Consider the following 57671-nt stretch of genomic DNA (forward strand, 5'->3'; position numbering starts at 1 on the left):
GGGCGGCTATCACGCTCGCTCATATACCATTCAAGCCCAGCACGATATTCTGCCCGCGCTTGTTCTGTTGTTTCAGCTACATAACAGAATAAAAGCTTACCCGAGCGTGCTAGAATATCTTCTACATATTCTTCACTCAACCCTGACTCAATAGCTGACTCCCGATATAACTTGATTTTATGCTTCGTATCTTCATTCGTAATGCCACCAAGCATGAAAGAATGACCTTGCTTAGCTGCATTAATGATGGATGCATCGTTACCTGAAACCATCACAAAAATAGGGGGACCATCTTGTTGTGCTGGACGTGGATATACAGGTACATTCTCAATATTATAGAACTGACCTGAATAGGTAACACGTTCAGATTGGAACGCCGCTGTTAAAATATCGAGAGATTCTAAATAACGCTCATGCCGATCGTCAAAATTAATATTGTAAGCATCAAATTCTAGTTTGTCATAGCCTTTTCCAACACCTAAATAAAGGCGCCCATTACTAATGACATCCACTAAATTCATTTCCTCGGCCACTTTTAAAGGATGGTGTAAAGGCAAGCGCGTAACACCTGTTGCTAATTTAATATTTTTGGTCGTTGCGGCTGCAGCTGCTAAATAAACAGCCGTATTGCTAACGACCCCATAACTTCGAGCATTATGCTCAGCAATCCATGCTGCCTCGTACCCTAATTCATCCGCTACTTGAATTTGCTCTAACCCATTACGCAGTTCCTCTGCATCAGTTTTTGTTGGTGGCAACGAATTCAAGAAGAACAATCCAAACTTCATATCTTGTTCAGCCATAAATCTTTCATCCCCTTTTATTAAATAGTGTTCATTTTAATGTTATCGCTTTCATAAAATCTGCACTTAATATAAACAAAGCAATTCATATACCAAACGAAAAAAACAGCTCAGAAAAAACAACTTAATGGGAATATTTCATTTTTTATGTCTTTTCATAGCTGCTTACACTAAAAATTCATTTTTTAAAAGGGGAAAAATATTCCAAAAAATGAAACAACTCGTTTCTTTTTTGAAACAATATTACTGCAATCTATAAAAAAATCTGCTGATAATCACCAGCAGATAAATAATTTCTATATCCTTGCCAATAAACCACCATCTACGACAAATTCTGAGCCTGTAGAGTAGGAAGATTTATTAGAAGCTAAATAGATTACCAAATTAGAAACATCCTCACACGTTCCAAATCTCCCTGCGGGTATATGTTTTTCGCGAGCAGCAAGCTCCTCTTCCGTTTTATATACTAAGTCAGTTAAGTTTGTACGAATACTACCTGGATGAACGGAATTGACACGTATATGATATTTAGCAAACTCTAATGCTGCCGTTTTTGTTAATCCGTTGATAGCAAATTTCGAGGACACATACGCAACACTTTCTTCTCTTCCTGCTATCCCTAAAATCGATGAGATATTAATAATAGAACCCTCGCCTGCTTTTTTCATAGAAGGTAGCACCGCTTGCATTCCCATTAATGTTCCTGCTTGATTAATTTGTATAACCTTCATATAATCGTCAACAGATATTTCCTCTATCGCACCTTTAATGGAAATCCCTGCATTATTCACTAAAATATCAACCGCCCCAAAAAGCTCTTCTGTTGCTCTAACAATGTGTTTCCATGCATCAGAATCAGACACATCATGCTGCATGAATTTCACATCCGAGCCTAATTCCTGCTCCAGCTGAAACCCTTCTTCCACTAAAATATCGGTAAATACTACTTTGGCACCTTCATTCATAAACGCACGTACATGCATGGCACCCATACCGCGTGCACCGCCTGTTATCAAAGCTACTTTTCCTTGTAACATGCTCTTCCTCCTTGCTGCTTACGAATGTTGAAATTGAAAAGATCCAAGCTTAACTTCTAAATATTCATCGATACCATGTCCACCCTCTGAGCCTAAGCCACTCGTTTTCCATCCTCCAAATGGAGCTTGTACGGCAAACGGAGCAGCATCATTAACACCAACAATCCCATACTCAAGCTTTTCAAAAACACGGTTCGCTCTCGAAAGATCATTTGTGTAAAAATAAGAGGCTAAGCCAAATTCTACATCATTTGCACGCTGGACAACTTCTTCCTCTGTATGGAACTTAAAGATTGGAGCTACAGGACCAAATGTTTCCTCAACAGCAATGACCATTGAATCATCTACACCAGTTAACACAGTTGGTTCATAAAAAAAACCTTGTTGTAGTTCTACAGTTGTTGCACGCTGTCCACCTGTTAACACGGATGCACCTTTTGCTACTGCGTCTTCCACTTGTTCATTCACTTTCGCAATTGCACCTTCATTAATAAGTGGTCCGATTCGGCAGCTAGTATTGGCGCCATTTCCGATTGGCAATCCCTTGACTTTTTCTACATATTTCTCAACAAAATTATCATAAATTCCTTCTTGCACATAAATGCGATTCGCACATACACATTGTTGGCCGGATGAATTAAATTTAGTTGTTACTGCCCCCTCGACAGCAGCATCAAGATCCGCATCATCAAATACAATAAATGGGGCGTGTCCACCTAGTTCCATTGATACTTTTTTAACTGTTTCTGCACTTTTCTTCATTAATTCAATTCCAACTTCAGTTGAGCCTGTAAAAGAGATCTTCTTAACATCCGGGCTCGCTAACCATACGTCTGTAATTTCTTCCGCTCCACCAATAACTAAGTTAACAACGCCTTTCGGAATTCCACATTCTTCAAAAATTTTCACTAATTTTATCGCACTTAGCGGTGACTGATTAGACGGGCGAATTAGACAAGTACAGCCCGCAGCTAATGCAGGTGCCAACTTACGGCTAAGCATTTGCAATGGGAAATTCCACGGTGTTATGGCTGCAACAACTCCAATAGGCTGCTTAATTGTCAAAAGACGCTTATTTGGTGCATTGCTAGGAATTTGTTCACCATAAATACGTCGAGCTTCTTCAGCAAACCATTTAAAATAGGCAGCTGTACTATCCACTTCATAATACGAATTTTGGATGGGCTTCCCCATTTCGGTGGTAATCGTTAAAGCCAAATCCTCTTTACGCTCAAGAATCATTGCAGCAATTTTTTCTAACATTTGTGCCTTTTCAATGGCAATCGTTTGTGACCAAGTTGGAAAAGCATGCTTAGCACTTTCAATTGCATGGATTGCATCTTCCTTCGATCCTTTAGCGACTTCTTGAACTAGCTCACCTGTCGCTGGATTTCTCACCTTTATTTTTTGCTCTTTTACTAACCACTCACCGTTTACATACATGGAAGGCACCCCTTTAATTAGTGTAAAGGCGTATCCACAATCTGCGGACACACCCTTTGTTTTTACGATGTGACTGCTGATTGCTTTAATTCTTCAATCAATAATGGAACAATTTCAAATAAGTCACCAACAATACCATAATCGGCAATCGAGAAAATATTTGCTTCAGGATCTTTATTAATCGCAACAATAATCTTTGCATTAGACATACCCGCTACGTGCTGAATTGCTCCGGAAATGCCACATGCGATATATAAATCAGGTGTGACCACTTTACCTGTTTGTCCTATTTGCATTGCATAATCACAATAGCCTGCATCACATGCTCCGCGTGATGCACCAACAGCTCCACCTAAGATATTCGCCAACTGCTGCAACGCTTCAAAGCCTTCTTCACTTTTTATCCCGCGTCCTCCTGCAACAATGACTTTTGCCTCTGACAAATCAACACCGGTAGATACTTTACGAACAACATCTTTAATAACCGTTTGCAACGACTTTAATTCCACAGTTTTCTCTTCTATTGAACCTGTACACGCGTAATCACATACTGCCGCTTCAATATTATTCGGACGAATCGTAATAATGGTTCTGTCGGTTGTCGAGGATCTTGTTTCAAATGCTTTACCCGCATAAATAGGACGCGTGAATGTTCCGTTTTCTTCTATTTTTATAACATCTGAAATTAATGCCGCCTGCAATCTTGCTGCCAGGCGAGGTGCTACATCTTTTCCTAATGAAGTATGACCAAGAATGATATAGGAAGGCTGTAACTCCTCTATCACCTGACGCAATGCTTGCGCGGAGCTTTCAGCAGTTGGCATATGTAATTGCTCATTTGTCACCAATAGGGCTTTCGCTGCTCCAGCTTGAACAAGTGCTTGTCCATGTTGTTCTGTTGCTTTTCCCATAACAACGGCGACAATTTCTGCAGTTGCATTCAATTGCTTCGCAGCCTGGATTGCTTCATAACTAACGTTGCGCAATTCACCATCACGCAGTTCACTCACAACTAATATGATTGTCATCTGTTTGTCATCTCCTTAAATTACTTTTGCTTCCGTACGAAGTGCTTGAATTAAACTTTGTACTTGTTGTTGCGGCTCACCCTCTAAAATTCTCCCGGCTGATTTTTCTGCTGGCAGGAAAATATCCTCTCGATTCGTTAAACCTACAATATCCTCTAAATCTAAGTCATCCAGTTCAATTTCCTCAATCGGCTTTTTCTTTGCCTTCATAATGCCTGGTAAAGAAGGATAACGCGGCTCATTTAAGCCTTGCTGACAAGTGACAAGCAATGGCAATGGAACTTCCAAAAGCTCTTCATCCCCTTCGACATCTCGTGTAATCGTTGCTGTCTCACCGTTAATCGATAAGTTCGTGATAGTTGTCACCGCATTGATACTTAATAGCTCTGCTACTAACGGACCCACCTGTCCAGAGCCTCCGTCAATCGCCATATTACCGACTAAAATTAAGTCAACTGACTGATCTTCTAAATACTTTGCAATTACTTTTGCGGTTGAATGTGTATCGCCATTTTCAATATCTTCTTCGTTAATAAGCACGGCATCATCCGCACCCATCGCTAAAGCCGTACGCAGCTGTTTTTCGGCTTCTTCATCACCAACCGTGACAATTGTTACTTTGCCTCCATGTGCATCGCGCTGTATTATAGCTTCCTCAATTGCGTATTCGTCGTACGGATTGATAATATACTCCGCATCACCATCTTGAATTTCTCCATTACGTATAACGATTTTTTCTTCTGTATGGAATGTCCTTTTTAACAACACATAAATATTCACACTGTATCCTCCTATACTTGTAAGTTTTCAATAATGGTTGTAATGCCTAGACCACCTGCAATACATAGTGTCACGACACCATAACGAACTCCTCGACGTTCCATTTCATGCAGCAGCTTCGTCGTTAAAATCGCGCCAGTTGCCCCTATTGGATGTCCATGAGCAATTGCTCCGCCATTCACATTGACTTTATCTAAAGAAATGCCCCACTCTTTCAAAACGGCCAGTGATTGTGCCGCAAAAGCTTCATTTAATTCGACAAGTCCGATATCATCCCATGTTAGTCCAGCTAGCTTTAATGCCTTATGTGTAGCAGGAACTGGGCCAATTCCCATAATTTCTGGAGAAACACCTGCTGCGGCTTGGGCAACGATCCTTGCCTTTGGCTTTAATCCGCGCTGTAATGCGGCTTCCTCAGAAGCTATTAATAATGCTGATGCACCATCATTGCGTCCACTGCTATTTCCAGCTGTTACGGTTCCGTCTTTTGAAAATACAGGTTTTAATTTTGCCAGCTTTTCTATGGGAGATAACCGGGGATGCTCATCTACCTTAAAAATAGTCGTTGCTCGCTTTGATTTTATTTCGATTGGCAATATCTCTTTTTCAAACCGCCCACTTTCTATGGCATTGGCAGCTAATTCTTGACTGCGCAAGGCAAACTCATCCTGCTCTTGGCGAGATATATTGTATTTTTTCGCGAGGTTCTCAGCCGTTTCACCCATAGTAAATGAACCATATTGATCAATTGGTTGAGAACGCGGCTGACTTTCCGTATTAGGGTCTAAAATGACACCATTCCCTGCACCATAGCCATATCGCCCGTTACGAATATAGTAAGGTGCAGTACTCATGCTCTCTACACCGCCTGCAATAATGAAATCAGCTAAACCTCCATTAATTTGCAGTGCCGCATTATTAATGGCTTGCAGACCAGAACCACATTGGCGATGCACGGTGTAGCCTGGAATATGTATAGGCAATTTAGCTCGCAATGCCGCTACACGCGCTAAGTTCGGCGTATCAGTACTTTGCTTTCCTTGCCCTAAAATAATTTCATCGATTAATTCCGGATCAATTTGTGTTCTACGGATGATATCTTGTAAAACATCCGCTCCTAAATAATCAGCCTCGATATCTTTTAAACTACCACCTAATTTTCCTATCGCTGTACGCACAGAATCGATAATTACTACATGTGTCATCACTACGCCACCTTAATCGTATTTATAAAAGCCCTGTCCGGATTTTCTTCCTAATCGACCAGCCTTTACATATTTGACTAACAACGGGCTTGGTCGATACTTCTCTCCTAGAGTTTCATATAAATATTGCATATTGCGTAAACGCGAATCTAAGCCGACTAAATCTGCTAATTCTAACGCTCCCATTGGATGGTTTAAGCCCAGTTTTAACGCTTTATCAATATCTTCCGCGGATGCTACACCTTCCATTAACATATTCATAGCTTCATTTCCGATTAAACAATTCATGCGACTTGTCACAAACCCAGGGAATTCATTGACTTCTACGACTTCCTTGTTCATGTTTAGCGCAACCTGTTTCACAAATTCATACGTTTCATCTGTTGTATCCAACCCTCGAACAATCTCGACAAGTTTCATCCGTGGTACAGGATTAAAGAAGTGCATCGCGATGGTTTGTCCAGCTCGATTTGTTTGTGCACCAATTTCTGTCGGGCTCATGGTAGAAGTATTTGTCGCTAAGATAGTATGTGGCGGACAGATGTTATCTAACCTTTGAAAAATATCAATCTTTAAATCCATTTTTTCAAGCACGGCTTCAATCACTAGGTCCGCCTCACCCGCAGCCTTCTCCAAGCTTGTTGTATAGCGAATGTTAGAAACTGCTTCAAGGTCTGAATCTTTTGCATACCCCCGGGAAATTGCTTTATCAACATCTTTTTTTATTTGGGCTTCAGCATTCAATAAGGCATCCTCAGAAACATCGTGCAACACTACGTCAAAGTTTGTAATAGCCGCAGCATGTGCAATACCACGTCCCATCACACCTGCGCCAATAACTGCGATTTTTAACATTTCATTCCCTCTCTCACTTCGGTTATTTGCCAAGATAATTAGCAGGTCGTTTTTCCAAAAAAGCGGTTGTACCTTCTAGCTTATCTTCACTTTCAAAAACAATGGCTTGTGCTAATTTTTCAAGCATGAGCGATGATTCTAAATTTAAATCAAAGCCTTGATGTACAACCATTTTGGCGAGTCGCAGTGCTACTGGACCTTTAGTGATAATGGACTGCGCATACTCCTGTACAACAGCTAGTAGGTATTCCGATTCAGTGACCTTCGATATTAATCCAATCTGCTCAGCACGATCTGCAGAAATGATAGCACCGGTTAGAATCATATCGAGCGCTCTCCCTTTACCGATTATTCGTGCCAAGCGTTGTGTACCGCCACCACCGGGAATAATCGCTAAATTCAATTCTGGTAATCCAAATTTCGCTCTATTGGATGCGATGCGAATGTCACAGGCCAGTGCTAATTCGCAGCCACCCCCCAACGCGAATCCATTTACAGCTGCAATTGTTACTTTACTGCTTTGTTCTAAGCGCTTACAAACTCCTTGTAAGCCGGGTTCTAACGCATCAATAAAGCGTCTGTTCTGAAGTTGCTGGATATCTGCACCTGAAGCAAACGCCTTATCCCCCTGACCTGTCAGTACAATCACGACGATATTTTCATTTTGCTCAAAAGCGGTAATGGCTTGCTCGAGCTCATCATATGTTTGAGTATCTAGCGCATTGCGTACCGCTGGACGATTGATTTTAATCAGACCAATTTGCTGACATTCTTCAAGCAGAATATTTTGATACATCCTTATTCCTCCAATTTTCCCAGATGAGGCCTTAAGCAAGAGTTATGCCAAAGATTCCTTTTGTAAAACATGATGATTACAATAGCAGGTTAATTGCTCTGTAAGCCCCTTTATTCCAAACTCCAATTTTTCCCCTCTTGGTAAATAATCTGTCACCCAATATAGAAAACGTAAAATCAATGTACGTCTCCACACAATATTCTTTGTTTGATTTTCAGCAAACCATTTATCAATCGTGTTGTACACACCCCGATTAATGCTGAAAGATTGCTCACAAAAACGAACAAAATCTAAATCAGGTAAATGAATGACATCTGAATTGATTTCTGAAGAGAATTTTTGTAAATAGCTTTCAGATTTATGATTTTGCTGCAATTGCTGCTTCGCAATAATACAATCCTGCTGTAACTGCGCTTTCAGCAACTCAACCGTTTTAAACTTCTTTTCATTACGAATAAATTGGCAAATTTCAACCGATATTTTTTGACCATAAATATCTTGATTAAAATTCAGTATGTGCACCTCAAATGTCTTATGTTTCGGGATATGTTTAAATGTTGGTCTTACACCAATATTCATGACACCAAAATATTTATGTTCATCGATAGATACATGTACACTATAAACACCGTTAAGTGTAGGAAATTGAACATCGCCCAGTAGCGATAAGTTAGCTGTAGGAAAGCCAAGCTTACGTCCCATGCGATTCCCCTGTACAACTTCTCCTTGGATTACAGATATTTTTTGAGTCATATAGTTCCCCCCAAAAAGTTAATTTTCTGCTTATCCTGTAAAGAGCAATTTCCGTGCCAAAGTGATTTATTTTTATCGAATATTCATAATTTTATGGTTTTTTTGTAAAATACATATTAAAATACACAGTATAAAGGAAATTCACATAATGAAGGGGGAGTTTTATGAACTTTGAACTACAAACTTCACAAAAACTAGCAAAAGTATTAACAACGGAGCAATTCCAGCATTTAGAAGTATTACAACTTTCTAATGATGAACTAGAGAATTTAATCTATGAACGCGCTACAGAAAATCCACTCATCAATATCATTGATCCACAAGTGACAAACCTACTTGACTATACAACAACGGTATTCAAAAATACGGCAGTACAAACTCAAACTGATAGGGAAAAACATGATGTGATTCAACAAATTGCTTCCAAAGAATCATCACTTACTTTTATTTTTGATCAGATTCCCCTCCAACACAATTTATCGGAAAAGGATATCCGCATTTTAAAATATTTAATTTATAACTTAGATGATAACTATTTTTTAGATATCGATTTAGAAGACGTTGCACAAGCTTTTCATGTGGAGCATGAAGTGGTTTTAAATCTTTTATATTTATTACAGAGCTTCGAACCATTTGGGATAGGCGCACGAAACCTAACGGAATACTTACTTATACAGGTTGATAACGACTTAAGCGCACCTCCATTGGCAGCACAGTTTATACAGGATCACCTAGATAAAGTAGCCAAATTGTCAATTAAATTTTTGAGTAATCACTATAGAGTCTCTGTAAAAGAAGTAAAAAGAACCATTCAATATATACGTACATTGAATCCAACGCCACCAACTTCATTTAATCCGGAGGACGGCTATATCGTACCTGAGATAGTTGTCGAACGTATAGAACGTGAATGGGTTGTACAAATACAGCACCCTCTTCGACCAAAGATTGAAATTAATGAAGAATATGTAAAAATACTTAAAAACACGAAAACGCATAACCAATATTATCAAACCTGCTTAAAGGACGTTTTATTACTAACCCAGGGCATTGAACAGCGTGATCGTACTTTATACGCTTTAGCCCGTATGCTATTAGACTTGCAGGAAGATTTTTTTGAGTACGGTATCGAAGCTTTAAAGCCAATTCGTATAAAAGATATCGCGGCTGCACTGAATTTACATGAATCTACAATCAGTCGTACCATCCGCAATAAATATATCAAGACACCTCACGGAGTATTCGCTTTACGTTCCCTTTTTGTGAAAGGGCTTACAAATAGATCGGGAAAAATGGACTCCGTAGCCTATGTAAAAAGTCGTATTCAAGAGTTAGTAGCACAAGAAGATAGCACTGCGCCACTAACTGATCAGCAATTAACAATGACACTTCAAGGTGAGGGTATTCAAATTTCACGTAGAACTGTCGCAAAATATCGTGAAGAACTCAATATCCATAGCTCCTCAAAGCGCGCATATATTTACAAAGATGACGTTTCATTTTGAAACATGATGAAACAACAATTAACGAATACAATAAAAGGCATATGAATCTCAGACCTAACCTAAATAATTTGAAATACTAAAAACAGGCTGGGCATAACTAGCTTCAAAAAATTAAAGCCGATGAATTTTTACTCTCGTAAAATCCCACCGGCTTTTTCAACCTCAGATTCAGCACTTTTTTATAAATGTACTAGTTCAAAGGTGTTTTATATTGTCTCTTATTGTCTTAATTATTTGGTTTAGCCCAATTTTTTAATTTACAGCTTTTTAGCTTTTATACGTGTTTCTTAACGTTGCTCCCTATTGATTCAAATAATTAAAATCATGCTTCTGCTTTATACCTAGTAATTCATTTGATGTTCTATCCATCCTTATTCATTATGAACAATAGCCAGTATTCTCTATTCTAAATCCATGTTCTTTGCCTCTTTTTTACTGCATCAAATTCATTATAGTTTAAACTTCTTAACTAAATGATTTAATTCTTCTCCTAGTCTAGCCAATTGTTCAGCACTATCTTTTACTTCTTCCATTGTTTGGCCGGTTTGTTCAGTAGCTGCAGAAGTCTCTTCAATTCCTGCGGAGGATTCTTGGCTAATGGCTGCCATATCCTGAATGGAATGGTTCATGGTTAAGCTATCCGATACGACTTCTGTTAAATTAGCAGAAATGCCCTGAATCCCTTGAACCATAGATGCTACTGCTAGGTTAATTTCTTTGAATGTATGACTTGTTTCTTCTATTTGCGAAGTACCTTTTACTACTTCTTCTGAACCTTTTGATAGTGAATTCACAAGGTCTTCAAACTGGCTTTGAATCTCTTTTACAATAAGCGTAATATCTTTTACGGATAAAGCGGTTTGACCAGCCAATTTTTTAACTTCATCAGCTACAACAGCAAACCCTCTGCCCGCTTCTCCTGCCCTAGCTGCTTCAATTGCCGCATTTAAGGAAAGTAAGTTTGTTTGTTCTGCCACATTATTGATCACTACAACAAGTTGAGATATTTCCAGTGATTTTTCGTGCAAGGCTTCCATTTTTACCACAGCATCATTTACAACGGTATTAATGCTAGCCATTTGTTGACTAGATGCATCCATTAATTGAGTCCCGTCATTTGTCATAAGTAAAACTTCTTTAGAAGAGACCTCGATTTCTTTACCATACTGATCTGCTTCTTTCACCTTGCCTGCAAATGTATTCGTTATACTCGCGATTTCAGCGGATCTGGCAGCTAATTGTTCAGAACCGGAAGATAACTCTTGCATGGTAGCTGAGATTTGTTCAGAACCAGAAGATACTTCTAAAGCTGATTGAGTAAGTTCTTCACTATGATTGGCAACTGTCCCTGAAACTTTGGATATGTCACTTAGAATATTTTTGAGCTCTTCTTGTAATTCATTAATAGATAATGCCAATTGACCAGCTTCATCATTTGTCTTAACAACTAATAGTTCATTTGTTAAATCACCTGTGCTAATTAGCTTCACTCTCTCTACTACTTTTCTGATTGGCCCGACAGTTAACTTAATAGTGATATAGGCGATCACCACGATGGTAAGTATAATGAATACGGCAACAATTACTCCTACAAAACTAGCATTTTCTCCATAATCAATTGTTTCGTTTCCTGTCTCTTTCATTTCTTTTTCACGATCAGTCGACACTTCTTTAAAGCCACTAATCAGTTCAGTTTCTAATGGTTGAACCTGTGTTGTTAAAATTTCGATGGCTTTTTCTTTGTTATTATTGTCTACTTCCTCAAATACTTGATTACTTAAAGTACCCCATTCTACTTTTTTATCTAATAGCTCCTTTACCTTATCTGAACTAGTTGATTCTAAAATTTGAGTTTCCAAGGAAATACTTTCTTCTACACCAGATTCGAAGTCCGCACGATATTTCTCATCACCCGATAACAAATATGATTGTAGAAGAGCCGTTCTTTCTATCATATTTATCACTATTTTTTCCTCTAAGATAAGCATTGTTAACTGCTCGTCTAACATTTTTTCTACTTTTTTATTTATACTTTCAAATGCTAAGTGACTGTACCCAGTTGAAAAGTTAACCATTAAGATGACTAGTAAAAAGCCCATAATTAATTTTGTTTTCAAGCTCCACCCATTTATTACTGAATTAATAGACTTCATGTTGATTTTCTCCTTTTATGTACATTTTCGCAAAATGAAATCACACTAAAGTTAAAAAGAAAGGGTATACTGCTTTCAATTCTCTAAAATATAATAACAATAAAATGCGATTGGTTATGTCAGCTTTGATAATCCTTAGTCGATATTTAGTGCATCTAGTACACATTATGAAAAATGACTTGCGTATCTAAATCACTGACGCAATTAATAACTATATCGACATAAATGTTTTTGTTTATAGGGACTTTAGACTTATTTATTTGGACCTCATAAACAAATGCTGGATCTCCCAATGTGCATTTACAATATTATGGAATTTACTAGGACTCATTTTCCTGATTAAATTGTCTCAAACCCGAATTAAATTTAGTACTCCTTATCCATACCATCTATTGATTATCTAATAAAAAAACATCCACAGATAATAGTGGATGTCCTAAATATATCTCTATGTATTCTTTTATTGAGCGGTGTATCCCCCGTCTATGAGAATTTCTGCCCCTGTCATAAAGGTATTTTCAATCGCAAAAATAATTGCATGAGCAATTTCCTCAGGTTTACCCAAACGTTCGATTCCTTTGGATAGCGGATGAAGTGATTTTAACATTTCGATTCCTTCTGTTCCCATTGTTTCATCATTCACCATACCCGTGATAATATAGCCAGGATGAACACTATTTACACGAATATTAAAAGGAGCAAATTCTAATGCCATTGATTTTGTCATTAATCGTACTGCACCTTTACTAGCATTGTAGAAACAAGCACCTGCTGAACCTACTAAGCCTAGAATAGAAGAAACATTTATTACCGCTCCGCCCGTACCTTGTGCAACCATCTGGCGAATGGCTTCACGGCTACAATAGAAAACACCGTTCTGATTAACCCCTATGTACTTTTCATATTCAGATGTTGGTAGGTCCAGCGTGCTGCCTCCTCCACCAATACCTGCATTGGCAACCATTATGTCAAGATGTCCATATTTTTCAACTACGTATGACACCATTTCTTTTACTTGGTTTTCGTCAGATACATCTACTTTCAAAAAATCAACGTTTAACTCACTAGCAGTTTGTTTTCCCAACTCCTCATCGAAGTCTGCAATAACAGCTATTCCGCCTTTGTTGAGGATCGCTTTGACCGCTTCTTTCCCAATTCCATTTGCTCCACCTGTTACGATTGCTACTTTACCTTTGATATCGAACATACTACCTTTTCTCCCTTTCTTGTTTTATAGCCTTTCTAATGAAAGATTTTTGACCATTTACTCCAATATTTTTCTTATGGCTATTTATTTTTCTTAAAAAGTTATTTTTCAAAAATAGTATATCGATATAATTTCCCGATTATATATCCTTTAAACCAAAAATAGTAGAAATATAGTTTGTTTTGCTTATTCGTGCTTTAGAATGATAATCGCTACTTATAAACACTTTTTAAACTTAACAACTGTGAATACTATTAAGATTCTTTTCTAGCCATTCTCTGTGAGAAATCATAAAAAATGGAACAACTAACTCGTTACTATTAGAAACAGGATGAAACCATTCATCAAAAATAGTGTAATTATTAGTGTAGTACAAATAAAATGCCTCCAACTGAAATGAGACAAAGACTATAGTGTTTAAATTTAGATGTTAATACCATATTACGGTAATTTAACTGTATTTCAATTAGGGTAATGCCTCATTTTCCGCACTAATGCAATAATCAAGGTAAGAGACTCTTCAGAATAACATTTTATTCAAATAAGCCATTATAGATGAGTCAGAGGTAGTTGAAAAAAAACCTTGGCACATAGCGAAATTTTAAAACTTATACAATTAAAATAGGAGGAGTCCGAGGAAGCATGATATTATACTTCTCAATAAACTCACTAGCTGAATAGTGATTTTCCCTCTCTCTTCTTTTTCTTCTGACCTCCTAATATGTTCTATATTCTTTTTTACATTTTGTATATATCCCTCTGTCACCATCTAAGAGTTCTTTGCAGGGTTTCATTCCTCTCCTTTTTCTAGCAATATAGGGAAATATATGTATATAATACTATTAGGTTAACGATTTTAAAGTGTATTAATTAATGTAATCGTTTTCAAAGTATAGGGAGGTTTTTTATATTGCAAAGATTAGTAAATAAAGTAGCCATTATTACTGGAGGTACAGGAGGAATAGGGAAAGTAACTGCTAAACGCTTTTTAGAAGAAGGAGCAAAAGTTGTTTTAGTAGATTTATTCCAAGAATCTTTAGAAAACGCAAAAAAAGAATTAGAACCTTATGGTGAAGTTCTAGTCATTCAAGCTGACGTAACAAAAGAAGAAGATGTAAAAAACTATGTGAATAAAACGGTTGAGCACTTTGGAAAAATTGATGTTTTCTTTAATAATGCAGGTATTGAAGGTAAAGTAGCCCCAATAACTGAACAAAAGGTAGAAGACTTGGATAAAGTACTGGCTGTTAATGTTCGTGGCGTTTTCTTAGGACTAAAACACGTACTAACTGTTATGAAAGAGCAAGGTTCTGGAAGTGTTATAAACATGTCTTCAGTTGCTGGATTACATGGAAGTCCAAATGTAACACCTTATATTACATCTAAACACGCAGTGGTTGGATTAACAAAAGCATGTGCAGTAGAGGTAGCTCCTTATCAAATTCGTGTAAATTCTGTTCATCCCTCTCCTGTGAATACCAGAATGATGCGTTCTTTAGAAGAAGGATTTGCACCAGGCCAAGCTGAAGCCGCCAAAGTACAATTAGAAAAGTCTATTCCATTAGGTAGATATGGAGAATCAGAAGATATTTCAAATATTGTACTCTTCCTTGCTTCTGATGAAAGCACATTTATCACTGGCGTTCAATATCGTGTAGACGGCGGTATGGGAGCTTTATAACCCACATAGAATTTTAATAAAGTCAGTCCGTATTCTTTTGAAGGGACTGACTTTTTTTGTTCCCCCTGTATTCCCCGTATTTTACTAAGACTTTTATAGAGCTGATTTATACAGAAAAATCTAAAATACAAAATTTGTTGTCCCAGAAAATAATGATACATTATCGATCAGAGCTATTGATGTTGGAATTGTTCTACCTCCTTATGTTCTATCCATAGCAGGCTTATCTATCGACTTCCAGCAGAGGATCCCGAACTAAAACCACGCCTGCCGGTAAAAGCTGTTCGGGAAAAAGGTGAATTTGATACAGAAAACGCAACTTTTGAGGCTGAAAATGCCCCTTCGATTGGCGAAACATTCATTACCATTATTCCAGATAATCCACTCATGGCTTTTGGCAGTAGGTAATATGCTACAAATCATTTTCATGGCAGCTTTAATTGGATTCGCTTTAACCGCTTTAGGAAAAAAGACAGAAGGAATTGTAAAGCTAGTTGAACAAGGGAACGAATTGGTTATGTATCTCGTAACCTGGGTTATGAAATTAGCTCCATATGGAACTTTTGAACTTATTGCTTCAGCAATAGGAGAACAAGGCTATAGCACAATGAAAGCGATGGCATTATATATGATTGTCGTTGTACTTGACTAATCATTCATAATCTACTGGTTTATGGAGGAACCATTTTCTTCTTGGCACGTAAAAGTCCAATATGGTTCTTTAAAGGCTTTGTACAGGCTATGACGTAGGCTTCAGTACTTCCAGCAGTAATACAACTTTACCTCTATCCATGGAAGCCGCACAGGGCAATTTAGGAGTTACAAAAGAGATATCAAGCTTTGTTCAGCCTCTGGGTGCGACAATCAACATGGACGGAACAGCCATTATGTAGGATGTTTCCATCATATTTATCGCTCAAGTCTATGATGTAAATTTAACGTTTACAGCTTGGTTACCGTCGTGATAACGGCCATCCTTGCCAGTATCGGCACAGCAGGTGTACCAGATGTAGGACTGATTATGCTTGCTCTGGTACTAAGCTCCGTTAATTTACTTGTAGAAGGTATTGGCTTAATTCTTGGAATCGACCGTATTCTCGATATGGCGAGAACATCCGTCAATATTACAGTTGATGCAGCTTGTGTTGTCATGATTAACGAACAAGAAAAAAGAAAAGAAAATGTTACATAATCATAAATTCTAGTATGCTATTTTATATTTATAATCCTTATATCCGCTGCGGCTTTATTGAGAGAGGTCTCAGTGATAAGGCTGCAGTTTTCTTTTTGAATTTACAAAACTTATTCATGCTAACAAAGAAAAGCTGCAAATTCATAAAATATATTTATGGATTTACAGCTTTCTTGCATTTATACCTAATAACTCTTAATGTTTATGTGTATTATTCAATACTTAGAATAGAGATTTTTATGAGTTAAATCATCTGTTTCATTAAATGAGGCATTACGATTCATCAACAAGTCATGATTTAAATAAATCAGATATCACTATTAATTATTATTACCAACTTAGATCTGCGATTCTCTTCCTTGCTTTTGCCTGAAGAAAATTAATTTGTACATTATTATATATATGTTTATACTGCTCATAAATAATACGATTAATACGTAAATACTTGTATCCAAGGAGTTATCCCTTCAATCTCACCATATTCAAAAAATTAAAAGGCTAACAATAAAATAGGAATATTTCATAAAAATCCTTAATAACGATGTATTAGGTTGAATTTTACTTTCGAGGAATGTTTAACCTAATACATCAAATAATTTAATATTATTGAAATTTAGTTTGAAAGGCGTGAGATAATGAAACAACCAAAAATAAAAATATTCGGTCAAATATTTAATGTAATATCAATTGAGTTTGACAAGAAGACTGGTAATGTAAAAAAAATTGTTTATGAAATAAATGAACATAATCATCAAACAGTATATAAAAATAGTGAAATGGTTTCCAAATCGTTAACTTCTAGAATCAAAATTCAAGTGCCAACACGTCATCCTTACCATAATTATGCTTATGCACCTGACTTAGATAGTTTGCTTATAATGTAAAACAATAAACAATTAATTAATAAAACATAAAAAGAGAAGTTATTATTTGATATATGGATAAATATTCCCAAATATATTCTTTATTCCACTTTCAAAATCGTTTGATTCATCAATATACAAAACTCTTAAATTCTTTATAGCTCTTGAGCAAGAAACATATAGTAAATTTTTAATTTTTTCTAATTTTTGTTTTTCTCTATCCTCTAATAAGTGTGGTTCCAGAAAATTCCGAAAAAAGAAACTAAAATAATCTCGATCTCTTCCAAATGCATTTCCCATAATTATTATCACATTATCGAACTCCCGACCCTTTGTACCATGAAAAGTATGATAAATAACCCTATCTTCTTGTTTATCACTAATAAATTTATACCACATCTTATACTCATCCATGTTTATACCCAATAATTTATTTATAATAATGTTTGCACGATTAATATCGTCATCTGATTTATTATTAAATAACTTTGCTATAAGGTGATTTTTAAAAATTTCTATTGTGATATTTTCAATTCCAAAGGTCCAATCAATTATATTTTTATGATTTTCTTCATTACTTTCTGTATAGACGGTTGAGATAGCTTCTATATATTCACCAAGAGTTTTCCCGTTGATTTGTTTTAAAGTTTTAATTAGTTTCCTTAAATCATCTAATTTCATATCATCAAATAAGCTTACTTTTGGCGATATATCAATAACTGGAGTAATTCTATTAGCAAGATTACTATTAAGTTTTACAATATTAAATAATAACTTAGGAATTTCACCAAGTTTAGAAAAATCATTGCTTAAAAGTTCAGTATTCAGCTGGTTATAATTGAAACCATTATATTTATCTGTAGCCTTAAATACTTCATATATGTTTTTGAATCCACTATATTCAGCAACAATCTTATTTGTCAGAACTAAACAATGTAGTTTGTTTTTTTGATTTATATTCCATTCTTGGATGTAGGTATCTATAAAGTCCTGAACATCATTTGTAGTACCTTTATAAAACTTTACTCCTCCTCCTTCACAATCATTGTAAATTGATACTTGTTTAATATCATCGTTTCTAATTCTGTTAATAACTGTTATAACTTCCTTTGTTGACCTTCTATTAAACTCTTTATTAATTGGTTTTAAGCCTAAGTGAACTTCAGTTACTTTACTTCCGACGCCCTCCTCATATATATTTTGAGCAGTATCACCAAAATAACCTATGAAAATTTTATGATTAATATTTTTTGCATAATTCTCTAAAAGACTCATTATTAATACAATTTTTTCATTTGTATCCTGATATTCATCAATAAAAATATAAGGGTATTTATCAATTATAATTTGCTTCAATACATCATATTTTCCAATTATTATTAGACCATAATCTAACAATGTATCATGGCTAATTTGCATTCTATGAAGTTGGTCGATATTGTAAATCGAATTATATTCCACATTTCTATACCCATTCTTATTCATGGAAATATTCTCATAACATTCACTTAGCTGTTTTATTTTATATATTGTATTTACAATTTTTTTGAAATGACTTACGTTCTTTAATAAATCTGAGCATTGATTTAATAGAGTTTTAAATGCTATTTTTAGATCTGCTGCTTTGGAGTTATAATTTTCATAAAATAGTTCCTTATTATCAATCATCACCTTCATAAAGTTTTCTTTTTGGTCATTTTCTAATTTTTGAAATGATACATACTCCTCATCAATTTTTAATATGTGTTCTAACCTTAAAATATCTTCTTGTAACTTTTCTTTATGAATCTCAACCAATTCTTTTTGATAACCTTTAATAAGTCCCCAAATTCTATCATGTATTGTTGAAACCAGAACTAAATCTGTGTTACCTAACCTATCTTTTACTTCTTTAGTGGCAACATTTGTATATGTAATACAAACAATCTTTTGATTATGTTTTTTTAAATTTGTCCCATAGTTTCTTATTACGTATTTCAAGCTTTCAATAAGAGCATAGGTTTTCCCAGCACCCGCACCAGAATTAAAAATGATACTTTCACTTTTATTAATAGAATTAAATATTCTATTTAATGACTCTTGTTCTTTTTCTCTATTAATTGGGGATATTATTGATAAACTCATTATTATTTCTCCCCCTTTAATTTTCTACATAACCATGAAAATCCTAATTCAATATACATTGGCAACTGGGGAATCTCTCTGCCTTCAGTTCTAGTAATATAATGGAAGAGCAATTCATTAGCAAATTCACTTTTATTATTTGATAATTTTCTTTGCAGCTTGTACGAATTACCCTTAATATTATTTAAATTGCAATCTTCACCTACAATCTCCTTATATATCTTTGGCTTCATTTTTTTTAGTACAGTATTTAGTAATTTATTTTGATAGTTAGTTAAGATAAATGCCTCTTCAAAACTTGTTGCATAATAATCTTCAATTTTATCTTGATATGTAATAAACATGTTATTTATTTCAAAATTTAAAACATTTATTTCTTCTATCTTATTAGAAGCTCTATTATATTTTTTAATAGTTTCATTAGTTGTAACTCTGTTTTTTAAGTCAGATATTTGTTTAAAGTTGTCTTTTTCCTTATCATCTCTTTTTATATCTAAATCTGTAATTATTAGAGCAGGTACTTTTAGGACTTTTATTAAATCGTGGTAAACAAGTCCATGTGCCCCATCAATATTAAACACTGATATATAGTATTTATTTAAAATTTTATTATTATCAATATAAAATCTAATTAGAGTTTCTTCCGTCACACCTTCAACAAAAATAATAGCATCTGAAAAAAATAATTCAGAAACTTTATATTTAATATGTTTTTTTAGGAAATTAAGATCATTGTCTCTTGTATTACTTTCATTAGATATAATAATATCATCACGTAAACTAACTACATGAGTAAAATTATTTTTTACCGTAACGTAATTAATATTATTAAAAGTATTACCACTATGTATTTTACTGTTCAGTATATGAGAAGAATGTGTTGTGATGATTAACTGACTATTCACATTTTTATTTTTACTTTTTAGTAGAGAGGCTATTGCTTCATTAGTATTTTTTATAAATAACTCTTGCATTTGTGGATGCATAAATGTTTCAGGTTCTTCAATTGAAATTATATTCACTTTACTGTTAAAGGAATTCTCAGGGTATTTCTCCATATAGTCTATTAAATCAGCTATTATCATCATCAAATTGGTATATCCTAGCCCAAATTGATTCTCAGGTATGTTCATTTCACGCTCAACATATTCATATTTGATTAAATTATTCATCATTTTTTTAAATGTCAAATCTGCACTTAAAAGGACTTTAAGTTTATCATTCGATTCAATCTCTTCTAAAGACTCGTTGATACTATTTGTATGTTTTTCACTAATTAACTGAGTAAGATCTTCATTTATTTGACTTATTTTCAAACTTATATCATTTACTTCTTCTCCAAATAAGGTCTTATAACGGTATTCAATTATTTTGCTAAAAGCTTTCGACAAGCATTTTTCACTTTCAATATTATTTGCTTTAATCGGTCTCAATTCAATTAAATTTTTTATATTAAAATTACTTATTTTATCATTACCAGCATTGTAGTAGTTTATTTCAAAAATAGAATTATCTATCAGTTCTAGGTATTTTCTAAATAATACACCTAGATTATGATTTCTCTCTAATAACTTTTTCAAATCTGTAATGAAAACTTCCTCATCTTCTAATTCCACTTTTATATTAATTTCTAATTCAGAATTATTTACATCATCTAATCTCATAAAAGGAATAAGGTTTGTAATCAAATCATTGCTATTATCTTCAATTCCTATACAAATTTTAAATTGAAGATATGGTACTTCAATTTTATATTCGGATTTATCTACTACTGTTGAAAGTTGTAATTTATTCTTTTCTAGTAGATTTTTCAAGTATAAATAATTAAAATCGTTTGATTTAAATATTTCTTTGTTATTGTTCATAAGATAATCTAATGCTTTAACAATTGTTGTTTTTCCACAATTATTCTTTCCTACTATTAAAGTTGTAGTCGGAGCAATATTGATCTCCTCTTCATCTTTTTGTTCTTGATAACTTTTAGGATCAACGAATTCTATCTTGTTATTTTCTATTCCGAACTTTCTAAAGTTGATAACTGTTAAACTTTTCAAAAACATAATATCCCTCCATTTTTAATACCACCACTCAAATTATGTCTAACAGAATTATATCAGATATTTTTACCTTATAAACCAATATATGGTTATATATAAAATTTAAAAAGGCGAAAACTACGTAGTTTTCACCAATAAAAATTGTCGATAAAAGGCAATTAGAATGTCCCTATCTTTTAGCGATATATTGATACAAGTGATTGCTTTTGGCTAATTCATCGCTATCCAATAAAGTGTATTGTGTTTATCTATTATATTCAGGTAACCTCCCGTTCTTTGTATGCACTAAAAAGGACACAAATGCTTGATCCTATTAATATATTTTAGGATTAGATTTTCTTTTATGGGGCTAAGTTTCTAATTATTGTATTACAATTTGTACCATCAAAATTCACATGATAGTTAGACCTTCTATATACACCATGCAAACCTATATGCCCTTGTACAGTGTCGAATCTTTTTAACCAACCAGCGTTAGTATGTAATTTTTCGGTTAATGGTCTTGGGTGTTGATGAGAGTTATTCAAACCATATGAGTAAATATGGTAATTCCATCTTAAGCATTTAGGTAAAGGTACTAAAGTAGGTTTAACCCCGCCATGATGAGTAACTATAAGATTATTAAACTTCATTTCTCCTATGGAAGGTATATACTTATATTTAGCATCCCCTGGTAGTAAGGTCTCCCTCACACACTCTCTATTATTATTAATATATATAAATGCTAAACCAGAATCATTTATAGTATTCCCATTACATTTCAATATTTGTCCAGCGTTAAAAGATAAACTATCTAAATTTTCTGGCCATATAAATAGATTCCCTTTTTTACATATTGCTTCAGCGGTAGCTAGTGCATCAGCGGACAATTTTTGTCTTGGAACTATCCAATCCGACTCTTCAAACGAAGAAAATTTCCTGATAGATTTCCAATGATCTCCATCCCAATGTGACAATACAATTGGAGGAGAGTCACAATTACAAAGTTCTAAATCAGATGGATAGGTTAAACTTTCTTTCCCATATCCCCCACCTAAATCAAAGTAAAGTTGAGGTTTTCCTATAACATCACAAATAGCATTACAACTACCTTGCCCAACGTTATAAATCGCTAAAAAATTGTAATTCCTGCCATCCAGTTTATTTTTAATCTCTTCAGCAGTTGAATCCAGTAAATCATCTAGTGAAAATTTTTTATGTAATTTCCTACCAAATGTTGAACGACCGTCAATAAATTGAATATCATCTAATTCCATAAATATACTATTATTATCCATTATAGAATTATAAAAAATCACATCTCCTTCTACACTTTCATTTAATTTTAATTTAAACCATTGATTTAATCTTAAATTTAAATCATAAGCGTTTGGTAAATGTTTAATTCCTACCTCAATGTAATGAGATGGGATTTCAGATAATAAAACTTGATCATTTAACCATATATCATTATCTAAATATAACCCTAAATACGATTCCGGGATAATATTTAAGACTAATTTATCCTTTTCATTAACTGCGATCGCAGATCCATAATATTCCACCTCATCAACCTTTCTACACATAAAAAATTCAGCTTTATTAAAATAATATATTATAACTTAACTTATATACAATATATTTATTGAATTTATATACACATTTGGTAGGTATAGGTATTCTTGTTCGGCTGGAAAAATCCGAAAAACCGGACATTGTTTAACCTTTATTTAACTTGTAAAATCGTCTGTAATTTGTGTAAACAAATAGATAAATTGAACAATTCCCGTTATTTTACTAAGTAAACCTCATGAGAAAATGACTCAAATCCTTCTGTATAAGGATTTGAGTCGCTTTAAATTCCGTTCAAAATAAAACCCTTCTGAACACTTAAACATCCCAGAAGAAATTCAAACTCCCCCCTGACAACTTAGAAGATCACTTTTCTATCCAGCTGATCTAATTACTCCTCCCGCCCCACATTAAAATACCTCGCCTCCGGATGCGAAAAGACCATTGCCGAGACAGATGCTTCGGGATTCATCATAAACCCTTCCGTCAATTGAATTCCAATGTCTTCAGGCTTGAGCAACCTGAAGAGCTTTTCCTGATCTTCCAGATTCGGGCAGGCTGGGTAGCCAAATGAGTAACGCTGGCCTGTATATTTGGCGCTTAGTCGTTCTTTCATGGTCATGTCGATAGGGTCATGGATTCCCCAGGCGTCTCTCATGAGTTGGTGGACTCGTTCGGCTAACCCTTCGGCACATTCGAGCGCGAGTGATTGGATGACATGGCTTTTTAAATACTGTCCTTCTTTTTTCCATCTTTCCGCTATTTCCTTGACACCTTTACCGCCTGTGACAATCATTAATCCGACATAATCTTGGACACTTGACTCCTGATCTTTTACATAATCAGATAAACATAGATAAGGCTTTTTGGATTGCCTTGGAAAATCAAATGTTTCGAGCACTTCATCTGGATTGGCTGGAGAACATATTTTCAACATTTCACCATCACTTTTCGCTGGGAAAAATTGATACATAGCCGATAATTTAATCTGGTTGTTCTCAAGGATTTCATCCACTATAGCGGCAAGTTCCACTAATTTAGGATTCTCTTCCTCAAATAACCGCGCCACTTTCCCCTTCATTCCGAGGTGATGTCCGAATAACATCTGTTTATTCACATATGGATACACTTGAGATAGTGGGTAATCCTGCAGTACATGCCTGTGTAAATCTTCAGGAGCAGGAACATTCTCTTGATCCTTCACTGTTTTTTCTCGTTTTTCTTCTACTTGGATACTTCTGTTTTTCTCAAATGAAATGACTTCTGCCTGCTTAACCGCTTCTGCCTCTAATTGTGCAAGGAATGAAGGTCTTTTTTCTTCATCATGAAGCTGATTGATTAAATCCAGCCCGTTCATGGCATCTTTTGCATAAAAGACAGGACCCTTATACTCCGGAGCGATTCGTCCCCTTGTAAATTTTCTGGTAAGAGCCGCTCCTCCAACCACAATCGGCACATCGATCTCTGCTTCTCTTAAATCCTGTGCGGTAATCACCATTTGCTGGGCCGATTTTACGAGCAAACCGGACAAACCGATAATGGTCGGATTTTCTTTCCGTATGGATTCAATCAAGGTTTGCGGAGCCACTTTAATTCCTAGGTCTATGACTTCATATCCATTATTGCTCATGATGATATCCACGAGATTCTTACCGATATCATGCACATCACCTTTCACGGTGGCGAGTACCATTTTTCCTTTTGTTGACGTCTTGCCTGTTGTCGCCATCAAAGGCTCCAGCTGGGAAACAGCCGCTTTCATCGCTTCTGCGCTTTGTAATACCTCGGCCACGATTAATTGATTATCATTAAATAGTTCTCCCACTTTCGCCATACCGGCCATTAAAGGACCATTAATGATATCTAGAGGCTCCATCCCCGTTTGCAGAGCTTCTTCAATATCCTCCTTTAACCCATCCTTCGTTCCTTCAATAATATATTCAGGAAGCCGCTCCAGTAATGGCAGCTTCTCTTTTGTCTCCTTTTGAACCGGCTTTTTCGTTCTGTAAAAGGCAACAAATTCAGCTAAAGATTCTTCTGAGTTATGAAATAATAAATTCTCTGATAATCGAATTTCCTCTTCAGGGATTAAAGCAAACCGCGTTAATTTCTCGGTATTAACAATGGCGTAATCCAGGCCAGCTTTCGTACAGTGATATAAATAAACGGCATTCAGAACCTCTCGTCCCTCATTCGGCAGCCCAAACGATACATTACTAATGCCTAAAATCGTTAATGATCGCGGAAGCTCTTTTTTAATCGCTGCTAGTCCCTTTACCGTCTCTGCCGCGCCTTCGCGGTATTGTTCATCACCAGTTCCAACCGGAAATACGAGCGGATCAAAAATGATATCCTCCGGCTCGATTCCGTACTTTTTCGTTAATAGTTGATACGATCTGCGTGCAACCGCTAGTTTACGTTCTTCCGTTACGGCCATGCCTTGTTCATCAATTGTTCCCACAACTAAAGCAGCACCATACTGTTTAGCAAGTGGCACAATCTTCTCAAAACGTTCTTCCCCATCTTCTAAATTGATTGAATTAATAATTGCTTTTCCCTGAGAATGACATAGTGCCCTCTCAATGACTAATTCATCCGTTGAATCAATGACAAAGGGTACTTTAATTTTTTTAGCCGCTTCTTTCATGAATGCTTCCATATCAGATACTTCATCGCTATCCGGGTCAGCAAGACATACATCAATTACATGAGCTCCCTTTTTAACTTGCTGTCTGGCAATCTCGGAGGCTTCTTCGAACTTTTTATCTTTAATCAGATTTTTAAACTTTCTGGACCCAATCACATTTGTCCGTTCCCCTACGAATAAAGGTCTCATCGAATCATCATAAATCAAGGCTTCTATACCGGAGACAGCATGCATAGACTGCTTACCTTTTATCCTTCTCGGTTCTATTCTACTAACAGCTTCCTTAATAGCGCGGATATGGTAGGGAGTCGTTCCGCAGCAGCCGCCGACCAAATTAATCCATCCTTTTTCAGCAAATTGCTTAATTTTCTTACTGAGTGAAGATGGCGTTTCGTTATACTGGCCATTTTCATCTGGTAATCCGGCATTCGGATAACAACTTACATGGGCAGTGCTTAACTCAGATAAAGACCTGATATGCTCAGCCATGAACTCGGGACCCGTTGCACAATTAAGTCCAATCGCAAGGGGCTTCATATGCGTGATTGATATATAAAAAGCTTCAATGGTTTGTCCTGCAAGAGTGGTTCCCATTGGTTCAATCGTTCCTGAAATGATTAACGGCACTTCTCTTCCCAAAGTCGAGAATGCTTTTTGCATTCCGATATAAGCCGCTTTCACATTTAGTAAGTCCTGTGACGTTTCCAAAAGTAGCACATCAACTCCGCCATCCAGTAACCCCTTCGTTTGTTCTTCATAAGACTCTGCCAATTGTTCAAAAGTGGCTCCACCTGTGACGGATAGGGTTTTAGTGGTAGGTCCCATTGAACCAGCAACAAAGCGAGGGCTGTCAGAAGTGTCAAATTGATTAACAGCTTTTCGTGCCAATTGGGCCGATTGTTTATTAAGCTGATAAGCCAGATGGCCAAGATTGTATTCATCTAAGACAATTGGCGTTGCACCGAACGTGTTTGTTTCAATAATGTCCGCTCCCGCTGCCAAATATTCTTCATGGATGGATTGGATTATATCGGGACGGGTGATCGATAAGTACTCATTGCACCCATCGTATTGTTCTCCGCCAAAATCCTCCTCTGTTAAATTATGTGCCTGAATCATAGTTCCCATTGCTCCATCCAGAATCACAATTCTTTCACCTAATAAGTCTTTTAATCTTTCTGCTTTCATAATAAATGCACTTCCCTATTGACAACTGATTTTTGTTCCTTGATGTATCGCACTAAACGCCCGCTTAATTCATATTTCATAAAAGGTGTAATAATATAAATTCCATTAAATAATTCCTTTGCGGCATCCACTAATTCTTTTGATATGGCGAAGCTTTCACGTGCGCAACTCTCTTGATCAGCACCCGCCCTTTCCATTGCTGTCCGAACATGCGCCGGCAATGATATTCCAGGGACTTCATTATGTAAAAACTCTGCATTCCTATGACTCGTTAAAGGCATGATGCCAATAAATATCGGCTTCGTAATATGCCTGGTTGCTGCGTATACTTCCTCTAATTTTTCGATACTGAATACTGGCTGGGTCAGAAAATAATCTGCACCTGCCTGAATCTTCTTCTCCATTCGCTGTACAGCTTTATCTATGTACTTTACATGTGGGTTAAAGGCTGCAGCAACTTCGAAATTTGCCCGGCTTCCTAACGATTTTCCGGAATAGGATCGGCCTTCATTCAATTGCTTGATTAATGAAATTAAGTCCATAGAAGAGAGATCATATACGGAAGTCGCTCCTGGAAAATCTCCAATTTTTGAAGGATCACCTGTCACGACTAAAACCTCAGATAATCCGAGGGAATGCATCCCCATTAAATGCGATTGCAAGCCAATCAGATTATGATCCCTACAAGTTAAATGGACAAGGGGCAATGTATTTAACTTAACTTGTAAAATGGAAGCTACGGCCAGATTCGATATTCTCGGGGAAGCCAATGAATTATCCGCAAGGGTAATCGCATCAGTACCTGAATCTAATAAATACTGGCTTCCTCTCAAAAACTCTTCTAGCCCAAGTGTCTTCGGTGGGTCCAGTTCAACGATGACGGTCGTTTGTCTTTTAGCTTTACTTGAAATTGTATCAGGCCCTGTTCGGTTAAGGTGAATGCCTTCATAAGAGAAAGGTTGATTTTTCGGCTCGGCTACAAAATCTTTTTCCTTAACAGGAAGAAGACCCTCGATCCCTTTACGTATGGCTTGAATATGTGCAGGCGTCGTCCCACAACATCCCCCTAACAGGCGTACGCCCTGCTTCGCAAGCTGTCTGGAGCTGTTGATGAAATAGTCAGCTTCTGTTGAATAGACATATCTTCCATCAGACAAATCAGGTAAGCTAGCATTCGGGTATGCTGCATAATACGTATCTTTTAAAAGCGGCACTTCTTCATACGATTGAATCATATGGTACGGGCCCATCCGGCAATTAATCCCGACGACATCGGCTCCTTCCTTTTTTAAAAGAGAAAACGCCTCACTGACATGCATTCCATTTTGCAATAGACCTGTTTCATGCAGGGAAATATTCGTGATAAAAGGAAGATGGCTGTTTTTTCTTCCTACTTCTAAGACCATTAGTAATTCTTCTAAATCATAATAAGTTTCCAGTAAAATTCCGTCTGGTTCTTCCTTCAATAAAGCGAGCAGCTGCTCTTCAAAATATGCCTTAATTTCATTTAATGTTAATTCCGACTTTCTAAAGCTCCGCAATCCCCCGATTGTCCCAATGACAAAGGTATTCGGGTCAGCAGCTTCTTTGGCCAGTTTCATTCCGGCCCCATTAATCTTGAAAACTTCCCTTTCGAGGCCATACCTTTTTAATTTATGGAAATTTGCACCGAATGTATTGGATTGAATGATATCAGCACCCGCCCCAATATAACTTCTGTGCATCTTTTTGATTTGATCAGGATCTGTCAGATTAAGTTCTTCAAAACAGCTATCAATTCCAAAAGAATATAAAAGTGTACCACTCGCCCCATCTGCAACCAGAATTTTTTCATCTAACGTCTCCAAAAGATTCACTGTCTTTCCCCCCTAATTTGGTAAAGTGAATGGATGATGAGGAAAACAGACTAATAGAAAAGAGCTTTCATTATATGAAAGCCCTTTTCCTAAGGTCTCTCATCTTTCAAGCAATGCTTGCTGGATTTAGCACCTTGGACTTTAGAATCCAGGTTGCTGAGATTTCAACGGGCCAGTCCCTCCATCTCTCTAGATAAGAATATGAAATTATATATTTACCTAATTTACTATAAATTTTCAGTTATTTCAATCTATTTAGATAATTAATTTGATAGAGTTAGCCATTTATTTTTTTGGGTATGTTACGTATAGGAGTGATGATAAATGAAAGAGATCTTAACCAATCAATTTAAAAATCCAACTGGTGTACTTGGAAAACTAGCTGGTAAAATCATGGCCTATGAAAATGAAGAATTGTATGAATGGACATTTGCTCAATTATCTATTAAACCGAATGATACGCTGCTTGAAATTGGGTTTGGCCCCGGGGAAGGAATGCATATCCTTTTTGAAAAACACCCGACCGTTCAAATCGATGGAGTTGACCCATCTGAAGAAATGGTTAAAAACGCAAGCAAACGAAATCAGGAACAACTCGACCGCAATCAGCTTCGTTTATTTAATGGAACTGTACTCGAATTGCCCAGTCCAATGGTGTACGATAACATTTTTAGCGTAAACAGTTATCCATTATGGGATAACCAGGAAGCTTGCATTCAAAAAATACATTCCTTATTAAAAGAGAATGGCGGCCTTACAATCACAGTGCAACCGAGACAGGAAGAGGCAACGGAAGAACAGGCTCATCAATATGCGGAAGAAATTAAAGAGGTTCTTACGAAGACAGGATTTAAATCTGTTAGAGTTCAAACGAAACCAATGAAACCCTGCTTATCCATCAATGTTACGGCCACTAAGTAGCCTTTTATCGAATAGGTAAATAAATCGATGCATCTTATGACATTCCATATGTTTGTCACTCGATAAAAAAGGCGAACATCAATTGGCTCCCTAGTACAGTTTTGATTGAATTTCTATTATTTAGGGTATAGTATAAACATATAAACATATAGTAAAAAAACCAGAGAGCTGGTAACTCCCTGGTGCAACTAACAAGCGAGTGGTATGCAAATTAGTTAGTTCTTAGGAGAACCACCCTTATGCTTTGGTCGGCGCGGGGTGGTTTTTCGTTTGCCCTTAAGCTTGAGATTGGCGAATCGCGTGGCGATGCCTGCAGCAAAAGTTGTTAAGAAAATCATGGCTACATCTTTTGCCAGAGCTATAAGAAAATCCATTGGTATATCACCTCCCCTCACTTGTTATAAGGAAAAGAAGGCGCATACCACCCGCACCATATAGTTGCATGAAAATTATACCATATCCATTGTTAATGACATAATCGCCTTCGGTTGTCTTTTCAGAGCCTTTCTTCATTTCTAATAAGAATGACAATTTCTATTGATTTGAGACTATGAATGTGACTGCATTCAATCCGAAAAGTATACAAGTTGGATTTTCATGCAGCTTCCAAAAAAAATAGGTGTCCGTAAACCATTATGGCTTACAGACACCTATCTACGATTTCGAACTTTTTATTTTTCTATATTCTCCAAACTTAAATAAAACTGCAATGATCGCTAGCCATGCACAGCCTGCAATAAAACCGGCAATAACATCACTCGGAAAATGAACCCCCAAGTAGATTCGGCTGTATCCAATCGTTAAAATCATGAATGTACAAATTGCATAGACACCTAATCGGACCGGCCAGCTCTTGGTGATTCTGGTTGTTATGATCATCAGTGCCCCATATAGGATGAAAGAGGACATAGCATGGCCACTCGGAAAACTAAAACTATTTACCTCAACCAATGGATTTAACGAAGGTCTCTCTCGTTGGAAAATCCATTTTAAATAATGGTTCACATAACCACCTGACAATGTCACGGTAGTTAAAAAGACAACACTTAAAGGACGTTTTTTAAACAATAAAAACAAAGAGAAAATGATAACCAACAGGATATTGCCTTTTACTGAACCTAAATTCGTTATAAAAATAAGCACTTTTGTGCTCAGTTCATTAATACTGCCCTGAACCTCCTGAATAATCATCATATCAAACTGATAAAGTTCATTATCATTTAATTTATCTGCAATATCGACAAATAAGAGCGTACAGACAATAAAGAGGGTAATCAACACGAAAAAGGATATAAAATGAATATTTAAAAAGGTATTCGTATGCTTCTTCAATTTTCGCCCCCCTCTATTTGATCCTAATGAATAAACTCCATAAACTCATCCCATTTTAGAGTCTACATAGGTTTTGACATGTTGTTGGAATGCTGAATAGGCCTCTGCCTCTTCTCTATAAACTTGCCTTTCCCCAAAGCTAACATGTAGTGTGTCCAAATTTAACTGAATAACCGTTTCGTATTCATACGTTGCATTACCAATTAAATCAACCCAAGTTTTATCCTGCAAATCATGAACCTGACACTGTACCATTCCACCTGGATTATAAACATGCAAGACTGCTTCATCCTCGAGGTCGTCAACCCATTTAGTCACGAGGCTGGAGGCTGACATGGCCGTTCCACAGGCATTCGTAAAGCCCACTCCTCGTTCAAACGTACGAACAAAAATGGCCCCCTCCTCCAGACGAGAAACGAAGCTGACATTTACACCATCTGTAAACCATTCATTCTCTCCATTCAGCTTAGTTGCTATTTTTTCTTGCTTATCTGAATGAATGACCTCTTTATCAACCAGACTGATTAAATGAGGATTTGGTACAGATAAAGTTGTAAACATAAGGTTCTCATCAATAAAAGGTAAGCGCTGGTTGATGATTTCGTCCAATTCCGTATTCATCGGCAAGGCACTGGTTGCTTTGATGACCGGAGATATTTCGACTCGGTATGTAGGGATATCCTTATACATGTCAGGCTCTTTCGTTACCTGCAGATTGGCTTTCATGGTCTCAATCAACAGATTATTTTTCTGTAATTTTTCCTGGACATATCGCCCAACACAGCGGAGGCCATTCCCACACATGGAAGCTTCCGAACCATCTGCATTAAAGACTCTCATTCTAGCATCTGCTGACTCACTGTTCATCACAAAGAGAATCCCATCTGCTCCCTCTGTGCCACTGCGCTTACACATATTGATAGCTAATTGGCTTCGTTCCGGATCTGATAATGGCAGCTTGGTCTCCATTTCATCGATTAAATAAAAATCATTATTGGAACCATGTACCTTAATTATATTGATATCCATTTTCCTGCTCCCTTCAAACAACTTTCATCTACCATCTATATCACCATTATAAAACATAATGGGCAAAGAGCTAAAGTTTATCCTCTTTGTGATGTGATTTAGTGGTTAATGATTTTGCTGTTGGAGGTAATCGATACAATAACAATACCCTATTCTTTTTTCATCTTCTGTCGCTCCCTCCGTAAACGTGAGGGAGGGTGTATTAGGATCAAGGAAATGTTGACTATAATAGGTGGGCATCCATCCGCTTGAATAGTGCACAATATTTCGCTGATTATAAGTTTGTTTGACCATAAATTCTGCCCCATGCCTGATTTCCCCGCCATATTGCCGGATACCATAAGAATTGGTTACATGGCTTGTACTCCTTTTCCCTAACTGTTTTGATTGCTGATACGTCCCTATTTGTTCCTGTTCGGCTGTTAGAATATCAATTGAACCATTTAATCCAAAATGGCTTCGATATTCACATAAAACGGTGCCCTGGCTATCTAATAAAACATATCTTCTTGGTAAAAAAATGAGTAGAAAGGCTGGCACGACCCACATCCAAATATTTTCTCGTTTATCTCGCAGAACGCCAACCAAATCCCCTTCCGTTGAGAAAATGGTCATATGAAGCGTAGGCGCAGGTAAAAATCCAAGAAAATACTGACCGTCTTTTAGTGGCGAGCTAGCTTTTTCAAGTTCTTTCTCTTTAGCTCCAGGGAGTTTCTTCATTCTGTATTTTAACCTGGCATTTCGATTGACTGAGAATAGAACCAGTACACTAAATGGTAATGTTATGATTGCGGCAAGAATAATATCCAATCCAATTAGCCAAGTAAGTAAAAAACAGAGGAGACCGACTACAAAGTATGCAACTAATTCTGCTGTATATATACTATAAATTTTTTGGTAATAATGCTTAGTAGTCAAAGAGTTTTCACCGCCAATTCTATAAGCCTTCACTAACCATCTATACATTCTATGTAGGGCACGTCCAAAATAGTAATTAGAAATAAAAAAAGACCCGGCAAAATAGATGCCCGCAGTCTTATTTTAAGGATCTTATTTCAATATTCGAATGGTTAACGGGATGCGGTAATAATGCCCATAATATGCCTTTATTGCAGCAACGATGGTAAATACCAATACATAAATTCCAATCAGCCATGCAATGATAAAACCAAGTCCGATAAACATCAATATAAAGGCTATAAAGGTGTAAATGGTATAGCTGATTAAGAAATTGAAGTATTCCTTCCCATGATAATCAATAAATTCAGAATCATTCTTTTTAATTAACCATATAGCGAGCGGTCCAATCAGCACAAAGAAAAAACTGCTCAAATAGATCGCCATTGCCCATAATTTATCATTTGTATTTTGCACTTGTGTTAAACCTCCAGTGTTCTAATTCTCTATATAGTTTAATACGATTCAATTCCCTGCAAGGTTTCAAAACTTACATGATTTCTTTGATTGCCTCATACACTCTATACATATATAAAGACAAGTCTACAATTTGACTTTATAACCTGTAAGAGGGAGCTGGTAAATTTGTTTGAAGAATGGAAAGCAATCGTACTTGGGATCATTCAGGGTTTGACAGAATTTTTACCTATCTCAAGTACTGGTCACTTATATTTGGGTAGGCATTTATTCGGTCTGGATGAGGCTGGATTATTGTTGGATACCATGCTGCATACAGGTACACTTCTTGCTTTACTCGTCTTTTATTGGCATGAAATAGTAAAGCTACTTAAAAATCCTTTTTCTAAACTGACGTTGCTTTTGTTGCTCGGAACAATCCCTGCCGTTTTGGCAGGTGTGCTCTTTAATGATTATTTCGAGAGCATCTCTAAGTCTGGAATTACAATCGGCTGGGAATTCCTTATAACAGGATTGGTCTTATGGTACGCAGATATTATGCCCAAACAAGACAAAAATTTAGTGGACATGACGTATAAACAGGCATTATTTATTGGAAGCTTCCAAGCAGCCGCTATTTTCCCTGCAATCTCCCGCTCCGGTTTTACCATGGCAGCTGGCCTTATGAGCGGACTAAATCGCGAAACCGCAGCCTATTTTTCCTTCCTCCTCTCCATACCTGTAATATTTGGAGGAATATTATTTAAAAGTAGAGATTTAGTGACAGGACCGGTCGAAGCTATTTCATTTCAAGGATTATTTCTCGGTACCATTTTTTCGGCTCTTTTTGGGTATCTAGCTGTTTCCTGGATGATTAAGTACATTAAAAACCACTCATTAAAGCCTTTTGCTATCTATGTCATCCTATTGGGAATTGTGATATTGATCCTTCAGTACCTCCATATTTTTTAATGTTTTTTGGGGATCAAACGATTAAAAATGACGTTTAAAAAATGTACAAAAATGACGATAAAAAACTATTTCATTTTACTAAAAAATCTTGTATGATACTCTCAGAAATACTTTATTTCAAAAACCGTATAAGCAAAAATTAGGGAAGGCAAATGGTGCGCCACCAGTAATGGTTCTAGTGGGTTCGATTCCCACCCCGAAATTTTTTGATAGTACATTTATTAAAAAATTTCGAGGGGAAATCGCAGTTAGCGGCTGCCCTCATACGGAGGGATCTGTATGTTGAAAAAACGTGATTTATCAGACTGTCCTGTTTTATTTGAATTAATGATTCACCCTGATGTCTTCCCTTTTGTGCGCCATAAAACGCAGCAATATGAAGAATATCTCTTCCTTACTAAACAAATGATTGAAGCTGAAGAGAGAGGCGAACTAATTTCACGGACCATCCTCGATGAATGGGGAAATCCGATTGGTACCATTACCCTTTATGATGTATCCAATCAAGCTGGATTTCTAGGGACATGGTTAGGGAAGCCTTATCATGGTAAAGGATATAATCAATTGGCCAAACAGCATTTCTTTGAAGAATTATTTTTTGAGCTTGATATTGAAACGATTTTTCTCAGAATCAAGAAAGAAAACATCCGATCTCTCAAAGCAGCTCAAAAGATGCCTTATACCATGCTTGCTAATGACAGTCGCAAGGCATTGTATGAGGAAATCAATTCAGGGGCGTACTCATTTGATTTATTTGAGATTACGAAGGATCACTTTACCTTATCTCAAATGCGGCAACCAACAGAGGTTTCTGTATTCGATCTAAAAGAAGCTTAAAAAAAACAGGTGTTATGCCCGTCTTGTTATAGACTGTGCATACACCTTTTTTAGATTCCTGGCTTCACTCATTTTTTTGCCAGCACTTGTTGTTCATATAACTTTTTAAGGATATACGTTTTATATAATTCTAGCTTTTTCCTTTCAATTGGATGCCTTCTTATTCCGTTTTCTTTAAGCTTGGCTACATACCAGCCCTTCGAACCTGTGTATGCCATTCTGTTCCCCCACTCCATTCATTACTTACCCCAATATATGAGTGAATTTAATAATTATGACAGCACAACGGAATAATAGAATGCCTGTCTTATTTCAGAATGATTTATGGTATAATTTTTTTCATTGTCATACTTACGAGCACGGAGGCATTATATTATGAACTTATCTATTTTTACTAAGGAGAATTTCTCAAGAATCATTTCGGTCTTCTTTCCGATTTTGATTACGCAGCTGGGTCTGTTTGCTATCAGCTTTTTTGACACGTTTATGTCCGGAAAAGCCAGTCCGGAAGATTTAGCAGGGGTAGCCATAGGCACCTCTATATGGAGTCCCTTCTATAATGGCTTTGCCGGGATTTTACTAGGTGTTACGCCAATAGTGGCCCATCTGATTGGTGCTAAGGAAAAAACAGGCAAAATACGGTTTTCCGTAATGCAGGCTATCTATGTAGCTGTTGCGATGTCTCTCATTCTGATTGGTGCAGGTGCCTTAGTGCTCAAACCATTATTAACAAGTATGAACCTCGAGCCGAATGTATATCGAATTGCTCACGGCTATTTAGTCGCTTTGGCATTTGGGATCTTGCCGGTTATGATCTATAATGTCCTGCGGTCTTTTATAGACGCACTTGGCAAAACCACGGTTTCTATGTTAATTACCCTTATAGCCATCCCTGTCAATGTTATTCTTAACTATATGTTTATATATGGAAAGTTAGGCGTGCCTGCATTTGGAGGGATTGGGGCTGGTATCGCTGCAACCATTACTTATTGGGTCATCACCTTGGTTGCGGCAGTATTTATTATGAGGGTACAACCTTTTTCCAGTTTTGGTATTTTAAAATCTTGGCCGTTGCCTGCCTTTAAGGAATGGCTTGAATTAATGAAGATCGGATTTCCAATCGGGATGTCCATCTTTTTTGAAACCAGTATCTTTGCAGCCGTTACGTTGGCTATGAGCTCTTATGACACGATTACGATTGCATCACATCAGGCTGCCATGAACTTCTCCTCTTTCTTGTACATGGTCCCATTAAGCTTTGCGATGGCATTGACCATCATTGTTGGCCATGAGGCAGGAGCGAAAAATTATAAAGCAGCTAGAGAATATACGTTTCTCGGTGTTTTTTGTGCGATTGGTTTTGCGGGAATCAGTGCTATATTCTTATTTATTTTCAGAGATTATATTGCTCTTCTTTATACAAACGATCCTGTTGTCGCTTCATTAACAGCGCAATTCTTAATTTACGCGATCTTCTTCCAGCTTTCCGATGCACTGCAGGCCCCAATCCAGGGTGCCCTGAGAGGCTATAAAGATGTGAATATTACGTTCTTTATGTCGCTTTTATCCTATTGGATTATAGGGTTACCGCTTGGCATTTTCCTTGCAAATAATACGAATTTAGATGCATTCGGTTATTGGATTGGATTAATCTCAGGCTTAGCAGCAGGTGCAACTGGGCTAACAATCCGATTATTGTATGTACAAAAAAGAAAATTCGTCCACAAACTAAATTAACCTATTCTTCTATTATTACGAAAAAAGTTCGCTTGGATTCAAGCGAACTTTCAGACTGTAGATAAATCCCTTATTTAGGGACCTTGCTACAGTTTTTTGTTTTCGCTATTCTTTCCTATTCGGTTAACGCTATTTTCCGCATAATGGGCTCGCTTTCCGCGGGCAAGCATCAAGCCTCCTCGCGCTCTGCGCTGCGGGGTCTTGATTAGCTTGTTCTTCTCGCAGGAGTCTCACCCATTCTGCAGAAAATAGGATACTGCTTCATATATGAGTTTCCACGGTATAAGGCAGAATTTGTGTATGATGAGTAATTCAACTGTAATCTTTGTCCGGAGGGACAAGAGCTGACGTATTATCGTACGACGACGAAAGAAGGATAGCGGCAATACAGCTCCAATCCTCTTCAATGTGTGAACTGCCCACTTCCTTAGATGAGGTCGGTGTATCCCTCGTGAAAAAGCGAAAAAAGAAGGAATTCAGAAATTGTTCCCTTAAGGGCCATTCTGAATTCCTTTTGTCTACAATCTGAAAGTTCGCTTGGATTCAAGCGAGCTTTTTCTAGTTACTATTCATTGTGATGAGTTCAAATCATCTAAGGAACACAAAAAAATGACACATAGAAATATGTCATTTTAGTCTTACTTTCATCTTATCTGCTTTTAGACAATACGTCCTGCCCACCTGTCACCGGTATTACCGTACCTGTAATAAAGTCAGATTCTTCGGTACACAAAAAGGAAATGACGCGTGCTATGTCACCACCGGTTCCCGGCCTTCCAACAGGAACCTTATTAGAAACTACTCCTTCATCCACACGAAAGCTTTCCTTCCAAGGATCCACAATATCTCCCGGACAGACCATATTGGCCGTAATTCCATACTCCGCTTCTTCCATTGCCAAAGTCTTTGTTAATGAGGTCAATCCCGTTTTGGCTGCAGCAAAAGCCGAACGATATTTCCAACCTGGTGAGTGGTCAGACTGATCAAATCCCATTGTAATAATTCTGCCCCATTTATTTGCACGCATATAAGGAATTGCCGCACTGGCTAAATAGAACATACTTGATAAATTACCATTAATCAGATATTCCCATTCCTCATCTGTATATTCCAGCATTGATTTTCGTTCCTGTATATATGGACCCGCATTATGTATAAGGATATCTATTCCATCGCATAATTCATAACATTTATGAATAAGATCGCGATGGTTTTCTCGAATCGTTACATCATATGGTAAAGCATATGCTTTCACTTTGTAGGTTTGGGCCAAATCCTTCATATCTTGAATAGCCTTTGCTTGATTCTCTCGATAGGTCGTAATCACATTTATCCCATCTTTAGCTAATTGCCTTGCTGTAGCTTTGCCTAATCCTCTTGCTGAACCAGTAATTAAAGCCGTTTTTCGAGTCAACTTCTTCCCCCCTACAGGCAGTATTTACTATATCTATTATACATGGAATACATACAATTCTGTTAATCAAAAGCTGTTTATACATTAACGATTATCGTCCCGATCGCATATAGTATGTTAACCTAATATGTCTGTAAAAGTTGAGGTGATTAATTGTTTCCATGGGACCTTTTTTCAAAAAATGAGAATCAAAAGCCGGATTGGATAAAGTTTATTAATCAGTCAGGTATGGAAAAGCAGATGGAACAATTATTCTCTATGCTTTCACCTGAACAATTAGGAGGATTAATCAACCAACAATTTAAGAACAATCAAGAGCCAGATGAGCATCCCATATCCAATTCAGCAAAAACGCTCTCTGTTGATATTTTGGAGACTCATGATTATCTCTTTATTAGAATTCCAATCAAAGAGGAGCAATTACCTACCCTTAAGGTTTATCATACGTCCACAAAATTTCTATTATCCGGTCTGCTACCGGATCCAGATGAGAAACATTCTTTCCACTTGCCGGCTCCAGTTAAGAAAAAGGGGTCAAAATCATCTTACCGAGATGAAATTTTGGAAATCATTCTCTTCAAATTAAATGAATCACATTTCTCTGAAATCTCCATACCTGAATGGTAAAAAACTGGCTTATAAGCACTAGCCAGTTTTTTTATTGTCATTTATTTTTCTCCCTGTAAAAAAACCAGTGCTTTGTCTCCCGCTTTACCGTTGAGTTCAACCTTCACGTATTTCAACCTGTTATGACAATCCAATATTTCTAATTTCCCCTGATTGATCAACCGCTTTTCCATCAAGGATGCATACATCATATTATCGGGACTTACCAATAAGGTAGCATAGATCGCTTTATCATTTGGGTTTGCTGTCGCTATTGTAAAAAACTTGAGTTTATGGACGTCGAAAATGATATGTGCATGGCCATTCGATTTAAAAAACAGTTCTTTTTTTATATTTACAAATTCATGATTTGTCCTGTTTTGGAAAGAGCGATTGGTAAACTCTCCAACATCCAATCCAGTAATTTCTTTGATTTTAAATTCTGTTTGATTATGCGTTTCAGGTGTATATTGTTTTTCTTCCCTATGTAATTTGTACACCTGTGATGGTTCATGTACCTTTTTATCATTCTCCTGAATTGTCATAATTGACCATTCCTTTCTATCGATGCATAACTTAATAACTATATGTATATGCACGCCTTGTTTGAAAAAGAAGATACATGAAGCAATAATATTATAAAATATTTGGGAGATTACTGATTGCCGTCCATTCCGTTTTATAAATACACGATTCTTATTTATAAAACGGGCGAGGATATAACTGATAAATGAGTCTGAAAGGCGGAGGGTATCCAAAATCTATTGAAAACAAATAAAACCCAAATTATTAGGAGAAATTAACTATCACCTAATAGCTCAGGTTTATTATTTACTGAATACTTATGTCAAAGTACTAACTAAAGAATATTCATGATTTTTATACCGATTACTTTGATATCTTAAACTCTTTCTTTGGCATTGCATGCATGTCTCTTGCTGTTACATGCGGAATAAGGTAATAATCTCCCTCTTGATTAAATGCTTTTTCGAGACTATAAACGCCGTCCTTTTTATGTTTAACGGGAATTTTCTCCTTGTCAGAGCCATCCTTCTTCCCAAACTCAAATTCAACTGATGAGGCATCTGTAACTTTATCTTCCCCCTGTGTTACGGTCACCTCGAAAAGCATATTTTCTTTAACTTTTGCATTCTCAGGTGAAATTTTCACTTGCACATCAATGATCGCAGGTACTTCTTCATCTGCTGCTTTTGATTGGCAGCCAAACAGCATGGATACCGTAGCTATACACATACAAATCAACCATACATTCTTTTTATACAATTCAAATCCAACCCCTTATGTGATCCATCATTCTATTTCTAATCATACTCAAAACTGGAATTGTAAACCAGCACTAATTTTAAAAATACTAGTACGATTATTTATTATAGAATATTGAATTAGTACTCTTTACTTATTTCTCCTTCCCCTACCTGTATATTTCCAGATTAGATACAAAAGCTACAGTAAAAGGAGGTTAGGTATGTGAGTCATCCCTATTGTTGCCCGAACTGTAAAACAAACCGATCTCGATTTAATGTAATCGAACAAAATCCCATTTATGTAAAACTCGATCCACAATCAGGCACTATTGTTCAGATGTACGCAGATGATGAATTAGACGCCTTCCATTTGCCATATAACGGACCTGTCAGAAGGATTCAATGTGCAGCCTGTGGATTAATAGAAGATGAGAAAACATTTATTGCATTTGGTGAACGTTCATTTAACTAGTCAACTTTATCTTTGAAAGTTACTAATCCATGATATCTATCGGTAAACATTTGTCGTAGTTACACGAACTTACCATCTATTTCAACCATAAAAAAATCGCCTCTCCTGTTAAAGGAGAAGCGATTTTTTTATTTTATTTCTTCAGCAACTTTTTCTTAGCTGCTTCCAATTGTGGGTCTTCTTTTGTGATTTTATTTCTTAATTCAGTCATTAATTTATTAGTGGTATCTCCCTGAATTACACCTGTTTCTTTTAAATCATGTTCCTTCTGGAATTTTTTAACCGCCGCAGCTGTGTCTTCATCAAAATATCCATCTGCTTTACCTGGATCGTATCCAATTGCTTCAAGCATTTTCTCTGCATTCTCCACTTCTGATGACATCGTGGAGATTGTAAGTTTTTCTTCTGGATTAATGAACGACAGATTAGCATAATCAGGCATTTTGACATTGATGTCAGGCTTGATTCCTTTTTTATGAATCCAATTACCATCCGGAGTCAGCCATTTCGCATACGTAAATTTCAAATTAGATTTATCCGTGAAGTCTATGGCAGATTGAGCAGTTCCCTTACCATATGATTTAACGCCTACCAACGGAATATCAGCAGATTCATTTAACGCAGCTGCCACTATTTCGGAGGCACTGGCACTTCCTTCATCAATTAAAACAACAGTCGATAAATCAAACTTATAACCTGTGTCTGTTGCTTTTGATACTTGTCTGTTACCACTTCTATCCTCAACCTGGAAGAGGGTTTTACCAGCAGGAACAAACATATTCGCAATGATTTCAGCCTGATCTAATAAACCACCCGGATTTTGCCTTAAGTCAAGGACAATTCCCTTCATTCCTTGCTCTTCTACCTCACGCAGCGCTTTTTCAAGCTCTTCGGCGGTATTTTCAGAAAAACTTGTTAGTTGAATGCTGGCTATTTCATCAGTCAAGTTTTCTTTATAGACTGTATTAACCGGAATGGTATCTCTTACAAGATTAACTTCCATTGTTTTACTTGCTCCGGGACGTTGAATTAATAAATTAACCTTTGTTCCTTTTTTTCCGCGGATTTGCAGCACCGCATCGCTCGCTGACATTCCCTGCAGGCTTTTATCATTTACTTTTAAAATAATGTCGCCTGCTTTTAATCCAGCTTTTTCAGCGGGTGCACCTTTTATCGGTGAAACAATCACAATTTGATCATTTTCCGCCATTATTTCTGCCCCGATGCCTTCAAAAGAAGATGAAATGCTTTCATGGAAGCTGGCCGCTTCTTCTTTTGTCATAAAATCTGAATAGGGATCGTCAAGGGATTCCACCATTCCATTTATGGCACCATCAATTAATTTATCTCTGTCTACTTCTTCGAAATAATTATTTTCAAGTGTTTCCAGGGCACTCTTGATTTTATCCATATCACTCTCAGATCCACTGAAGGATGTCTTGATTCCTGATGTCGATTGTTGTGAATTAGCAACTATGTATCGTGTTGCAAAAACACTAAGAATAATTAATAAAGCTGCTCCAAAAATAAGATAGACCCATCTTATTTTCAAATAGCCCTTAGGCTCATTTTTTTGTCCTTGTTCTGAATCCAACTGGTTCACCACTTTCACTGAACTATACTGCCATAAGAATTACCTATATTATAACAGAACCACAAATTATATCCTACTCGGTTGCCAACTGGATGTATTCTTCGAAGGTTAAGTTCCTATTCTTCATATCAGTGGCATATTCTTTTCTTACATATCTAATATGCCAAGGTTCATACATATAACCTGTTATTTTCTCCCCATTTTTGGGATACCGGATAATAAAGCCATATTCTGCCGAATTTTCTGCAAGCCATTGACCAGCTGCCGTTGAACCAAAGGCTTCATTCAATTGATAATTATTTTCCGCACTCGAAACATCCATCGTCAGACCGGTTTGATGCTCACTCTTTCCAGGCTCCGCAACGGATTGCTTGGCATGTTCGATACCCGATACTTCAATTTCTGCATTGTATAGTTGAACCTGTCTGTCATAGGAACGAAAACCGGAGACAGCAGCGATTTCAACCCCTTCTTCACTAGCTGCTGCAAACATCTTCTCGAGAGCTTCAGCAGCTTCCTTCCTCATAAGTTGTTTTTCATGCTCACCTGAGAAAGAAAAGGTTACATCGGGTTTTACCAGATCATCTGCTCGGTAACCAACCGGCAGGCTATACTCTTTGTTAACCAACACGAGTAAATTGTCCGGATTTTGGATGTAATTAACACCATCCTCTACCTTTATATCATTCAATAACTCAGCAGCTAACTCAACACTATTATCCTGCTCCGCCTGACCATTTGTTTCCTGTGCTTCGTTCTCATTCTCTTGATTAGATGAATTAACCGAATTAGAAGGTAATCCATCACATGCTGTGAGTAATAAAGCCGTTGCCATCATCATCTTTAGAAGTATTGTTCTCATTTCTCTTCCCTCACAATTTCTTTTCTCTAACCGTCACCAAGCTATTTCGTAAAGAATTATTCGTAACTAGTACTCTATTGGACCATTCCACTTAAACGTTTTGTATGTATGCAGGAATCCATTCCTTGACGCTAATCACATATCCTTTTATCTTTTTCAAGTATATATGAAACGTTTGCTGTATGCTCTATTTTTTATAAAATCATTTTATTATACCTACCACCATTCATCCTAAAAATCATCAATAGTACTATTATATAAAAAAAGCTCCGGTTTTCACCAGAGCTTACTTCATTTTTAGATATTAGGCTTTAATGGCTGTGTTTAACGCCACTTCAATCATGTCATTAAATGTTGTTTGTCTTTCTTCAGCTGTTGTTTCTTCACCAGTAATAATATGATCACTGACGGTAAGAATGGATAATGCCTGTCTGCCGTACTTAGCAGCTAAAGTATATAAAGCCGTTGTTTCCATTTCAATCGCTAAAATACCGTATTGTGCCCATTTTTTATGATCCGCTTTATCATTGTAGAATTGATCTGCTGTAAATACATTACCGACTTTAAGATTCAACCCTTTATCGACACCTGTATCATAGGCTGTCTTCAACAAATTAAAATCAGCTGTTGGAGCAAAATCGATTCCATCGAAAAGTAATTTATTCATATTGGAATCAGTAGATGATGTCATAGCTAAAATTACGTCTCTTACTTTAACATCTTTTTGAATGGCACCACATGTACCTACACGAATTAATTTTTGTACATTGTAGCTTTGCATTAGTTCATTTACATAAATAGAAATGGATGGAACACCCATACCTGTTCCTTGAACAGACACTCTTTTCCCTTTATATGTTCCTGTATAACCAAACATGTTTCTGACTTCATTATAACAAACCGGATTTTCTAAAAATGTTTCAGCTATATATTTTGCTCTTAGTGGATCTCCCGGCAATAAAACTGCTTCCGCGATTTCATTTTCTTTAGCGCCTATATGTATACTCATGTTTGAATATTTCCTCCTTTATGTAACGACTATAATGTCTTTTATTCAAATATAACTATACCATAAGCTATTGAAATATATAAAATGACGGATTATTCAGATTTTAACAGACATGAAGCCGATTCACAATCGCCCAACCACCGGACTGAAGCTGATAATAACTCTTTTTTTCATAATTATCACCAATCATAATAATATCTCCACTAGATATAGTTCTCCCTTTGTAATTGTTAGGGATTAAATCTCTTATATTAAATGTCCTAAACAATTTATTAATGACATCTGTATGATTCTCTCCGTTGATATGCCCTTGATAAACCAGTTTATAACCTTTCTTCTCCCGAGGGTGTTCTGTCTGAAAAATGGCGATTTCATATTCTCTTCTTCTCAAAGCCGACCACTTTAAAATATTTTGTTTTAGCATACTTTCCCTCCTAATGTGTTTCATATTAATTTATACCTTCACCCAAGAAATTCCTGCAATGAAAATCTTCTAGTTTTGTCGAAACACCACTTTCTCGTTCAAGTTATCCTTTTATCGACTAATTTTTTCACTTTTGTATAGCGGTGTTTCTTAAGTTGGCGTACCTTTTTTTATGATCAACCTTAAGCGCAGCTAGTCTGTTGCCCATTATATTTGAGATTGAGTCTCCAAAAGTTAGGGAGATTAGCTTTTCAATTTTAAAAAGATGGTTCATTTTCCACCTTTTATACGGAATGACTGGATTAGGATTTGAATCGGCTGGATTTTGGCGCAGTTTGGCTGGATTCTTTCCAAGATTGGCTCGATTCCTCTCAAATATGGCTGGATTATTGATGAAATTGGCTCCTTTATTATCAAATACAGCATTTTATATCCATTTATGAAAAACAGACCACTCGAAGGTGAGAAGTCTGCTTCTTGATTAGTGAGGCTCTTTATTTTCTTTTGTGGTTTGATCATCTACCAGTTTTTTTAGTTTTTTTACAGCTGTATTCATGACTTTTCTATAGTTTTCGTCTCCAAACATCTCAAGTAATATGCGATAATCATTATAAATGTCGAGAAGATGGTTAATCATATCATCCTTGTCAGACTCCTGGTTATTCTTGCTCTGTGAGCTTAGCATTGGCGACAGATCTGTTGTTTTTTTGTACTGATTGGTTTTCATTTTTTGATTAAGAGCATGTTTTTTTAAGAACCGTTCGGCTTCCTTAGCATCTACCAGAAAAATCAAATCATCTTCATTGCATTCCAGCCACTCATCGTCACTAATCCTTGATAATTCATAAATAATATCTTCCCATGACTCTTCTTTGTATCTCCAAATTTCGGTCCGATACCCAATGACCTTAAAGATATCCTTCCCATATCCTTTCACTTGCACTAAATCTCCAAAAAAGTATTTATAATCAATGTTTACTTGTTCTGCTTCAAATAAAAGTCCTTCAAAATCATCTACAAGCATTAAAGAGGATTCCGTATATACTCCATCGGCACCTTGGACCTCATATACATAAGTTTGATTAAATTCCTGAACAGATTTCACTACACCAACGATTCCATTAACAAGTATGACTACAGAATTTCCAATTGCAAACTTTGGTTTATTACGCTTGCCCATTTCTGCCACCCCTTGCAGTTCGGGTAAAATTTTTTATCAGTATATGCAGCTTATTTCTAGAGGGGAAGCCTATAATTTAATCTCTACTTTACTTGAAGGTTAGATTGTCTATGAAACTCGTTTATTTTAAAAATCTGGCTAGACATTTTAACGAAAAAGTCAAAACACATTTCTAATTCACGAGAAAATAAGCCTTATGAACATAAATTATAATTCAACCTTCTCCATATTTTTCTGAAAAAACTATTTTCCTTTTTTAGTCATCAATCCCCTATTTAGCCTAATCATCGTGAGACCTTGTTATTACACCCACCCTATAAAAAAGCAATCTGCTTATTCTATTAAATGAGAATAAGCAGATTGCCAGGGTTCTTTTTATGATAGTTATATAAAGACTTTTTCGTCTGAGGGAATAGTCAGGGTAATACTCGTTCCTTCTCTTTCTACACTAGTTACTTCAAATGACCCTTTCAACTCTTCCATGATTTTCATGCTCGTTGTGAGTCCCAAACCAGTCCCATTTTCTTTTGTTGTAAAAAATGGAGTCCCGAGCTTTGTTAAAATACTTTCATTAATACCTGGGCCATTATCACGGATGGTCAATTTCACTTCATCATCTTCGCAATCCGTTAAGATACTGATGGTACCACCTCCAGCCATCGCATCACAGGAATTCTGAATAATATTTAAGATAACTTGGTAGAGTCGATTCCTGTCTGTATAGATCGTCCCATCACACTGGATATCCTTTAAAATAGTAATATTTTTTTTATTCAGCTCTGCCCTTTGCAATAGAATGATTTCATCTATCAGCTCATTAACTGAATACTTTTTCAGTACTAATTGATACGGTTTTGAGAGATTTAACAATTCACCTACGATTTTATTCATGCGGTTTAATTCTTCTATAATAATATCAATATAATTTTTAAATACTTTTTCATCATATGGGTGGTCCCTTAATAGTTGGAAAAGCCCTCTAATAGTTGTAATTGGATTTCTGATTTCATGAGCGACACCTGCTGCCAGTTGTCCAACATATTTAAGTTTTTCCGTCCTAAGAAGCTCTTTTTCCCGCTGTTCCAGGGTTTCAACCATGGACATAAACACTTTATTAAGAACCATCAGCTCATAATATGTATTATCAATCTGGGTGTATTTCTCGCCATTTGTATATCTTTCCACACCTTCTGCCATGCTTTCGACAGGTTTAACTACGGTTCTTGTTATGTAAAAGACAAATCCCAAAATACCAACTAGCATAATCATTCCAATAATTATATATCCATTAATCAGTTTCAATAATGGGGAATATACAATTTTTTTATTGGCTGCAGTAACCACATACCACTGTTCCTGAGCATCGGCTCTAGCTTTGATCGACTTAACAGCATATAGCTGCTTCCCATTTTCAGAATGAATTAATTCATTATTTTGATCTGATACAATCAAATCATTAATCGATAAATTATTTTCTTTAAGAAAATTAGTTTTCATGATATTTTCTTCATTTTGCTCTGATACAACCCAACCCTCATGATTAATCATAAACGCGTTATAAGGAAACTTTTCACGCTCAAGCGTTAAATTTGATTCAATCGTTTTCCACAAATAAAACAAATCAAAAGTAGGTGCAAATACTCCATTCATCTCATTATCGTTCGTGTATACGGGCGTACTAATCCAAAAGAAAGGCTTCTGTTGGTCATTTAATTTATATACTTTTGATAAATATTGTATTCCTGTACTTGATTTTTTAAAGGATTCACTTTTTATAAAATTGGTAGATAAATCGCTATACTCTTCTGATGGGTATACATCACCGTTCTTGTTCACATAGATATAACCCGAGTAAATCGATTTTGACTCCACATATTCCTTTAAAAACTGTAAGGAATCTGATTTATTATCCGACTGTATATCCGAATGCTTACTTAAATAAGCAAGATCACTAATTCGCTCATCTATAAATCGATCCGTTGTATCAGCCGCATGATAGGATGCGGTTCTTAATGTCATCCTAACCTGATTTTCAATTAACCCCTTCTGGGTATAATAAGAAATAAACCCTAGACACACCAAGGGCACCGTTGAAATAATAAGCGAATACCATAATAAACGGGTTTGTAATCGAACTGGCATAGTAACACCTGTTTCTTTCTGCAAGAATTCAATGGTTAATAAAAACTCATTCTATACTAATAAATTGATTATATAATTAATTTAGATAGGATTACTAGGAATTTAATCCTAATAATCCCCTTTACTTACTGACCAATATGCTGTAGATATAAATTCCATGCATCGTCAAATAAGCTCATATCTAATATATATTCACCATTCATTTCTAAATACAGGCTTATTTCGTGATAATCAGATGAATTTTTAGGAAAACCTGGATCATGAAAGACATTCTCAGCAAAAATCGACATTTCACTTTTCTCCAGGGCATGTCTATATGTGTTTAAATATTGATAAAAAGATTTCACTTGCTTCCGCTCCACTCATTTAACATTATTCAGGCCATATACATATTACCTAATATTACTCCATAATGCTATTATTTACTCAAATACTTGGAAGTTATGTGAAAGCTCGCATTTCCAATATATGTGGATATTAATCCAAAATCCACATTTGTCAAAATATGTATTTTCATTACATCCTGTAATAAGTATACATGAAAAACTGCTTTTCCGTCTTATTTTTTTAATAAAATTTTGTAGATTACTAAAAATATAGCATAAAAAGAAAACTTCGGCTTGGCCGAAGTTTATTTTATACTAAAACGGGTTCCACTTTGACTTCTTGTATTTTACGGATAATATCACGGGCTACCCAAACACCACACGCACTCGCCTGAGCCAGTCCTCTTGTAAGACCGCCTCCATCTCCACCAACATATAAATTGACGATATCGGTTTGGAAATGCTCATCTACATTTGGACGCGCTGAGTAAAATTTCGCTTCTACTCCATAAAACAGAGTGTGCTCAGAGGCTAAGCCAGGTGTCACTTGATTTAGTGCTTCTGTCATTTCAATTAAACTTTTCATTGTATTATACGGTAAGACTAGACCTAAATCACCTGGAACTGCTTCTTTTAAAGTAGGTTCAATAAAGCCTTCTTTTATCCTTTTTTCAGTAGATCTTCTTCCTTTTAAGATATCACCGTACTTTTGAATAATTAACCCGCCATTGGAAAGGGCATTTGCCAGTCTTGAAATATCTTGCGCATATTCGGTAGGTTTATCAAATGGCTCGGAGAATTTATGTGATACCAATAAAGCAAAGTTTGTATTCTCGCTGCCAAGCTTAGGATCTTTGTAGGCATGCCCGTTGGCAAGCATAATACCGGAATGATTCTCGACCACGACATGTCCCGAAGGATTGGAACAAAATGTACGAACCTGTGTACCAACAGATGTATTAAAAATAAATTTTCCTTCATATAAGTACTTATTGATTTCTTCCATAACAATATCAGACGTTTCTACCCTGACACCGACGTCAACCTGATTGCTTGTCATCTTCAAACGACGCTTCTTCAGAATTTCGGTCAACCATTTTGAACCATCTCTTCCCGGTGCGACAATGACGTAATCCGAATATAATTGTTCACCATTTTTAAGAACAATTCCTCTAGTTACGTATTGATTATCCTGTTTTTCTGTGATGACATCCTCTACTTCAGTTTTAAACGCCATATCAATTCTATCTTTTAAGTATTCATAAATACTTTTCAGGATCTCTAGATTTTGTTCTGTACCTAAGTGGCGCACTTTGGCACGCAAAAGTTTTAACCCGGCAGCATACCCTCGTTTTTCGATATCACGAACTTCCTCACTCATTGGATTAGTGATAGTATCAGTTGCCCCGTGTTTTAAATTAATCTCATCTACATATTTTATCAATTCAACAACTTGTTTCTTTGATAAATAATCCGTCATCCACCCACCAAATTCACTCGTTATATTAAACTTTCCATCTGAATAGGCGCCTGCACCACCAAAACCGTTTGTAATCGAACAAGCAGGTAAACATCCAGCAAAGCTTTTACGATTAGTTGGTGGTGGACATTTAATAATTTTCTTTTGCAGAATTGGACAATTCCGTCTATATATATCATGACCTTTATCAATTAAGAGGATCTTCGCTTCTGGTGATTTCAATGTAAATTCGTAGGCTGCGAATATTCCAGCTGGTCCGGCACCTACGATAATAACATCATAATTTGTTTTCATTTGAGGATCTCCTCCATTAATTTGCTTATCGCTCCAATCAAAACTATATCAAAGCGAGGGGAAGTCCGTCAATCAGAATGCGAACATTAAATTATTTATTTTTAAATTCGTTCGTGTATAAGGTATTTTTATGTAAGTTTTCATTTGAAAAAGGGTCAATTTTCACCAATTCCACAAAAAAAGGGACGGATAACCGTCCCTTTCTTATCAATCAGCAAGGGCTGCAGAACGAAGCACCTATAATAATAAGAAGGATAAATAATACAACAATCAGCGCAAATCCGGAGCCAAAACCGCCTCCACCGCCGTATCCGTACCCTCCGGAACCATATCCATATCCTCCACCGCAACATCCATCTTGACCATAAAACATTTGCTTCACTCCTTTAGAAGTTCATCATTACATTTTTACTATATGTGTTAAACGCCCGTTGGGTATGTGCATTCGCCTAATTAGATTGTAAATTTCAGGAGAAAGTTGTAACATCAAATTAGAATGTCAACAGAGATCACAAATGGGGGTAAGTTTCATTTTAAAGCGTAAACAAGTACTATTTCTCGGTATAATCCTAGTCGTTGGCCTTTTTATATTTTTTAACATCAACACACTCTATAGTAAAAGCCAAACACAAGATTTATCTACTAAGCTACAGAACGCTCAAAGAATTCGTTATGTAGTGGTTGGAGACAGTATTGGTCGAAGCTCCGGCGCAGAATCACGTGAACTGACTTGGTTTTCCCAATTAGAAACGCAGATTAAAAAAAGGTATGGCAGCAGAATGACTGGACAATATATCGTTCAGAGCGGGGCTACATCTTTTGAAGGAATTTATAAATTACAAAATACCAATATTTCTCCATACACTGATGTGATTTTCATTGTATTTGGAGAAAATGACCGAAAATATATGCTGAAAGAAGATTTCGCTGAATTATATGAAAATCTAATTCGACAAGCTAAAATGAAGGCGCCTCATGCAAACGTAATAACTGTCATTGAGAGTAGTTTGCCGGATGAAGGGTTTGCACAAACGATTCGCGAAATCAGTCACTATTATGGAGCCGTGCCTGTAGATATGCGGACAGTATTTGAAGAATCCCCCTTTTCCATTTCGGAATTAACAAAAGACTCGATTCATCCGAATGGGAAAGGGTATAAATTATATTCGAATGAAATTTTTAAAACGCTTAGTACATTGAAACAAACTCAAAAACCAATAAACCTTCCTTCAACTAAATGGATTAAAGAAGATTTCCAGTTAAAAATGAAAGACCAATATATCCATAATGAAGGATTTATAAAAAAGGATGGGTACCTATACTCGAATAAAAAAAGCCACCAACTAATATACAAGTTTAACGGACCCCTAGTTGGTGTCACTTTAATGCGCGGTCCAGATGGAGGGATGGCCGATATTTACATAGACGATCATTACCATAGCACCATCAGTACATGGTGGCCATTTCAAAAAGAACGATATATTTACCTGGCAAATCAGCTTGGTGAAGGCACACATGAATTGAAAATAATCCCTAGCGGTTCTCAAAGTAAAAATAATGTGACGAACGAATCCTCTATTCGGATTTCCGGAATCATCGAGAAAGAGTAACCCTTCTAATGGAGCTGTCCTAAAATGGACACTCCTTTTTTTGCGTACTTCAAACGACAGACAAAGGTGGATGAAACAACTGTCTGACAATATGATTTATCAGAAACAGAATTTCGCCTATACCACAATAAAACACAAAAAAGCCCGCTACCCCTGCGCTGATTGGGTGTGCGGGCTCCATTCTTTAATCCAATTCAATATAGCATGTTTTTTCGCGTGTAAATTCCAACACAGAATCGCTTCCAATCCCGCTATCTTTATGACCGCCAAACGGCAATTCCGGGCCAACTCGGCGATAGGTGTTTACCCACACATTTCCGGATTCCAAATTACGGATCATTCGATGCGCCCGGTCAAGATTCGAAGTCCATACCCCTGCTCCCAATCCATAGGCTGTATCATTAGCAATCTCAAGCGCTTCCTCTTCCGTATCAAATGGCATAACAACGGCAACAGGTCCAAATATTTCTTCTTGGCAAATACGCAGAGAATTGTCATCGACTCGTATCAAGGTCGGTTCAACCCAGTAACCTTCCGCGAGATGTGGATATTCCGGTAATAAAGTAGATCCACCGTAACGCCCGCCAACGATCACTTCCCCTTCTTCCTTTGCACCTAGTTCAATGTAAGAACAAACCTTTTCATATTGTAAGCGGTTGGCGATGGGTCCCATTGTACTTTCTGGATTCATCGTGTCGCCAAGCTGAATATAATTCTCGATTTGCTGTTTCATAAGCTCAATCATTTCTTCAAAAACAGGCCTTTGGATTAAAATTCGAGACCCGCCAACACAAATTTGTCCGGCATTTCCAGTGAATATACCGTTTAAGGTAACTCCTTGAGCAGCTTTCGTTAAATTAGCATCTGCAAAAACGATGTTGGGCGATTTCCCTCCCAATTCTAGCGTAAGCGATTTCGGTTTTGCTGCTGTAGACTTGGCAATCGCACTAGCTGTTGTGCCTGAACCAGTTAAGGTAACTTTGTTGACATGACGATGACTTACCAGGGCCTCACCAATTTCTGAACCATAGCCCGAAATAACATTTAATACTCCCTGCGGTAAAATTTCTTGCATGAGCTCCGCATAACGCAATGACGAAACTGCAGCTAATTCAGACGGTTTGATAATGACCGTATTCCCTGCTGCTAAAGCATATGCCGCTTTCATAGTGAACGTAAACAATGGAGAATTCCAAGGGATTATTCCAACGACAACACCCAGTGGTTCACGCATGGTATATCCCATTGCAGAAGGTCCTAATTGAGTTGTTTCGCCTCGGCTTCCGAGCGATGTCGCACCGGCCGCATCGTACCAAATACTCGTTAATATCGGTATGAGAGCATAACTTGTCTCCCTAATGACCCACCCATTATCCCTAGTTTCTAATTCAGCAAGCTCTTCAGCATGTTGTGCAATCACATCACCGATTTTCCGTAAATAATTCGATCTTTCTAAAGCTGAAAGAGCTGACCAAGCGGGCAGTGCATAGTGAGCTGCAGAAACAGCAGCATCTACGTCTTCCGTGGTACTCGAAGGTATGGTTGCCCACACCTTACCTGTACCTGGATCAATACTTTCAATTATTCTCCCATTAGCTGCAGAAACGATTTCTCCGTTAATAAAATTACGAAACTCTTTTACTTCTTGACTGGTTTTCAACCATTACCCCATCCTTTCGTTAACCGAGATTTAGGACCGCTTCTTTGCTATGATCCAGCCAGCCTAGAGCTTTTGCGGCTTGTTCATAATATTGCTGTGTATTGCCAAGATAATGTTCATAGAAACGAGCCCGCTTCACATAAAGGTGACAATCCATTTCTTCCGTAAAACCAATGCCTCCATGAATTTGAATATTATGTGATGCTACGCGTATAAAGGCATCTGTTGCAAATAACCTGGCACTTATTACGGCTTCTACCTGATCTTCAGGATGATAGTCAATCGCCCAGTTAGCATAATAAGAGAGCGAACGCGCCGTTTCAAGATCAAGTTTCATATCAACAATTCTATGTTTAATAGCTTGGAACCTACCAATCGGTTGGCCAAACTGCTCGCGTATCTTTGCATATTCCGCTGCCATGTCGACGATTTTTTCTATTCCCCCGACTATATTCGAACAAAGAGCAGCATTAAAGGAGAGCAAGCCCTCTTGCAAAACGTCCCATCCAGCATCAACAGAACCTAGAATCTGACTTCGGGAAACATTCATATTTTCAAACGTCACTCTTGCCAATAACCTTGTTTCATCGATGTTTTTCTGCCTTTGAATAGTAAGGTTTTCATCCGTACAATCAACAATTACTAGAGTAATACCATATGAACTATGCCCTTCCTTTGTACGGACTAGCACTAGCATACTATCCGCTAATTCTGCGTCCGGTACTAGTGTTTTCACTCCGTTTAATGTCAAAGTATCACCGTTCATATCACCCTTCATGGTTATACTGGAAGGCTTATAGCCTCCTTTTTCTTCTAACCAGGCGATTGTGAAGACATGTTCACCACTTGCCACCAAAGGTAAATACTTTTCTTTTTGTTCCTTTGTTCCATACTTCTCAAGCAATGGAACAGCCAAAGCGTTTGTTTCTAAATATAAACCTGGAAGAAGAGCACGACCTGTTTCCTCAAAAACAGGCACTAAATCCAAAGCTCCTAGCCCCATACCGCCATATTCTTCTGATATATTTATAGCGGTACAGCCTAATTCAGCCATTCCCGCTCGTACAGTGTGCAAGGAGTTTGTCTCCCCTTTTGTGAATTCTCTAGCGGTTTTTGTTTGACCAGCGTTATCTAAGTATTTGCGCACATAGCCACGAAACATTTCTTGTTCATCATTTAGTGAAAAATCCATCCACTCTTCACCTCCGCTTTTCTTAACGCCCCATATCTTTCGGTAATCCCAACATTCTTTCAGCAATCGTATTCTTTTGAATTTCACTCGTGCCTCCGCCGATTGTTTGTCCAAAAGAGTATAAATAATTATCCTGCCAGTATGAATCCCCTACTACAGCATCCTCTTTCCAAAGCATTCCTTTATGACCTTGAATGGAGACTGATTGGGCCAGTAATTCTTTTGTCAATTCACTTACGATTAATTTATCCATCGATCCTTCTATTCCAGGATGGCCATTCTTTAGCTGTTTTGTTAAACTACGATAATAATTTAATTGAGCACCACGGGAACGAGCATACAAATCTACCATCGTTTTTTGAACAAAAGGATTCTTGATTAATAGTTCATCATCTTCATTTTCCTCTTTTGCAAGCTGGACCAAATCATTGAATTGCTGTTCTAATGTAAATACTTGGGCTCCAATCCCTGTCCTCTCATGCATCATGAGTGCGATTGAGACCCTCCAACCTTCGTCTACTTCTCCAACGATATCCGCATCATAACAGACCGCATCATTCAGATAGACTTCATTGAAGTCATGTGCGCCATCCATTTGAATAATCGGTCGCGTTTCGACACCCGGCTGATTCATATCCAGAAGAAACACCGTAATGCCTTTATGCTTTTTATCAAAACGGTTTGTACGTGCCAATAAAAAGCAGCGATCTGCTACATGACCAAAACTCGTCCAAACTTTTTGGCCATTAATAATCCAGCGATCTCCCTTCTTTACTGCACTTGTTTGTAATGCAGATAAATCAGAACCAGCATTCGGTTCAGAATAGCCTTGGCACCAAACTTCTTCACCAGTTAGAATTTTGGGGATATATTTTTCCTTTTGCTCTTCTGTTCCGATTTGCATGAGTGTTGGAGCAACCATATGAATACCCACATAATTAATAAGCGCAGGGGCTTTTACGCGAACCATTTCTTGATGATAGACAATTTCCTCCATCAAGGATGCATTACGTCCGCCGTATTTTTCAGGCCAAGCAATGGCTGCAAATCCACCTTCATAAAGTGTTTTCTGCCAGCTTCTTAAAAAGTCGGCATGCTCTTTTTCATCTGTCGGGATCTTATAATCACCACTTAACCAACCATCTGGTAAATTAGCCTCCAGCCATGTTCTGATTTCTTGACGAAATGCTTCTTCTTGTTTAGTAAATGAAAAATCCAATTTGTTCAATCCTCCTTTTCTTACGCCTTCATCCATTGAGGAAGAGCACGATCTTCCGTTATGTCTTGCCACATCATTTTTACTGGCATATCAATCTTTATTTCTTCCGGAGAACATTCCAATACATTGCCGATGATCTTCACTTCTGGAACATCCTCTAATTCAATAACGGCAATAATATGAGGCAAATCGTCTTGGAACCCTGGCAAAAACGGGCGATAAGACACAACATAAGAATAAATTTTTCCGCTAATGTCACTACCTCGACTTTCCCAGCTCAATTCCGTACTGCCACACTTGGCACATGAGGGACCGGGTGGATGTGAATAGGATTGACAGGTTTCACATTTTTGCAGAACTAATTCATGACGATCAGCTGCTTCCCAATAAGGAGTATTATCTTGGTTTTTTAATGGTATTGGTTTTTGGTAACTCACATCTATTCCTCCTAATTTCTCAGAATCATAGCACCGGCAATATCAGGACCAGCCCACCCTGTACATATACCAAGCTCACAATCTTTCACTTGACGCTCTGTACCCTTATATTCATGGCGAACTTGACGAACGATTTCGAGAACATTGTTCATACCATGGGTATAGCCTTCTGATAACATACCACCGGCCGTATTAGAAGGAAGCTTTCCACCCATCTTGAGATTACCCTCAGCGACAAAATCACCGACTTCACCACGCGGTGCGAATCCATAAGCTTCTAACTGGCGAAGAACGACCCAGCTATAACAGTCATAAATAGAAGCTACTTGAATATCCTCCGGCTTAACACCTGCTTTTTTATACAATTCAGGAGCAACATAGTCTGCTGCTACTTCTGATAGATCTGACCAGTAATGGGCATGCGAAACGCATTGACGAGCTTCTATTCCCATAATGTACACAGGTCTAGATTTACAATCCTTCGCTTTTTCAGCCGAAGTAACAATAATGGCATTCGCTTCATCAGATTCCAGACAAAAATCATGACGATTGAATGGATAGCTTAAATAAGGTGTTTCTTTATATTCCTCCATTGTTAATGGCTTTCCGTGGAAAAACGCTTTAGGATTTCTTTGTGCATGTTCATAGAAACTAACACAGACATGTCCCAGATGCTCTTGAGTCAGGCCTGTTTCATGCATATGCCTAGTGGCGAATAATCCAAACCACTGTGCTGGACCACCAGCACCATATGGAATTAAGAAGCTTCCGCCATCAATCACAGATTGGAGCAGATTCACATCCCAGCCTCCGCCACCCATACGAATACCGGAGCGCCCGTTCATGGAGCGATAAATTAAAACTGTATTTACTTGCCCAGTTTCAATTAAACCAATCGCATCGGCAATTAACATTTCAGTAGAGCTGCCACCGCCAGAAATGTCTTTTACATACTTGGGCCGTACCCCTAAATAGGTGGCTAATTGATGAGATGTACAAGAGTCACCTTCTGAATAACTCATAAAGCCATCTATATCCTTAGCTTGTAGTCCCGCATCATTAAGTGCTGCACGTGCTGCATCTAATGCTAAATGGAGGGGAGTTGTACCCGATTTTTTTGAACGCTCGCTTTCTCCTACGCCTACAATGGCATAGCGATCTTTTATATCTGCCATTCTCAAAAAACCTCCTAGTTTCAATCAATATTGTTTTATATGAATTTTAAAATGGCTTCACCTGAGCCTACGACTTCTTTGGGACCTTTTTCAGCAATAAGAGATATCGAGACAAAACGCTGCTCATCTTCCTGATAGACATTCTTGACTATTGCAGAACAGGTAATCGCATCTCCTGGCCTTGTCATCGCTCCAAAACGCATTTTAAAATTAGTTGGTATAGCCGATGTACCTGCTAGTTTCATAACATACTCTCCCAAAAAGCCCATCACCAACATGCCGTGGGCGATGACGCCCGGCATCCCAATTTTCTTAGCAAACTCATCATCTGTGTGCAATGGATTATAGTCACCCGAAGCACCTGCATACTTGACTAACTGGACCTTTGTCACAGCCTCTTTTTCT

General features: G+C 37.0%; 51 protein-coding genes, 1 pseudogene and 1 riboswitch (2 of these 53 cut by a window edge). Of the genes and pseudogenes, 12 read left to right on the top strand and 40 right to left on the bottom strand.

The features are described from left to right. The 9 genes from AC58NB_RS06250 to AC58NB_RS06290 all read right to left on the bottom strand — a co-directional run. Positions 1 to 803: the 5' portion of an LLM class flavin-dependent oxidoreductase gene (locus AC58NB_RS06250; protein ID WP_497425971.1), read on the bottom strand. The gene continues 253 nt to the left of window position 1, outside the view; the window shows 803 of its 1056 coding nt (coding positions 1-803); it begins with the start codon at positions 801 to 803; its stop codon lies off the left edge, out of view. Between the two features lie 296 nt (positions 804 to 1099). After that, the gene (locus tag AC58NB_RS06255; protein ID WP_497425972.1) at positions 1100 to 1840 is read right to left on the bottom strand and encodes an SDR family NAD(P)-dependent oxidoreductase; all 741 of its coding nucleotides are present in this window, start codon (positions 1838 to 1840) and stop codon (positions 1100 to 1102) included. 18 nt (positions 1841 to 1858) lie between these two features. Next, positions 1859 to 3283: an NAD-dependent succinate-semialdehyde dehydrogenase gene (locus tag AC58NB_RS06260; RefSeq protein ID WP_497425973.1), complete on the bottom strand. Its 1425-nt coding sequence runs from the start codon at positions 3281 to 3283 to the stop codon at positions 1859 to 1861. A 62-nt stretch (positions 3284 to 3345) separates the two neighbouring features. Beyond that, positions 3346 to 4311 (bottom strand): electron transfer flavoprotein subunit alpha/FixB family protein, encoded by a 966-nt coding sequence (locus AC58NB_RS06265; protein ID WP_497425974.1) that lies wholly within the window; start codon positions 4309 to 4311, stop codon positions 3346 to 3348. A gap of 15 nt (positions 4312 to 4326) precedes the next feature. Next, positions 4327 to 5091 (bottom strand): electron transfer flavoprotein subunit beta/FixA family protein, encoded by a 765-nt coding sequence (locus tag AC58NB_RS06270; RefSeq protein ID WP_497425975.1) that lies wholly within the window; start codon positions 5089 to 5091, stop codon positions 4327 to 4329. An 11-nt stretch (positions 5092 to 5102) separates the two neighbouring features. After that, the gene (locus AC58NB_RS06275; RefSeq protein ID WP_497425976.1) at positions 5103 to 6296 is read right to left on the bottom strand and encodes a thiolase family protein; all 1194 of its coding nucleotides are present in this window, start codon (positions 6294 to 6296) and stop codon (positions 5103 to 5105) included. 12 nt (positions 6297 to 6308) lie between these two features. Next, positions 6309 to 7151: a 3-hydroxyacyl-CoA dehydrogenase NAD-binding domain-containing protein gene (locus AC58NB_RS06280; RefSeq protein ID WP_497425977.1), complete on the bottom strand. Its 843-nt coding sequence runs from the start codon at positions 7149 to 7151 to the stop codon at positions 6309 to 6311. A gap of 22 nt (positions 7152 to 7173) precedes the next feature. Continuing rightward, positions 7174 to 7947, bottom strand: a complete 774-nt coding sequence (locus tag AC58NB_RS06285; RefSeq protein ID WP_497425978.1) for an enoyl-CoA hydratase/isomerase family protein — start codon at positions 7945 to 7947, stop codon at positions 7174 to 7176. Positions 7948 to 7989: 42 nt separating this feature from the next. Then, complete coding sequence (locus AC58NB_RS06290) at positions 7990 to 8700, bottom strand: riboflavin kinase (protein ID WP_497425979.1); 711 nt, start codon at positions 8698 to 8700, stop codon at positions 7990 to 7992. Between the two features lie 164 nt (positions 8701 to 8864). Here AC58NB_RS06290 and rpoN point away from each other — a divergent pair, with 164 nt between their 5' ends. Further along, entirely contained in the window at positions 8865 to 10205 is a 1341-nt protein-coding gene (rpoN, locus tag AC58NB_RS06295; protein ID WP_497425980.1) for an RNA polymerase factor sigma-54, read from the top strand. Positions 10206 to 10654: 449 nt separating this feature from the next. Here the strand turns inward: rpoN and AC58NB_RS06300 are convergent, their stop codons facing one another. Then, positions 10655 to 12358 (bottom strand): methyl-accepting chemotaxis protein, encoded by a 1704-nt coding sequence (locus AC58NB_RS06300; RefSeq protein ID WP_497425981.1) that lies wholly within the window; start codon positions 12356 to 12358, stop codon positions 10655 to 10657. 460 nt (positions 12359 to 12818) lie between these two features. After that, complete coding sequence (locus AC58NB_RS06305) at positions 12819 to 13565, bottom strand: SDR family NAD(P)-dependent oxidoreductase (RefSeq protein ID WP_497425982.1); 747 nt, start codon at positions 13563 to 13565, stop codon at positions 12819 to 12821. 910 nt (positions 13566 to 14475) lie between these two features. On the opposite strand from AC58NB_RS06305, the gene AC58NB_RS06310 reads away from it, so the two are divergent. From AC58NB_RS06310 to AC58NB_RS06320, 3 genes and pseudogenes are all read left to right on the top strand, one after another. Next, a complete protein-coding gene (locus AC58NB_RS06310; protein ID WP_497425983.1) occupies positions 14476 to 15246 on the top strand; it encodes an SDR family NAD(P)-dependent oxidoreductase in 771 nt (256 codons plus the stop codon). Positions 15247 to 15540: 294 nt separating this feature from the next. After that, positions 15541 to 16438: pseudogene (locus AC58NB_RS06315) on the top strand (dicarboxylate/amino acid:cation symporter); the annotation flags it as partial. 635 nt (positions 16439 to 17073) lie between these two features. Continuing rightward, positions 17074 to 17322 (top strand): hypothetical protein, encoded by a 249-nt coding sequence (locus tag AC58NB_RS06320; protein ID WP_497425984.1) that lies wholly within the window; start codon positions 17074 to 17076, stop codon positions 17320 to 17322. A 42-nt stretch (positions 17323 to 17364) separates the two neighbouring features. Here the strand turns inward: AC58NB_RS06320 and AC58NB_RS06325 are convergent, their stop codons facing one another. The 5 genes from AC58NB_RS06325 to AC58NB_RS06345 form a co-directional block, all read right to left on the bottom strand. Continuing rightward, positions 17365 to 19425, bottom strand: coding sequence for a UvrD-helicase domain-containing protein (locus tag AC58NB_RS06325; protein ID WP_497425985.1), 2061 nt, complete (start codon positions 19423 to 19425; stop codon positions 17365 to 17367). A gap of 2 nt (positions 19426 to 19427) precedes the next feature. Continuing rightward, a complete protein-coding gene (locus AC58NB_RS06330; RefSeq protein WP_497425986.1) occupies positions 19428 to 21485 on the bottom strand; it encodes an ATP-dependent nuclease in 2058 nt (685 codons plus the stop codon). Positions 21486 to 21823: 338 nt separating this feature from the next. Next, the gene (locus tag AC58NB_RS06335) at positions 21824 to 23047 is read right to left on the bottom strand and encodes a ComEC/Rec2 family competence protein (protein WP_497425987.1); all 1224 of its coding nucleotides are present in this window, start codon (positions 23045 to 23047) and stop codon (positions 21824 to 21826) included. Positions 23048 to 23424: 377 nt separating this feature from the next. After that, positions 23425 to 26868: a methionine synthase gene (gene metH, locus AC58NB_RS06340; RefSeq protein WP_497425988.1), complete on the bottom strand. Its 3444-nt coding sequence runs from the start codon at positions 26866 to 26868 to the stop codon at positions 23425 to 23427. Then, complete coding sequence (locus AC58NB_RS06345) at positions 26865 to 28724, bottom strand: bifunctional homocysteine S-methyltransferase/methylenetetrahydrofolate reductase (protein ID WP_497425989.1); 1860 nt, start codon at positions 28722 to 28724, stop codon at positions 26865 to 26867. Before AC58NB_RS06345 ends, metH begins: the two co-directional genes overlap by 4 nt. 96 nt (positions 28725 to 28820) lie before the next feature. Continuing rightward, positions 28821 to 28924: riboswitch (SAM riboswitch) on the bottom strand. A 124-nt stretch (positions 28925 to 29048) separates the two neighbouring features. On the opposite strand from AC58NB_RS06345, the gene AC58NB_RS06350 reads away from it, so the two are divergent. Further along, on the top strand, positions 29049 to 29645 hold the full coding sequence (locus AC58NB_RS06350) for an SAM-dependent methyltransferase (RefSeq protein ID WP_497425990.1): 597 nt from the start codon (positions 29049 to 29051) through the stop codon (positions 29643 to 29645). 215 nt (positions 29646 to 29860) lie between these two features. Here the strand turns inward: AC58NB_RS06350 and AC58NB_RS06355 are convergent, their stop codons facing one another. From AC58NB_RS06355 to AC58NB_RS06375, 5 genes are all read right to left on the bottom strand, one after another. Further along, complete coding sequence (locus AC58NB_RS06355) at positions 29861 to 30019, bottom strand: hypothetical protein (RefSeq protein ID WP_497425991.1); 159 nt, start codon at positions 30017 to 30019, stop codon at positions 29861 to 29863. Positions 30020 to 30299: 280 nt separating this feature from the next. Further along, on the bottom strand, positions 30300 to 30977 hold the full coding sequence (locus AC58NB_RS06360; RefSeq protein ID WP_497425992.1) for a phosphatase PAP2 family protein: 678 nt from the start codon (positions 30975 to 30977) through the stop codon (positions 30300 to 30302). Positions 30978 to 31022: 45 nt separating this feature from the next. Beyond that, positions 31023 to 32006: a diaminopimelate epimerase gene (gene dapF / locus AC58NB_RS06365; RefSeq protein ID WP_497425993.1), complete on the bottom strand. Its 984-nt coding sequence runs from the start codon at positions 32004 to 32006 to the stop codon at positions 31023 to 31025. A 105-nt stretch (positions 32007 to 32111) separates the two neighbouring features. After that, positions 32112 to 32972: a hypothetical protein gene (locus tag AC58NB_RS06370; RefSeq protein WP_497425994.1), complete on the bottom strand. Its 861-nt coding sequence runs from the start codon at positions 32970 to 32972 to the stop codon at positions 32112 to 32114. Between the two features lie 84 nt (positions 32973 to 33056). After that, positions 33057 to 33380 carry a DUF4870 domain-containing protein gene (locus AC58NB_RS06375; RefSeq protein WP_497425995.1) on the bottom strand — a complete coding sequence of 108 codons (324 nt, stop codon included), beginning with the start codon at positions 33378 to 33380 and terminating at the stop codon, positions 33057 to 33059. Positions 33381 to 33548: 168 nt separating this feature from the next. Here AC58NB_RS06375 and AC58NB_RS06380 point away from each other — a divergent pair, with 168 nt between their 5' ends. Together AC58NB_RS06380 and AC58NB_RS06385 are read left to right on the top strand one after the other, a co-directional pair. After that, positions 33549 to 34331, top strand: coding sequence for an undecaprenyl-diphosphate phosphatase (locus tag AC58NB_RS06380; protein WP_497425996.1), 783 nt, complete (start codon positions 33549 to 33551; stop codon positions 34329 to 34331). A gap of 279 nt (positions 34332 to 34610) precedes the next feature. Continuing rightward, positions 34611 to 35168: a GNAT family N-acetyltransferase gene (locus tag AC58NB_RS06385; protein ID WP_497425997.1), complete on the top strand. Its 558-nt coding sequence runs from the start codon at positions 34611 to 34613 to the stop codon at positions 35166 to 35168. A gap of 68 nt (positions 35169 to 35236) precedes the next feature. Here AC58NB_RS06385 and AC58NB_RS06390 read toward each other — a convergent pair whose 3' ends face one another. Then, positions 35237 to 35386 (bottom strand): DUF2639 domain-containing protein, encoded by a 150-nt coding sequence (locus tag AC58NB_RS06390; RefSeq protein WP_497425998.1) that lies wholly within the window; start codon positions 35384 to 35386, stop codon positions 35237 to 35239. A gap of 157 nt (positions 35387 to 35543) precedes the next feature. Between AC58NB_RS06390 and AC58NB_RS06395 the strand changes: the two genes are divergently transcribed. Then, entirely contained in the window at positions 35544 to 36905 is a 1362-nt protein-coding gene (locus AC58NB_RS06395) for an MATE family efflux transporter (RefSeq protein WP_497425999.1), read from the top strand. Between the two features lie 649 nt (positions 36906 to 37554). Here the strand turns inward: AC58NB_RS06395 and AC58NB_RS06400 are convergent. After that, positions 37555 to 38319 (bottom strand): SDR family oxidoreductase, encoded by a 765-nt coding sequence (locus tag AC58NB_RS06400; RefSeq protein ID WP_497426000.1) that lies wholly within the window; start codon positions 38317 to 38319, stop codon positions 37555 to 37557. A 228-nt stretch (positions 38320 to 38547) separates the two neighbouring features. On the opposite strand from AC58NB_RS06400, the gene AC58NB_RS06405 reads away from it, so the two are divergent. Beyond that, a complete protein-coding gene (locus tag AC58NB_RS06405; protein WP_497426001.1) occupies positions 38548 to 38946 on the top strand; it encodes a CS domain-containing protein in 399 nt (132 codons plus the stop codon). 41 nt (positions 38947 to 38987) lie between these two features. Here the strand turns inward: AC58NB_RS06405 and AC58NB_RS06410 are convergent, their stop codons facing one another. Both AC58NB_RS06410 and AC58NB_RS06415 read right to left on the bottom strand, forming a co-directional pair. Then, positions 38988 to 39470 (bottom strand): hypothetical protein, encoded by a 483-nt coding sequence (locus AC58NB_RS06410; RefSeq protein WP_497426002.1) that lies wholly within the window; start codon positions 39468 to 39470, stop codon positions 38988 to 38990. Between the two features lie 343 nt (positions 39471 to 39813). Continuing rightward, a complete protein-coding gene (locus tag AC58NB_RS06415; RefSeq protein WP_497426003.1) occupies positions 39814 to 40209 on the bottom strand; it encodes a FixH family protein in 396 nt (131 codons plus the stop codon). A gap of 204 nt (positions 40210 to 40413) precedes the next feature. Here AC58NB_RS06415 and AC58NB_RS06420 point away from each other — a divergent pair, with 204 nt between their 5' ends. After that, positions 40414 to 40662, top strand: coding sequence for a DNA alkylation repair protein (locus tag AC58NB_RS06420; protein ID WP_497426004.1), 249 nt, complete (start codon positions 40414 to 40416; stop codon positions 40660 to 40662). A gap of 133 nt (positions 40663 to 40795) precedes the next feature. Here the strand turns inward: AC58NB_RS06420 and AC58NB_RS06425 are convergent, their stop codons facing one another. From AC58NB_RS06425 to AC58NB_RS06440, 4 genes are all read right to left on the bottom strand, one after another. After that, the gene (locus AC58NB_RS06425; RefSeq protein ID WP_497426260.1) at positions 40796 to 42265 is read right to left on the bottom strand and encodes a S41 family peptidase; all 1470 of its coding nucleotides are present in this window, start codon (positions 42263 to 42265) and stop codon (positions 40796 to 40798) included. Positions 42266 to 42329: 64 nt separating this feature from the next. After that, a complete protein-coding gene (locus AC58NB_RS06430; RefSeq protein ID WP_497426005.1) occupies positions 42330 to 43118 on the bottom strand; it encodes a M15 family metallopeptidase in 789 nt (262 codons plus the stop codon). A gap of 304 nt (positions 43119 to 43422) precedes the next feature. Continuing rightward, a complete protein-coding gene (gene deoD, locus AC58NB_RS06435; RefSeq protein ID WP_497426006.1) occupies positions 43423 to 44127 on the bottom strand; it encodes a purine-nucleoside phosphorylase in 705 nt (234 codons plus the stop codon). Between the two features lie 103 nt (positions 44128 to 44230). After that, on the bottom strand, positions 44231 to 44551 hold the full coding sequence (locus AC58NB_RS06440; RefSeq protein WP_497426007.1) for a YodL domain-containing protein: 321 nt from the start codon (positions 44549 to 44551) through the stop codon (positions 44231 to 44233). 293 nt (positions 44552 to 44844) lie between these two features. Here AC58NB_RS06440 and AC58NB_RS06445 point away from each other — a divergent pair, with 293 nt between their 5' ends. Then, on the top strand, positions 44845 to 44994 hold the full coding sequence (locus AC58NB_RS06445) for a hypothetical protein (RefSeq protein ID WP_497426008.1): 150 nt from the start codon (positions 44845 to 44847) through the stop codon (positions 44992 to 44994). Positions 44995 to 45032: 38 nt separating this feature from the next. On the opposite strand, the gene yodN is transcribed toward AC58NB_RS06445, so the two are convergent. The 5 genes from yodN to AC58NB_RS06470 all read right to left on the bottom strand — a co-directional run bounded on the left by yodN (position 45033) and on the right by AC58NB_RS06470 (position 50346). Next, positions 45033 to 45731, bottom strand: a complete 699-nt coding sequence (yodN, locus tag AC58NB_RS06450; protein WP_497426009.1) for a germination protein YodN — start codon at positions 45729 to 45731, stop codon at positions 45033 to 45035. 384 nt (positions 45732 to 46115) lie between these two features. Next, positions 46116 to 47897, bottom strand: a complete 1782-nt coding sequence (locus AC58NB_RS06455) for a sensor histidine kinase (RefSeq protein WP_497426010.1) — start codon at positions 47895 to 47897, stop codon at positions 46116 to 46118. 101 nt (positions 47898 to 47998) lie between these two features. Then, the gene (locus AC58NB_RS06460; RefSeq protein WP_497426011.1) at positions 47999 to 48220 is read right to left on the bottom strand and encodes a YozE family protein; all 222 of its coding nucleotides are present in this window, start codon (positions 48218 to 48220) and stop codon (positions 47999 to 48001) included. 289 nt (positions 48221 to 48509) lie between these two features. After that, positions 48510 to 49973: an NAD(P)/FAD-dependent oxidoreductase gene (locus tag AC58NB_RS06465; RefSeq protein WP_497426012.1), complete on the bottom strand. Its 1464-nt coding sequence runs from the start codon at positions 49971 to 49973 to the stop codon at positions 48510 to 48512. 211 nt (positions 49974 to 50184) lie between these two features. Further along, on the bottom strand, positions 50185 to 50346 hold the full coding sequence (locus tag AC58NB_RS06470) for a YjcZ family sporulation protein (protein WP_497426013.1): 162 nt from the start codon (positions 50344 to 50346) through the stop codon (positions 50185 to 50187). Between the two features lie 142 nt (positions 50347 to 50488). Here AC58NB_RS06470 and AC58NB_RS06475 point away from each other — a divergent pair, with 142 nt between their 5' ends. Beyond that, positions 50489 to 51583, top strand: coding sequence for an SGNH/GDSL hydrolase family protein (locus AC58NB_RS06475; RefSeq protein WP_497426014.1), 1095 nt, complete (start codon positions 50489 to 50491; stop codon positions 51581 to 51583). Positions 51584 to 51767: 184 nt separating this feature from the next. Here AC58NB_RS06475 and AC58NB_RS06480 read toward each other — a convergent pair whose 3' ends face one another. The 6 genes in view from AC58NB_RS06480 to AC58NB_RS06505 are tightly spaced (at most 35 nt apart) and all read right to left on the bottom strand, a layout consistent with a single transcriptional unit that may run on beyond the window. Then, positions 51768 to 53243, bottom strand: a complete 1476-nt coding sequence (locus AC58NB_RS06480; RefSeq protein ID WP_497426015.1) for an aldehyde dehydrogenase family protein — start codon at positions 53241 to 53243, stop codon at positions 51768 to 51770. A 19-nt stretch (positions 53244 to 53262) separates the two neighbouring features. Then, positions 53263 to 54549, bottom strand: a complete 1287-nt coding sequence (locus AC58NB_RS06485; protein WP_497426016.1) for an acyl-CoA dehydrogenase family protein — start codon at positions 54547 to 54549, stop codon at positions 53263 to 53265. Beyond that, positions 54458 to 55654 (bottom strand): acyl-CoA dehydrogenase family protein, encoded by a 1197-nt coding sequence (locus AC58NB_RS06490; protein WP_497426017.1) that lies wholly within the window; start codon positions 55652 to 55654, stop codon positions 54458 to 54460. The genes AC58NB_RS06485 and AC58NB_RS06490 overlap by 92 nt, the downstream gene beginning before the upstream one ends. A gap of 20 nt (positions 55655 to 55674) precedes the next feature. Next, positions 55675 to 56091: a Zn-ribbon domain-containing OB-fold protein gene (locus AC58NB_RS06495; protein WP_497426018.1), complete on the bottom strand. Its 417-nt coding sequence runs from the start codon at positions 56089 to 56091 to the stop codon at positions 55675 to 55677. Between the two features lie 11 nt (positions 56092 to 56102). Continuing rightward, the gene (locus tag AC58NB_RS06500) at positions 56103 to 57266 is read right to left on the bottom strand and encodes a thiolase C-terminal domain-containing protein (protein WP_497426019.1); all 1164 of its coding nucleotides are present in this window, start codon (positions 57264 to 57266) and stop codon (positions 56103 to 56105) included. Between the two features lie 35 nt (positions 57267 to 57301). Next, positions 57302 to 57671, bottom strand: the 3' portion of a protein-coding gene (locus AC58NB_RS06505) for a MaoC/PaaZ C-terminal domain-containing protein (protein WP_497426020.1). Its footprint extends 47 nt past the window's final position; only the last 370 of its 417 coding nucleotides appear in the window; the start codon falls outside the window, past its right edge; the stop codon is at positions 57302 to 57304.

This window comes from Pradoshia sp. TA40_28, from assembly GCF_059694525.1.

Coding starts and splice junctions, on each gene's coding strand:
- AC58NB_RS06445 (WP_497426008.1), top strand. CDS start 44,845: ATGACTGGATTAGGATTTGAATCGGCTGGATTTTGGCGCAGTTTGGCT.
- AC58NB_RS06355 (WP_497425991.1), bottom strand. CDS start 30,019: ATGGATTTTCTTATAGCTCTGGCAAAAGATGTAGCCATGATTTTCTTA.
- AC58NB_RS06350 (WP_497425990.1), top strand. CDS start 29,049: ATGAAAGAGATCTTAACCAATCAATTTAAAAATCCAACTGGTGTACTT.
- dapF (WP_497425993.1), bottom strand. CDS start 32,006: ATGGATATCAATATAATTAAGGTACATGGTTCCAATAATGATTTTTAT.
- yodN (WP_497426009.1), bottom strand. CDS start 45,731: ATGGGCAAGCGTAATAAACCAAAGTTTGCAATTGGAAATTCTGTAGTC.
- AC58NB_RS06370 (WP_497425994.1), bottom strand. CDS start 32,972: ATGTATAGATGGTTAGTGAAGGCTTATAGAATTGGCGGTGAAAACTCT.
- AC58NB_RS06395 (WP_497425999.1), top strand. CDS start 35,544: ATGAACTTATCTATTTTTACTAAGGAGAATTTCTCAAGAATCATTTCG.
- AC58NB_RS06305 (WP_497425982.1), bottom strand. CDS start 13,565: ATGTTCGATATCAAAGGTAAAGTAGCAATCGTAACAGGTGGAGCAAAT.
- AC58NB_RS06320 (WP_497425984.1), top strand. CDS start 17,074: ATGAAACAACCAAAAATAAAAATATTCGGTCAAATATTTAATGTAATA.
- AC58NB_RS06280 (WP_497425977.1), bottom strand. CDS start 7,151: ATGTTAAAAATCGCAGTTATTGGCGCAGGTGTGATGGGACGTGGTATT.
- AC58NB_RS06440 (WP_497426007.1), bottom strand. CDS start 44,551: ATGCTAAAACAAAATATTTTAAAGTGGTCGGCTTTGAGAAGAAGAGAA.
- AC58NB_RS06500 (WP_497426019.1), bottom strand. CDS start 57,266: ATGGCAGATATAAAAGATCGCTATGCCATTGTAGGCGTAGGAGAAAGC.
- AC58NB_RS06255 (WP_497425972.1), bottom strand. CDS start 1,840: ATGTTACAAGGAAAAGTAGCTTTGATAACAGGCGGTGCACGCGGTATG.
- AC58NB_RS06430 (WP_497426005.1), bottom strand. CDS start 43,118: ATGAGAACAATACTTCTAAAGATGATGATGGCAACGGCTTTATTACTC.
- AC58NB_RS06410 (WP_497426002.1), bottom strand. CDS start 39,470: ATGACAATTCAGGAGAATGATAAAAAGGTACATGAACCATCACAGGTG.
- rpoN (WP_497425980.1), top strand. CDS start 8,865: ATGAACTTTGAACTACAAACTTCACAAAAACTAGCAAAAGTATTAACA.
- deoD (WP_497426006.1), bottom strand. CDS start 44,127: ATGAGTATACATATAGGCGCTAAAGAAAATGAAATCGCGGAAGCAGTT.
- AC58NB_RS06390 (WP_497425998.1), bottom strand. CDS start 35,386: ATGGCATACACAGGTTCGAAGGGCTGGTATGTAGCCAAGCTTAAAGAA.
- AC58NB_RS06475 (WP_497426014.1), top strand. CDS start 50,489: ATGGGGGTAAGTTTCATTTTAAAGCGTAAACAAGTACTATTTCTCGGT.
- metH (WP_497425988.1), bottom strand. CDS start 26,868: ATGAAAGCAGAAAGATTAAAAGACTTATTAGGTGAAAGAATTGTGATT.
- AC58NB_RS06260 (WP_497425973.1), bottom strand. CDS start 3,283: ATGTATGTAAACGGTGAGTGGTTAGTAAAAGAGCAAAAAATAAAGGTG.
- AC58NB_RS06385 (WP_497425997.1), top strand. CDS start 34,611: ATGTTGAAAAAACGTGATTTATCAGACTGTCCTGTTTTATTTGAATTA.
- AC58NB_RS06470 (WP_497426013.1), bottom strand. CDS start 50,346: ATGTTTTATGGTCAAGATGGATGTTGCGGTGGAGGATATGGATATGGT.
- AC58NB_RS06325 (WP_497425985.1), bottom strand. CDS start 19,425: ATGAGTTTATCAATAATATCCCCAATTAATAGAGAAAAAGAACAAGAG.
- AC58NB_RS06335 (WP_497425987.1), bottom strand. CDS start 23,047: ATGTGTAGAAAGGTTGATGAGGTGGAATATTATGGATCTGCGATCGCA.
- AC58NB_RS06285 (WP_497425978.1), bottom strand. CDS start 7,947: ATGTATCAAAATATTCTGCTTGAAGAATGTCAGCAAATTGGTCTGATT.
- AC58NB_RS06465 (WP_497426012.1), bottom strand. CDS start 49,973: ATGAAAACAAATTATGATGTTATTATCGTAGGTGCCGGACCAGCTGGA.
- AC58NB_RS06275 (WP_497425976.1), bottom strand. CDS start 6,296: ATGACACATGTAGTAATTATCGATTCTGTGCGTACAGCGATAGGAAAA.
- AC58NB_RS06265 (WP_497425974.1), bottom strand. CDS start 4,311: ATGACAATCATATTAGTTGTGAGTGAACTGCGTGATGGTGAATTGCGC.
- AC58NB_RS06330 (WP_497425986.1), bottom strand. CDS start 21,485: ATGTTTTTGAAAAGTTTAACAGTTATCAACTTTAGAAAGTTCGGAATA.
- AC58NB_RS06405 (WP_497426001.1), top strand. CDS start 38,548: ATGGAAAAGCAGATGGAACAATTATTCTCTATGCTTTCACCTGAACAA.
- AC58NB_RS06290 (WP_497425979.1), bottom strand. CDS start 8,700: ATGACTCAAAAAATATCTGTAATCCAAGGAGAAGTTGTACAGGGGAAT.
- AC58NB_RS06300 (WP_497425981.1), bottom strand. CDS start 12,358: ATGAAGTCTATTAATTCAGTAATAAATGGGTGGAGCTTGAAAACAAAA.